A 56,642-nucleotide genomic window follows, 5' to 3' on the forward strand; every position below is an offset into this window, starting at 1 on the left:
CGCCATGCTGCGGGGGCCGTTGGTGGAGGTGCACCTGTCCAACATCCACGCCCGCGAGGGGTTCCGGCACCACTCGGTGGTGTCCGCGGTGGCGACCGGGGTGATCTGCGGTCTCGGCATCGACGGTTATCGCCTCGCACTGCACCACCTGGCCGCCCGAGCCGCCTGACCGGCGGCTTCCCGCCCCGCCGCACCCGACCTTTCACCGTCTTTCGCGCCGGTCTGTGGCAAATCACCGATTGTGATCGCCAATTCTCGTCGGCGAGCGTCACTCCGCGTCCCCCGCCCGGCGCTAGGCCACCTGCCTGCTCGCTCCCTTTGCTCTGCACCTGCGGATGCGACAGGGCGGTGAGCTGCGAATATGTGAGCTGCGTTGCCGTAGGGGCGACAGCCTCCCGGTACGGTGCGTGACTGTCGCATATAGGTATGCAAAGCAAAGGGGGTCGACCAGGGGAGGGGTGCCTCCCCTGGAAGGTCGCTCTGTGTTAACTCCGTGGGTGTCGATGCCCAAGGGGTGGCCCGCGCCGAAGTAGGGCGGTCAGCGAGTCTCGGCGCAGCTAGTAGACTCGTAAGGTCTGTCCGCCAATTGATGATCAAGGCAGGAAATGGCCTCCACCAACGACCTCAAAAACGGCCTGGTTCTCAACCTGGACGGCGAGCTCTGGGCCGTCGTCGAGTTCCAGCACGTCAAGCCCGGTAAGGGTGGTGCCTTCGTGCGCACCACGCTGAAGAACGTGCTGTCCGGGAAGGTGGTCGACAAGACCTTCAACGCGGGCACCAAGGTCGAAACCGCGACCGTTGACAAGCGCACGATGCAATACCTCTACGCCGACGGCGAAGACTTCGTCTTCATGGATCTGGAGACCTTCGACCAGATCACCGTGCCCGGTGGCACCGTCGGTGAGGCAGCCAACTACCTGCTGCCCGAGGCGGAGGCGACCGTCGCCCAGCACGAGGGGGTGCCGCTCTACATCGAGCTGCCCACCAGTGTCGTGCTGGAGGTCACCTACACCGAGCCGGGCCTGCAGGGCGACCGTTCGACCGGTGGCACCAAGCCGGCGACCGTGGAGACCGGTGCCACAGTGCCGGTTCCGCTGTTCATCACCACCGGTGAGAAGATCAAGGTCGACACCCGCGACGGCCGTTACCTCGGCCGCGCCTGATGGCTGAGGGTTCCAAGCAGCAGATGCCGGCGCGCCGCAAGGCGCGCAAGCGGGCGCTGGATGTCCTCTACGAGTCCGACCTACGAGACAAGCCTCCGGTCGAGGTGCTCGCCGGCTACGTGCAGCGGATCGAGCAGCCCCGACCGGAGCACCTGGGCTACGCGGTCGGCCTGGTCGAGGGTGTCGCCGAGCACCTTGACCGGATCGACGAGCTCATCGCCAGTTACGCCGAGGGATGGACGCTGGAGCGGATGCCGGTCGTCGACCGGAATCTGGCCCGGATCGCCGTCTACGAGCTGCTCTACGTCGACGAGATCGACGACGCGGTGGCGATCAGCGAGGCCGTTGAGCTGGCCCGGCAGATGTCCACCGATGATTCGCCGCGCTTCCTCAACGGGGTGCTCGGCCGGATCGCCGAGTACGCCACCCGCTGAGCGTCGCACCGACGAACGCCGCAACGCGAAAGGGCCCGTGCCATCCGGCACGGGCCCTTTCGGTGGAGCCGCAGATCGGGTGAAGCAACAGCTCAGGAGGCGAAGAACGCCCGGGGGTCGGCCACCAGCACACCGTGCTCGGTGAGCCGCTCGATCAGGCCCGACGGTGAGGCGTCGTACACGATCGCGAGTGCCCGCAGGTCGTCGGCGCGGATGGAGAGCACCCGGCCGTTGTAGTCGCCGCGCTGCTGCTGGATGGCGCGGGCGTAGCGCGCGACGTAGGCCAGGTCCTCGGAGGCCTCGTCGTAGAGCCGCTCCAGGTCCAGGACGATCTTGCTGGTGGGCTCGTGACGGACGCCACTGCCGTCAGGCAGTAGCTCCGAGACGGGGACACGGTAGAACTCGGCCAGCTCGGCCAGACGGGACACCGTCACGGCCCGGTCGCCACGCTCGTACGAGCCGACCACCACGGCCTTCCACCGCCCGTTCGACTTCTCCTCCACACCCTGCAGGGAAAGACCCTGCTGTTGGCGGATGGAGCGCAGGCGGGCGCCCAGAGACTTGGCGTATTCAGAGGGCATTCGGACACTCCCAGTGCTGCTCGGGGTTCTCCCGTCGATCGCTACGGAGCGTGACGGTACGGGGAATGGGACACGTGGTCAAGTGGTCGTGACCCTACCGTTGGGGAGCGTCTGGGAAGTTATCCCCTTTTCATGGTCCTGATCCGGTGGTCAGTGGCCGCCGTCCATCGGCCCGGTGACCACTGGTAACGTGGCGTGAAGCCCCGGCTCAGGAGTGCTCTGCGGTCCGGCCGGAGGTGCCCGACATCCTTTAACGACCCGTCCAGTGAGGCGGGGAAGGAGGTCCGCCGTGGCATACCCACCGGCTGCCCGCTCGTCACCACCGCGACAACCCTCGGTGAAGGTGATCCTCGCCAGCGCCGACGTGCAACGCGTGGTCGACCGCATCGCCCACCAGATCCTGGAGAAGACCCAGGGTGCCGCCAACACGGTGCTTCTTGGGATTCCCACCAGAGGAACCCCCCTCGCTCGGCGGCTCGCCGACCGGATCAGCACCTTCGAGGACGTCGCCGTTCCGGTCGGTGTGCTCGACATCACCCTCTACCGCGACGACCTGCGCCGGCACGCCACCCGCGCGATCGGCCCGACCGAGCTGCCGCCCGGCGGCATCGACGGCAAGCGGGTCATCCTCGTCGACGACGTGCTGTTCTCCGGCCGCACCGTCCGGGCCGCGCTCGACGCGCTCAACGACGTGGGCCGCCCAGCGTCCGTGCAGCTCGCCGTCCTGGTCGATCGCGGCCACCGGGAGCTGCCGATCCGCGCCGACTACGTCGGCAAGAACATCCCGACCTCGCTCGCCGAGAGCGTGAAGGTGACGCTCGCCGAGACCGACGGGACGGACGAGGTCAAGCTCTACGGGGGACCCACCTCATGATCAAGCATCTGCTCTCCGGCGCCGACCTAGATGCCGCGACCGCCACCGAGATCCTGGACACCGCCGCCGAGATGGCCACCGTCGCCGGCCGGGAGATCAAGAAACTGCCCGCGCTGCGCGGCCGGACCGTGGTGAACCTCTTCTACGAGGACTCCACCCGCACCCGGATCTCCTTCGAGGCGGCGGCGAAGCGGCTCAGCGCCGACGTGATCAACTTTTCCGCGAAGGGGTCCAGCGTCACCAAGGGCGAGAGCCTGAAGGACACCGCGCTGACCCTGCAGGCCATGGGCGCCGACGCCGTGGTCGTCCGTCACCCGGCCTCCGGCGCGCCGCATCGACTGGCCAACTGGGTCGACGGGTCGGTCGTCAACGCCGGCGACGGCACGCACGAGCACCCCACCCAGGCGCTGCTGGACGCGTACACCATGCGGTCCCGGCTGGGCCGGTTGGCCGGCCTGTCGGTGGCGGTCGTCGGGGACGTCCTGCACTCCCGGGTCGCCCGCTCCAACGTGCTGCTGCTCTCCACCCTCGGCGCCAAGGTCACCCTGGTCGGCCCGCCCACCCTCATCCCGGTCGACATCGCCGGAGCATTGGCGCCGGCCACCGACGTCTCCTACGACCTGGACTCGGTGCTGCCGAATGTCGACGTGGTGATGATGCTGCGGGTGCAGCGGGAACGGATGAACGACTCCTACTTCCCCTCCGCGCGCGAGTACGCCCGCCGCTACGGGCTGGACGGCCCGCGGATGCGCCGGCTGCCGGAGCACGCGATCGTCATGCACCCCGGCCCGATGAACCGGGGGATGGAGATCACCCCCGAGGTCGCCGACTCACCCCGCTCCACCATCGTCGAACAGGTCACCAACGGGGTCTCCGTGCGGATGGCTGTCCTTTACCTGCTGCTCGGAGGGAACAACCGGTGAGCGCGTACCTGATCACCAGCGTGAGCGTCGTCGGCGGCCCGCCGACCGATCTGCTGATCCGCGACGGCGTGGTGGCCGAGGTCGGCGCCGGCCTGTCCGCGCCGGACGCCACCGTCATCGACGGCACCGGGCTGGTCGCCCTGCCCGGCCTCGTCGACCTGCACACCCACCTGCGCGAGCCCGGCCGGGAGGACGCCGAGACCGTCGAGTCGGGGTCCCGCGCGGCGGCGATGGGGGGCTACACGGCGGTCTGCGCGATGGCCAACACCTCCCCGGTCGCGGACACCGCCGGCGTGGTCGAGCAGGTCTGGCGGCTCGGCCGCGAGGCCGGGCTGGTCGACGTGCAGCCGATCGGCGCGGTCACCGTCGGGCTCGCCGGTGAGCGCCTGGCCGAGCTGGGCGCGATGGCCGACTCCGCGGCCCGGGTGCGGATCTTCTCCGACGACGGGCACTGCGTCGCCGACCCGTTGCTGATGCGCCGGGCCCTGGAGTACGTCAAGGCGTTCGACGGGATCATCGCCCAGCACGCCGAGGAGCCCCGGCTCACCGAGGGCGCCCAGATGCACGAGGGTGAGGTCTCCACCCGGCTCGGGCTGATCGGCTGGCCGGCGGTTGCCGAGGAGGCGATCATCGCCCGCGACGTGCTGCTCACCGAACACGTCGGCAGCCGACTGCACGTCTGCCACGTCTCCACCGCCGGCAGCGTCGAGGTGCTGCGCCAGGCAAAGGCACGCGGCGTACGCGTCACCGCTGAGGTCACCCCGCACCACCTGCTGCTCACCGACGAGCGTGCGGAGAGCTACGACCCGGTCTTCAAGGTCAACCCGCCGCTGCGGACGGCCGCGGACATCGCCGCGCTGCGCGCCGCGCTCGCCGACGGTGTGATCGACGTGATCGCCACCGACCACGCCCCGCACGCCGTGGAGGACAAGGAGTGCGAGTGGGCGTACGCCCGGCCGGGGATGCTCGGCCTGGAGACCGCCCTGTCCATCGCGCTCGACGTGCTCGGTCCCGAGTGGGACCTGATCGCCGAGCGGATGTCGCGCACCCCCGCCCGGATCGCGGGGCTGACCGGGCACGGCATCGACCCGGCACCCGGCGTGCCGGCCAACCTGACCCTGATCGACCCGGCCGCCCACCGCACCATCGAGCCGGCGGAGCTGGCCAGTCGCAGTCGCAACACCCCGTACGCCCGCATGACGCTGCCGGGTCGCATCGTGGCGACCTTCCTGCGTGGCGAGCCGACGGTCCTGGACGGAAAGGCTGTCAAGTAATGGTCAAGCGCAGACCCGCAATCCTGGTCCTAGAGGACGGGCGCACGTTCCCCGGTGAGGCGTACGGCAGCGTCGGGGAGACCTTCGGCGAGGCGGTCTTCAACACCGGCATGACCGGCTACCAGGAGACGCTCACCGACCCCTCGTACCACCGGCAGGTGGTGGTGCAGACCGCGCCGCACATCGGCAACACCGGAGTCAACGGCGAGGACGACGAGTCCGGCCGGATCTGGGTGGCCGGTTACGTCGTACGCGACCCGGCCCGGATCGGCTCGAACTGGCGCGCCACCGGCGGCCTGGAGGACCGGCTCGCCACCGAGGGTGTGGTGGGCATCAGCGGAGTGGACACCCGGGCGCTGACCCGGCACCTGCGCGAGCGTGGCGCCATGCGGGTGGGCATCTCCAGCGTCGACAACGACCCGCAGAGCCTCCTGACCCGCGTCCGCCAGGCACCGCAGATGGTCGGCGCGGACCTGTCCGCCGAGGTGACCACCGCCCAGCCCTACGTCGTCGAGGCTATCGGCGAGCACCGGTTCACCGTGGCGGCCCTCGACCTGGGCATCAAGCGCAACGTGCCGCGGCGACTCGCCACCCGTGGGGTGACCACCCACGTGCTGCCGGCCTCGTCGAGCATCGACGATCTGCTCGCCACCGGCGCCGACGCGATCTTCCTGTCGCCCGGTCCGGGCGACCCGGCCACCGCCGACGCCCCGGTGGCGCTGGCCCGGGAGGCGCTGCGGCGGGAGGTGCCGCTGTTCGGCATCTGCTTCGGCAGCCAGATCCTCGGCCGGGCGCTCGGCTTCGGCACCTACAAGCTGGGCTACGGCCACCGGGGGATCAACCAGCCGGTGCTCGACCGGGTCACCGGCAAGGTCGAGGTGACCAGCCACAACCATGGCTTCGCCGTGAAGGTGCCGGGCGCGGGTGCTGGCGCGGTGGTCCCCGACCAGGTGATCGACACCGACTTCGGCGGCGTCCAGGTGTCGCACGTCTGCCTCAATGACAACGTGGTCGAGGGGCTGCGGGCCGTGGACGTGCCCGCGTTCACTGTGCAGTACCACCCGGAGGCGGCGGCCGGCCCGCACGACGCGGACTACCTCTTCGACCGATTCGCCGACTTGATCGAGGGTCGGAACCACAGCAGGGGGCGCAGCAATGCCTAAGCGGACCGATCTCAAGCACATCCTCGTGATCGGCTCCGGGCCGATCGTCATCGGGCAGGCCTGCGAGTTCGACTACTCCGGCACCCAGGCGTGCCGGGTGCTGCGCAGTGAGGGGATCCGGGTCAGCCTGGTCAACTCCAACCCGGCGACGATCATGACGGACCCGGAGTTCGCCGACGCCACCTACGTCGAGCCGATCACCCCGGAGTTCGTGGAGCTGGTCATCGCCAAGGAGCGCCCCGACGCGATCCTGGCGACCCTCGGTGGGCAGACCGCGCTGAACACGGCCGTCGCCCTGCACGAGGGCGGCGTCCTGGAGAAGTACGGCGTGGAGTTGATCGGCGCGAACATCGACGCCATCAACCGGGGCGAGGACCGGCAGCTGTTCAAGGAGATCGTGGCGAAGGCCGGGGTCCGCCTGGGCGTCGACGACCCGACCGGGCTGGTGCCCCGCTCCCGGGTCTGCCACTCGATGGACGAGGTCGAGGCGACCGTCGCCGAGCTGGGTCTGCCGGTGGTGATCCGGCCGTCGTTCACCATGGGTGGCCTGGGCTCCGGCATGGCGCACACCCCGGAGGACCTGGCCCGCATCGCCGGCGACGGCCTGTCCGCCAGCCCGGTGCACGAGGTGCTCATCGAGGAGAGCGTGCTCGGTTGGAAGGAGTACGAGCTTGAGCTGATGCGCGACCGGCGGGACAACGTCGTGGTGGTCTGCTCGATCGAGAACATCGACCCGATGGGCGTGCACACCGGCGACAGCGTCACAGTGGCCCCGGCCATGACGCTCACCGACCGGGAGTACCAGCGCCTGCGTGACCTGGGCATCGCCGTGCTGCGCGAGGTCGGGGTGGACACCGGCGGCTGCAACATCCAGTTCGCGGTCAACCCGGTCGACGGCCGGATCGTCGTGATCGAGATGAACCCCCGGGTGTCGCGCTCCTCGGCGCTGGCCTCCAAGGCGACCGGCTTCCCGATCGCGAAGATCGCCGCGAAGCTGGCCATCGGCTACACCCTCGACGAGATCCCCAACGACATCACCCTGAAGACCCCGGCGGCGTTCGAGCCGACCCTGGACTACGTGGTGGTGAAGATCCCCCGGTTCGCGTTCGAGAAGTTCCCCGGTGCGGACCCGGAGCTGACCACCACGATGAAGTCGGTGGGTGAGGCGATGAGCCTCGGGCGCAACTTCACCGAGGCGCTGAACAAGGCGATGCGCTCGATGGAGACCCGATCATCTGGTTTCTGGACCACTCCAGACCCGGCCGACGTCACGCTCGCGGACACTCTCGCCGCGTTGCGGATCCCGCACGACGGCCGGCTGTACACCGTCGAGCGGGCGCTGCGCCTCGGCGCGTCGATCGCCGAGGTCGCCGAGGCCTCCGGCGGGATCGACCCGTGGTTCCTCGACCAGATCGCCGCCCTGATCGAGCTGCGTACGGAGATCGTGGACGCGCCGGTGCTCGACGCCGACCTGTTGCGGGTGGCGAAGCGGGCCGGGCTGTCCGACCGGCAGCTCGCCGCGCTGCGCCCGGAGCTGGCCGCCGAGGACGGCGTACGGACCCTGCGGCATCGCCTCGACGTGCGCCCGGTCTACAAGACGGTGGACACCTGCGCGGCCGAGTTCGAGGCCACCACGCCGTACCACTACTCGACGTACGACCTGGAGACCGAGGTCGTGCCGTCGGACCGGCCGAAGGTGCTGATCCTGGGCTCCGGCCCGAACCGGATCGGGCAGGGCATCGAGTTCGACTACTCCTGCGTGCACGCGGTGCAGGCGCTGCGGGCGGCCGGCTACGAGACGGTCATGGTCAACTGCAACCCGGAGACGGTCTCGACCGACTACGACACCGCCGACCGGCTCTACTTCGAGCCGCTGACCTTCGAGGACGTCCTGGAGGTCTGGCACGCGGAGGACTCGTCCGGCCGGGCGGCCGGCGGGCCGGGCGTGGTCGGGGTGGTCGTACAGCTCGGCGGGCAGACGCCGCTGGGCCTGGCGCAGCGGCTCAAGAACGCGGGCGTGCCGATCGTCGGCACCTCCCCGGAGTCGATCCACCTGGCCGAGGAGCGTGGCGCGTTCGGCACGGTGCTGGCCCGGGCCGGGCTGCGCGCGCCGGCGCACGGCATGGCCACGTCCTACGACGAGGCCAAGACGATCGCCGACGAGATCGGTTACCCGGTGCTGGTCCGGCCGTCGTACGTGCTGGGCGGTCGGGGCATGGAGATCGTCTACGACGACCCGACGCTGAGCGACTACATCGGACGCGCCACCGACATCTCCCCGGATCACCCGGTGCTGGTGGACCGGTTCCTCGACGACGCCATCGAGATCGACGTGGACGCGCTCTGCGACGCCGACGGCGAGGTCTACATCGGCGGTGTGATGGAGCACATCGAGGAGGCCGGCATCCACTCCGGCGACTCGTCCTGCGCGTTGCCGCCGATCACCCTCGCCGGATCGCACCTGGTCGAGGTGCGCCGCTACACCGAGGCCATCGCGCGTGGCGTCGGCGTCCGCGGCCTGCTCAACGTGCAGTACGCGCTCAAGGACGACGTGCTCTACGTCCTGGAGGCCAACCCCCGGGCGTCGCGGACCGTTCCGTTCGTCTCCAAGGCGACGGCGGTGCCGCTGGCCAAGGCGGCGGCCCGGATCGCGCTCGGCGCGAGCATCGCCGAGTTGCGCGCCGAGGGCCTGCTGCCGGCGACCGGGGACGGTGGCACGATGCCCGCCGACGCGCCGGTCGCGGTCAAGGAGGCGGTGCTGCCGTTCAAGCGCTTCCGGACCCGCGCCGGCAAGGGGATCGACTCGCTGCTCGGGCCGGAGATGAAGTCGACCGGCGAGGTGATGGGCATCGACACCAACTTCGGGCACGCGTTCGCCAAGAGCCAGTCGGCCGCGTACGGCTCGCTGCCGACCGCCGGGAAGATCTTCGTGTCGGTGGCCAACCGGGACAAGCGCGGCATGATCTTCCCGATCAAGCGGCTGGCCGATCTGGGCTTCGAGATCGTCGCGACCGCCGGCACGGCCGAGGTGCTGCGCCGGCACGGCATCGCCTGCGAGCAGATCCGTAAGCACTACCAGGCCGGTGAGGGCGACGACGCGGTGTCGCTGATCGGGGGCGGCCACGTGGCGCTGGTGATCAACACGCCGCAGGGCTCGGGTGCCAGTGCCCGCTCGGACGGCTACGAGATCCGCAGCGCGGCCGTCACCGCCGACATCCCCTGCATCACCACGGTTCCCGGCGCCGCCGCGGCCGTGATGGGTATCGAGGCGAGGATCCGCGGCGACATGCAGGTACGCCCCCTGCAGGACCTGCACGCCACCCTGCGGGCGGCCCAGTGACCCTGTTCGAGCGGGTGGTACGCCCCCAGTTGTTCCGGCTCGGCGGTGGGGACGCCGAGGTGGCGCACGAGTGGACACTGCGGCGGTTGAGCGCGCTGTCGCGGCGTCCGGTGGCCCTCGCCGCGCTGCGGGCCCGGTACGCGGTCAACGCGCCGCGCACCGTGTTCGGCGTGCGGTTCCCCAACCCGGTCGGGCTGGCCGCCGGCATGGACAAGGACGGCGCGGCGCTGCCAGCCTGGCCGGCGCTCGGCTTCGGTTTCGTCGAGGTCGGCACTGTCACCGCGCACGCCCAGCCGGGCAACCCACGGCCGCGGCTGTTCCGCCTGCCGGCCAGCGAGGCCGTGGTCAACCGGATGGGCTTCAACAACGCCGGGGCCGCCGCGCTGGCCACCCGGCTGGCGGCGCTGCCGCGCCCGCTCGGGGTGCCGTTGGGCATCTCGCTGGGCAAGTCCAAGGTGACCCCACTCGACGAGGCGGTCGAGGACTACCTCGCCTCGTACCGGGCGCTGCGCGGGCACGGCGACTACTTCGCCGTGAACGTGTCCTCACCCAACACCCCGGGGCTGCGCTCGTTGCAGGATCGCGCCCACCTGGACGCGCTGCTCGGCGCCCTGGTGGGGGAGAAACCGGTGCTGGTCAAGATCGCGCCGGACCTGACCGAGGCGGCGATCGCCGAGCTGCTGGAGGTGTGCCTGGCCCGGGGCGCCGCCGGGGTGATCGCCACCAACACCACCCTGGCCCGTACCGGTCTGGCCACTGTGGACGCCGAGCGCGGCGCCCAGGCGGGTGGTCTGTCCGGTCGGCCCCTGACCACGCGGGCCCGCGACGTGGTCGCCTTCGTGCACTCCGAAACCGGTGGCCGGCTGCCGATCGTCGGCGTCGGCGGGGTGCTGGACCCGGACGACGCGGCACGGATGTTCGACGCCGGCGCGTCCCTGGTGCAGCTCTACACGGGCTTCATCTACCGGGGCCCGGCCCTGGTGCGCGCCGCCGCCCGCGCGACGGCCGCAACCGTGGCACCGGAACCGGTCGCCGGTCGGTGACCGCCCCCGGTCCGGTGCTGGCCTGGCGCAACCGGGCGTCGAGCCCGCTGCGCGCCGAGGAGCCCACGCCCGCTGTTGCCCCTTTGCTCTGCACCCGTGGATGCACCACCCGGAGCGCGACACCCGGCCACCGGGTGTCGCGTCCCCGGGTGTCGCGTCCCCGGGTGTCGCGTCCCCGGGTGTCGCGTCCGTGGGTGCAGAGCAAAGGCAGCGGACAGGGGAGCGGCGGCGGCGCGGGCGACGGCGAGGTTCGACCCGGCCGCAGGACGTCCGCCGTCCGGGCCGCCTGAGGCACGAAGGAGTACGCGTGACACCCGAGGAGATCCTGGCCGCCGACCGGGCGCACGTCTGGCACCCGTACGCCGCGCTGCCGCCGACGAACCCGCCGTACGTGGTGCGGAGCGCCGAGGGAGTACGGCTGCGGCTGGCCGACGGGCGGGAGCTGGTGGACGGGATGTCGTCCTGGTGGGCGGCGATCCACGGGTACCGGCACCCGGTGCTGGACGCGGCGGTGACCGACCAGCTCGGCCGGATGAGTCACGTGATGTTCGGCGGGCTCACCCACGAGCCCGCCGTGCAGCTCGCCCGGACCCTGGTCGAGCTGACCCCGGAGGGCCTGGAGCACGTGTTCCTGGCCGACTCCGGCTCCGTCAGCGTGGAGGTGGCGGTGAAGATGTGCCTGCAGTACCAGCGGGCCGTCGGGCAGCCGCAGCGACGCCGGCTGGCGACCTGGCGGGGCGGCTACCACGGCGACACGTTCCACCCGATGAGCGTCTGCGACCCGGAGGGCGGCATGCACCACCTCTGGGGCGACGTGCTGCCCCGGCAGGTGTTCGCGCCGGTTCCGCCGGGCGGCTTCGACGACCCGCCCGACGACGCGTACGTGGCGGCGTTGGTGCAGACCGTCGAGCGGTACGCCGACGAGCTGGCCGCGGTTATCGTCGAACCCGTCGTCCAGGGTGCCGGCGGGATGCGTTTCCACCACCCGGGTTACCTGCGGGTGCTGCGCGAGGTGACCCGCGCCCACGGGGTGCTGCTGATCTTCGACGAGATCGCCACCGGGTTCGGCCGTACCGGTGCGATGTTCGCGGCCGAGCACGCCGGGGTGACCCCGGACGTGCTGTGCGTGGGCAAGGCACTCACCGGGGGCTACCTGACGCTCGCGGCGACGCTCTGCACCCCGGAGGTCGCCCGTGGCATCTCCGCCGCCGGCGTCCTGGCGCACGGGCCCACGTTCATGGGCAACCCGTTGGCCTGCGCGGTGGCCAACGCCTCCATCGGGCTGCTGCGGGCCGGGGACTGGGCGGGGCAGGTCGCCAGGGTCGGCGCCGGTCTGCGTGCCGGTCTGGAGCCCCTGCGCGGTACGCCGGGCGTCGCCGACGTGCGGGTGCTCGGCGCGATCGGGGTGGTGCAGCTCGATCACGAGGTCGACCTCGGCGCGGCCACCAGGGCCGCGGTCGAGCAGGGGGTGTGGTTGCGCCCGTTCCGCGACCTGGTCTACACGATGCCGCCGTACGTCACCGACGACGTCGACCTGGCTCGGATCGCGGCTGGCGTCGCGGCGGCGGTGGCGGCCGGCTGAACCGGTAGTGGTCGACGGGTACCCGGGAGGCGGTCCGCCGCCCGGCAGGAGGAGAGAGGGAGTACCGGATGGAGAGCTTCGGAAGCCGGCTGCACCGGGCGGTCGACGAGCGGGGGCCGCTCTGTGTGGGCATCGACCCGCATCCCGGTCTGCTGGCCCGCTGGGGTCTCGCCGACGACCTTCAGGGTCTTGACCGCTTCACCCAAACCGTCGTGGAAGCCCTCGGTGACCGGGTTGCGGTGGTCAAGCCTCAGTCGGCCTTTTTCGAGCGATTCGGGTCCCACGGCGTGGCGATTCTTGAGTCAACTATCCGACAGTTACGGGATGCCGGCTCGCTCGTTCTCCTTGACGTCAAGCGCGGCGACATCGGCTCGACGGTGAGCGCGTACGCCTCCGCGTACCTTGATCCATCCAGCCCGCTGTATGTCGACGCGGTCACCGCGAGCCCCTACCTCGGGGTCGGTTCGCTGGCGCCGATGTTCGAGCTGGCCGCCCAGCACGGCGGCGGGGTGTTCGTGCTCGCCCTCACCTCCAACCCCGAGGGCGCGGCCGTGCAGCGGGCCCGTACGGTCGACGGCCGCACCGTGGCGCAGACCGTCATCGACGAGATTTCCCAGCTCAACAGGGGTGCGACACCACTCGGGAGCTTCGGTCTGGTGGTCGGGGCGACCATCGGCGACACCGGTCATGACCTCTCCGGCGTGGGGGGTCCACTGCTCGCCCCGGGCCTCGGCGCGCAGGGTGCCGGGGCAGCCGATCTGCGTACCGTCTTCGGTTCGAGCCTGGGCTCGGTGCTCCCGTCGTACTCCCGGGAGGTGCTCTCGGCGGGCCCCGACGTCGCTGCCCTGCGGGCCGCCGCGGACCGGGTTCTGGCCGACTGTCGGGCCGTATTGCCTGCCCGGTGACTGACTGACGGGTCGGTCACTGTGCGTTGATCATGGGCCCCCCACGTTGCCGAAAGCTCCGTTGACCGCTAGTTTTCCCCGCGCTGGGAACCACGGACCCCTTGGTTCACAGCGACACCATGTTTCACAGATGCGGCGGTGCGCCCCGCCCGCCGCGATAGGGACCTGAGGAGAACTGGTGCCGCTCCCGTCACTGACCCCCGAACAACGCGCTGCCGCGCTCGAGAAGGCCGCGGAGATCCGCAAGGCCCGTGCTCAGCTGAAGGAGCAGCTCAAGCAGGGCAAGACCACCCTCGGTGCTGTCCTCGAGCGCGCCGAGGGCGACGACGTCGTCGGCAAGCTCAAGGTTTCGGCCGTCCTGCAGGCCATGCCGGGTATCGGCAAGATCCGGGCGACCCAGATCATGGAGAAGCTCAAGATCGCCGACAGCCGTCGCCTGCGTGGCCTCGGCGAGCAGCAGCGCAAGGCACTGCTTGGAGAGTTCGCCGCCAACTGAACCTGGCAGCGTGTAGAAACAAGCAGTGAGCACGGATGACGAGGCGCGCCCGGCGGCTCGGCTCACTGTCCTGGCTGGACCTTCGGGTTCCGGCAGGGAGAGTGTCGTCGAGCTCGTCCGGGCGCGTTCTCCGTCCGTGTGGTTGCCGGTGCCGGCGACCACACGGCCGCGCCGGGCGTCGGAAATCGACGGCGTTGACCGCGTCTTCCTCGCCCCCGCCGAGTTCGATCGCCGACTCGTCGCCGGCGAGCTGCTGGAGTGGTCCCGGATCGGCTCGTACCGCCGGGGCACCCCGTACCAACCGCTGCGCGCCCGGCTCGACGCCGGGCAGCCGGTGCTTCTTTCGCTCGACCTGCCCGGCGCCCCGCTGGTGCGCGCGCGCCTGCCCGATTCGCGGCTGGTGCTGCTGAGCCCACCCGGGTATCACCCCGACGCCGTGGTGGCGGCCGCCTTCGAGCACACGCTGACCCACGACCTCACCGAGCGTGTGGCCGACGAGCTGGTAGGCTTACTCGGTTCTTCTTATCCGGATCCGACCCGGTCGCGAGTGCGCGGCTGACGGTCGGCCGCTGTTGAGACTCAGCACCGCGTCCGCGCGGCTCGAAAGACGCAGAGGTTAATTCGTGGGATCCATCGCCAACCCCGAAGGCATCACCAACCCGCCGATCGACGAGCTCCTCGAGAAGACGACGTCGAAGTACGCGCTGGTCATCTTCGCCGCCAAGCGCGCGCGCCAGGTCAACGCCTACTACAGCCAGCTCGGTGAGGGTCTGCTGGAATACGTCGGCCCGCTCGTCGAGACCACCCCGCAGGAGAAGCCCCTCTCCATCGCCATGCGCGAGATCAACTCGGGCCTGCTCACCGCCGAGCCGACCGACCAGCCGTAAGCACTCGCCGGCCGATGTCCGCCTCGATCGTCCTCGGGGTTGGCGGCGGCATCGCCGCCTACAAGGCGTGCGAGCTGCTGCGACTCTTCACCGAATCAGGTCACCGGGTCCGTGTCGTGCCGACCGCGTCGGCGCTCCGGTTCGTCGGGGCGCCGACCTGGGCGGCACTCTCCGGCCAGCCGGTCGCCGACGACGTCTGGACCGACGTCCACGAGGTGCCGCACGTCCGACTCGGTAAGCAGGCCGACCTGGTGGTGGTCGCGCCGACCACCACCGACCTGCTCGCCAAGGCCGCGCACGGGCTCGCCGACGATCTGCTGACCAACACCCTGCTGACCGCCCGCTGCCCGGTGCTGCTGGCCCCCGCCATGCACACCGAGATGTGGGAGCACCCGGCCACCGTCGCCAACGTCGCCACGCTGCGCTCCCGGGGCGTCCGGGTCATCGAGCCCGCCGTCGGCCGGCTCACCGGCGTCGACACCGGCAAGGGGCGACTGCCCGACCCGGCGGAGATCTTCGCCATCGCCCGTCAGGTGCTGGCCCGGGGCGACGTCGCCCCCGCCGACCTGGCCGGCCGTCGGGTGGTCGTCACCGCGGGTGGCACCCGGGAGCCACTGGACCCGGTCCGTTTCCTGGGCAACCGCTCCTCGGGCAAGCAGGGTTACGCGTTCGCCCGCGCCGCCGTGGCCCGGGGCGCCCGGGTCACCCTGATCGCGGCGAACGTCTCCCTGCCCGATCCCGCCGGCGTCGACCTGATCCGGGTGGGCACCACCGCCGAGCTGCGGGAGGCGACGGTGAAGGCCGCCGTCGACGCGGACGCGGTGGTGATGGCGGCGGCTCCGGCCGATTTCCGCCCGGCGACGTACGCGGCTGGCAAAATCAAGAAGTCGGACGATGGTGTCGCGCCCACCATCGAGCTCGTCACGAACCCCGACATCGCAGCGGAGCTCGGCCAGCGCAAGCGACCGGAGCAGCTGCTGGTGGTGTTCGCCGCCGAGACCGGCGACGCCGAGGCCAACGGCCGAGCAAAGCTCGCCCGGAAGCGGGCCGACCTGATCGTGATCAACGAGGTCGGCCCCGACAAGGTGTTCGGTGCCGACACCAACACGGTGACGGTCATCGGGGCGGACGGCTCGGTCAGCCGGCTTCCCGAGCAGGCCAAGGAGGCCGTGGCCGACACCGTCTGGGATCTCGTCGTGGCGCGGCTGCCCGGCAGTTCCTGACGAGTGGTAAACGGCGCGACCGATCCCGACACCGGCCGCAGTGGTGATTAGACTGCCGCGGAACGACCTCACACGCTTAGGAGTGCCGTGACACGCCGTCTCTTCACGTCCGAATCGGTCACGGAAGGCCACCCGGACAAGATCGCTGACCAGATCAGCGATGGCATCCTCGACGCGCTGCTGGCCGAGGACCCGCACAGCCGGGTCGCGGTGGAGACCATGATCACCACCGGCCAGGTGCACATCGCCGGTGAGGTGACCACCAAGGCGTACGCCGACATCCCGACGATCGTCCGCCGGACCATCCTCGACATCGGCTACGACTCGTCGAAGAAGGGCTTCGACGGTGCCTCCTGCGGGGTCAGCGTCTCCATCGGCGCGCAGTCCGAGGACATCGCGCAGGGCGTGGACAACGCCTTCGAGCTGCGTACCGGGGCGTCGGAGAGCGCGCTGGACGCGCAGGGCGCCGGCGACCAGGGCATGATGTTCGGCTTCGCCTGCTCGGAGACGCCCGAGCTGATGCCGCTGCCGATCGCCCTCGCCCACCGGCTGGCCCGCCGGCTCGCCGCGGTCCGCAAGGACGGCACGATCCCCTACCTGCGCCCGGACGGCAAGACCCAGGTCACCATCGAGTACGAGGGGCTGCGCCCGGTCCGGCTGAACACCGTTGTCGTGTCCAGCCAGCACGCCGCGGACATCTCGCTGGACTCGCTGCTCACCCCGGACGTGCGTGACCACGTCATCGCGCCGGAGCTGGAGAGCCTCGGGTTGGACACCGAGGGCTACCGGCTGCTGGTCAACCCGACCGGCCGCTTCGAGATCGGCGGCCCGATGGGTGACGCCGGCCTGACCGGCCGCAAGATCATCGTCGACACCTACGGCGGGTACGCCCGGCACGGCGGTGGCGCGTTCTCCGGCAAGGACCCGTCCAAGGTGGACCGCTCGGCCGCGTACGCGATGCGCTGGGTCGCCAAGAACGTGGTCGCCGCCGGCCTGGCCGAGCGGTGCGAGGCGCAGGTCGCCTACGCCATCGGCAAGGCGCACCCGGTGAGCCTGTTCATCGAGACGTTCGGCACCGAGACCGTGCCGGTGTCCTCGATCGAGAAGGCCGTCGCCGAGGTGTTCGACCTGCGCCCAGCCGCGATCATCCGGGACCTCAACCTGCTCCGCCCGATCTACCAGCAGACCGCCGCGTACGGCCACTTCGGCCGGGAGCTGCCGGACCTGACCTGGGAGAGCACCGACCGGGCCGCCGACCTCAAGTCGGCCGCAGGAGCCTGACCGCCACCAGGCACAGCGACCGGCGACCCGCGGATGGGTCGCCGGTCGCGCGCGTCTGCGTGGATGTCCCGCTGGCACACCTGGACCGCCCGTTCGACTACCTGGTGCCCGCCGAGCTGGACGAGGTGGCGGTTCCCGGTACGCGGGTGAAGGTGCGATTCGCCGGGCAGCTCGTCGACGGGTGGTTGCTGTCCCGTGCCGACGACTCCGGGCACACCGGCCGCCTCGCGTACCTGGAGAAGGTGGTCTCGCCGGAACCGGTGCTGGCGCCCGAGGTCGCCCGGCTGGCCCGGGCGGTCGCCGACCGGTACGCGGGCAACCTCGCCGACGTGCTCCGGCTCGCCGTGCCGCCCCGGCACGCGCGGGTGGAGAAGGAGGCCCGCGACGACGAACCCGGCCCGACGGCCGTCGCCGAGGCCGCAGCGGTCGACCCCCGTGGCTGGCGGGACTACCCGACCGGCCCCGCGCTGCTGCGCGCGCTCACCGACGGCCGCGCACCGCGCGCGGTCTGGTCGGCGCTGCCCGGCGAGGACTGGGCGGCCCGCTACGCCGACGCGGTGGCCGCCACCGTCGCCGGGGGGCGCGGCGCGGTCGTCGTGGTGCCCGACGCCCGTGACCTCGACCGGCTGGACGCCGCGCTCACCAGCGTGCTCGGTCCGGGACGGCACGTCAGCCTCTCCGCCGCGCTCGGGCCGGCCCGGCGCTACCGGGCGTTCCTCGCCGCCCGCCGCGGCCAGGTGCCGGTGGTGATCGGCACCCGGGCGGCGATGTTCGCCCCGGTGGACCGGCTCGGCCTGGTCGCCATCTGGGACGACGGCGACGACCTGCACTCCGAACCCCGGGCCCCCTACCCGCACGCCCGTGACGTGCTGCTCACCCGCGTCCAGCTCGCCGAGGCCGGGGCGCTGGTCGGTGGGTACGCCCGGACCTCCGAGGCGCAACTGCTGCTGGAGACCGGCTGGGCGCGGGAGGTGGTCGCCGACCGGGCGACCGTGCGGGCCCGGATCCCGGCCATCGCGCCGACCGGCGACGACCCCCAACTGGCCCGCGACCCCGGGGCCGCCACCGCCCGGCTGCCCAGCCTGGCCTGGACGGCTGCCCGCGACGCCCTCCGGCAGGACCATCCGGTGCTGGTGCAGGTGCCCCGGCGCGGATACCTGCCGTCGATCTCCTGCGCCGAATGCCGCACCCCGGCGCGCTGCGCGCACTGCGCCGGCCCGCTCGCGCTGCCCTCGGCCGGCGGCACCCCGGCCTGCCGGTGGTGTGCCCGGGTGGCCGCCGCGTACGCCTGCCCGGAGTGCGGTGGGCGGCGGCTGCGGGCCGCGGTGACCGGCGCCCGGCGGACCGCCGAGGAACTGGGCCGGGCGTTTCCCGACGTCCCGGTGCGCACCTCCGGGCGCGAGGAGGTGCTGACCGACGTGCCCGGCGGCGCGGCCCTGGTGGTGGCCACGCCGGGTGCGGAGCCGGTCGCCGAGGGCGGCTACGGCGCGGTGCTGCTGCTCGACTCGTGGGCCCTGCTGACCCGGGCCGACCTGCGGGCCGGGGAGGAGGCGCTGCGGCGCTGGCTGGCCGCGGCGGCCCTGGCCCGCCCGGCGCCGGCCGGCCGGGTGGTGGTGGTCGCCGACGGCGCGCTCGCCCCGGTACAGGCGTTGCTGCGCTGGGACGCGGCCTGGTTCGCCGGCCGGGAGTTGGCCGAGCGCCGGGAGCTGGGCTTCCCGCCGGCGGTACGGATGGCGAGCGTCACCGGCCCGGCCGAGGCGGTGGCGGACCTGCTCACCGCTGCCCGGCTGCCCGCGGACGCCGAGGTGCTCGGGCCGGTGCCGGCCGAGGAGGGCCGGGAGCGGATGCTGGTCCGGGTGCCCCGGGCCCGAGCTGCCGCGCTCGCCGAGGCGCTGCACTCGGCTGCCGGTGTTCGTGCCGCCCGCAAGGCCGCCGACCCGGTCCGTCTCCAGGTCGATCCGTTGAGCCTCTTCTGAGAAGTTTCCGCCGGTGCCGGCGGTGCAGCAGCCCGTCCGTCGGGTGGTCGCCCGCACACCGCGTCCGGCAGGGCGGTGGCGCCAGAGTGGTAGCATCGCCCGTCATGCCGAGGCGTACGGCGGCTCCAGGTCGCGACGGAGCGTCGGACGCGCCGAGTCGGGGCCGCCGCAGGATGGCGCGACAATGGCGGTAACGCGTTGCTCGGGCGCGATGTCGATGATGTCAATGATCCGGTGATCAGGGGTGGACCAGTCGTGACCGTTGGACAATCGATCGTCTTCAACGGCGACCTCGGCAGCGGCAAGAGCACCGTGTCGGTCGAGATCGCCAAGCGGCTCGGCATGCGCCGGGTCAGTGTGGGGGACCTCTACCGGGAGATGGCGCAGCAGCGGCAGATGACCGCGTTGCAGCTCAACCTGCACGCCGAGCTCGACCAGGCTGTCGACGGCTACGTCGACCAGCTTCAGCGGGACATCGCCGCCTCCGGTGAGCGCCTGGTCATGGACTCCCGGCTGGCCTGGCACTTCTTCACCGACGCGCTCAAGGTCCACATGATCACCGAGCCGGGCGAGGCGGCCCGTCGGGTGCTCGCCCGACCGTCCGGCCCGGCGGAGAGCTACGCCTCCCTGGAGGAGGCCAAGGCCAAGCTTCGTGAGCGCAGCGTGAGCGAGCGCAGCCGGTTCATCATCCGATACGGCGTGGACAAGGCCCGGCTGCGCAACTACGACCTGATCTGCGACACCACCCGGGCGTCCGCCACCGAGGTGATCGAGCACATCGTCGCCGCGTACGAGGGGAAGCTCGGCGCCGAGGTGCTGCGTGACGGCCCGCCGCTGCTGCTGCTGGACCCGGCCCGCGTCTACCCGACCGAGGACATCGCCACGCTGCGCGGTCTGTGGGACACCGACTTCGTCGGCGACGTGGCCGAGGCCGGCGACGAGGCCCTCGAACCCCTGAAGATCGGGTTCACCGGCGAGTACTTCTTCGTCGTCGACGGTCACCGCCGCCTCAGCGCCGCCCTCCAGAACGGGTTCTCCATGGTCCCCGCCCAGCTGGTCGCCGAGGTCGACGAGCCGGTCGTGGGTGGGATGACGGCGATCGACTACTTCGCCGCCCAGGTCCGCCCCGGCCTGATCTACGACTGGGAGGCGGCTCACAAGATCCAGCTGCCGCTGCCCGAGCCCGCGCTGCTCCGCGGTGACGCGGTGCTCGCCGGGGACCCGGCCGCCAGCGCCTGAGCTCTGGGCGCCAGCGCCTGAGCTCTGGGCGCCGGCGCCTGAGTCGCCGGCGCCTGTGCTCGACGTCGACTGCACGGCGCCGAGGGCTGCCGGATGGCGGCCGCACCGGGATGATGGAACCTCCGACGCATCGACGGGGGAGGCCGGCCATGGAGGCTGCCGAAGCGCTCACACTGCTCATGTCGCCGCAGGGACGCGTCGACCCGTACCCGACGTACGAGCGGCTGCGCGCCCACGGGCCGGTGGTGCAGGCGATGCCGGGCATGTACGTGGTGACCGGCTACCCGGAGGCCGACGAGCTGCTGCGCGACCCCCGCCTCGGGGTGCTCGACGACCCGCTGCGCGACGAGGTCTGGCCGAACTGGCGGGACAGCCCCGCCGTGTCGTCGATCGCCCGGTCCATGCTGCGGACCAACCCGCCGGACCACAGCCGGATGCGTCGGCTGGCCGCCGGGGCGTTCAGCCCCCGCCGGATCGCCGGGATGCGCGACGTGGTGCGGGCACAGGCCGAGGAACTGCTCGACGCGATCGTCTCCCGGGCCGAGGACGATGCTCCGGTCGACGTGCTGGCCGACTTCGCGTACCCGCTGCCGGTCGGGGTGATCTGCGAGCTGCTCGGCGTACCCGCCGCCGACCGGCCGCTGTTCCGCCGTTGGGCCGGTGACCTGACCGGGGTGCTGGAGCCGGAGATAACCCCCGAGGAGTTGACGGTCGCCGACGCGGGCGCCTCCGAGCTGCGCGACTACTTCGTCGAGCTGATCGTCGCCCGGCGGCGGGCACCGGCCGACGACCTGACCACCGCGCTGGTCCAGGTGCACGACGCCGACGGCGACCGGCTCACCGGCGACGAACTGCTGGCCAACCTGGTGGTGCTGCTGGTGGCCGGCTTCGAGACCACCACCAACCTGCTCGGCAACGGTCTCGTCGTGCTGCTGGACCACCCGGCCGCCGCCGCCGAGCTGCGCGCCGATCCCGCGCTCGCCCCGGCGTACGTCGAGGAGCTGCTGCGCTACGACTCGCCGGTGCAGCTGACCACCCGCACCAGCACGGCGCCGGTGCGCTGCGGCGGGCTCGACCTCCCGGCCGGCAGCACGACGCTGCTGCTGCTCGGCGCGGCGAACCGGGACCCGCGCCGGTTTCCCGACCCACAGCGCTTCGACCCGACCCGTGACCAGGCGCACCCGCTGTCCTTCGGCGCCGGCCCGCACTACTGCCTCGGCGCCGGCCTGGCCCGGCTGGAGGCGCAACTGGCCTTCCCGATGCTGCTGCGCCGCCTCCCCGAGCTGGCGCTGGCCGAGCAGCCCCGGCACCGGACCCGGCTGACCCTGCGTGGCTACGAGAGCCTGCTGGTGACGCTGGGCACACCGGCCGTCGCCGATCGAGGTACGCCGGCCGGCACGTGGCGGGGCACTCCGTAGACTGGTACGGCATCCCCGTCCGACCCATGAAGGAGCCACCCCGCGTGACCGTCCAGCCCATCCGTCTGTTTGGGGATCCGGTGCTGCGCACGCCGGCCGATCCGGTGGTCGACTTCGACGCCGAGCTGCGTCGGCTCGTCGCCGACCTCACCGACACGATGCGTGAGCAGAACGGCGCCGGCCTGGCCGCCCCGCAGCTCGGTGTGAGCCTGCGGGTGTTCGCCTTCGACGTCGACGACGTGCTCGGGCACCTGGTCAACCCCGTGCTCGAGTTCCCCGACGAGGAGGAGCAGGACGGCCCGGAGGGCTGCCTGTCCATCCCCGGGCTCTACTTCGACACCAAGCGCCGCCAGAACGTCATCGCCAAGGGCTTCAGCTCGTTCGGCGACCCGATGCAGATCGTCGGCAGCGGCCTGATGGCCCGCTGCGTGCAGCACGAGACCGACCACCTCGACGGTGTGCTCTTCCTCGACCGGCTGGACGCCGCCGGGCGCAAGGAGGCCATGAAGGCGATCCGCCAGGCCGACTGGTACGACGCGGCAGCCCCGCCCACGATGAAGCTCAGCCCGCACCTCAGCGACCCGTTCGGTCTGGGTCGGTGACCGGATGCGCGTGATCTTCGCCGGCACGCCGGCCGTTGCCGTTCCCGCCCTGGCCGCCGTCGCCGCCTCCCGGCACGAGCTGGTCGCCGTGGTCACCCGGCCCGACGCGCCCGCCGGACGCGGGCGTGGCCTGTCCCGGTCCCCGGTCGGCGAGTGGGCCGACGAGCACGGCGTCGAGGTGCTCACGCCGGCCCGTCCCCGCGACCCCGAGTTCCTCGACCGGCTCCGCGCGCTCGCGCCGGACTGCGTGCCGGTGGTGGCCTACGGCGCGTTGGTGCCGCCGGCCGCCCTGGAGATCCCCCGGCACGGCTGGATCAACCTGCACTTCTCGCTGCTGCCCGCGTGGCGGGGTGCCGCACCCGTGCAGCACGCCGTGCTGCACGGCGACGAGCTGACCGGTGCCAGCGTCTTCCAGTTGGAGGAGGGCCTGGACACCGGCCCGGTCTACGGCACCCTGACCGACGAGATCCGGGCCGCCGACACCTCCGGTGACCTGCTGGAGCGGCTCGCCGACTCCGGGGCCGGTCTGCTGGTGGCAGTGCTCGACGCGATCGCCGACGGCACCGCCCGGGCCGAGCCGCAGCCCGCCGACGGGGTGTCGTTGGCGCCGAAGCTGACTGTGGACGACGCACGGGTGCGCTGGAGCGATCCGGCCTTCGCCGTGGACCGTCGGATCCGGGCCTGCACCCCGGCCCCGGGCAGCTGGACCACCTTCCGGGGCGAGCGGGTGAAGCTCGGCCCGGTCGTGCCGGTGCCCGACGGCCCAGAGTTGAAGCCGGGGGAGTTGCTGGTGGAGAAGTCCCGGGTGCTGAGCGGCACGGCGACACTGCCGGTGCGCCTCGGCGAGGTCCGCGCCGCGGGCAAGCGGGCAATGGGCGCGACCGACTGGGCGCGCGGCGTCCGGGTCGGCACTGGAGAGGACTTCGCGTGACAGCCCCCGAGGGCACCCGCCCCACCCGCTCCGGCCCGCCCGCGGGTCGTGGCGGGGACCGCCGGCCGGTCCGGCCACCACTGGACCGACCGCGTCGTGCGGCGTACGAGGCGGTTGCCGCGGTGCACCGCGACGACGCGTTCGCCAACCTCGTTCTGCCCATGATCCTGCGGGAGGAGGGGCTGTTCGGTCGGGACGCGGCCTTCGCCACCGAACTGACCTACGGCACCCTGCGCCACCTCGGCACGTTGGACGCGATCCTGACCGACGCGGCCGGCCGGGACGTGGCCCGGATCGACCCGCCGGTGCGTGACGCGCTGCGGCTCGGGGCGTACCAGCTGCTGCACACCCGGGTGCCGGCGCACGCCGCCGTCTCGTCGACAGTGGACCTGGTCCGCTCGGTCGCACCAGGTGCCACCGGCTTCGCCAACGCGGTGCTGCGCGAGGTGTCCACCCGGGACGCGGACGCCTGGGTGGAGAAGCTCGCCCCGCCGATGGAGACCGACCCGGTCGGGCACCTCGCACTGGCGTACAGCCACCCGCAGTGGATCGTGCGGGCGTTCTCCGAGGCGCTCGACGGTGATCTGGGTGAGACCGAGCGCCTGCTGATCGAGGACAATGAGCGCCCGCCGGTGCACCTGTGCGCGCGGCCGGGGCTGATTGACCCGGTCGAGTTGGCCGACCAGGTCGGCGGAGCGCCCGGTGCCTTCTCGCCGTACGCCGTCTATCTGCCCGGCGGCGCGCCGGGCGACATCCCGGCGGTGGTCGACGGTCGGGCCCACGTCCAGGACGAGGGCTCCCAGCTGGTGGCTGCCGCACTCGCCGACGCGCCGCTGGACGGCCCGGACGGGCGTTGGCTGGACCTGTGCGCCGGCCCGGGTGGCAAGGCCGGGCTGCTCGGCGCGCTGGCCGCGCAACGTGGTGCCCGGGTGACAGCGGTGGAGGTGGCCGAGCACCGTGCCCGGCTGGTCTCCCTGGCGACCCGGGATCTGCCGGTGGCCGTGCTGACCATGGACGGCCGTGAGGTCGGCGGCGACCCGAAGCTGCCGGAGCAGCACTTCGACCGGGTGCTGGTCGACGCCCCGTGCACCGGGCTGGGGTCGCTGCGCCGCCGGCCGGAGTCGCGTTGGCGTCGCCAGCCGTCCGACCTGCCGCCGCTGACCCGGCTGCAGCGGGAGTTGCTCGGCGCGGCGCTGCGGGCGGTCCGCCCCGGTGGGCTGGTCGCCTACGTCACCTGCTCGCCGCACACTGTCGAGACACACGTGACGGTGACCGAGGCGGCCCGCCGTAGCGGGGTTGCTGTGGACTTCGTGGACGCCCGGCCGCTGCTGCCGGCCGGCATGCCCGGTCTGGGCGACGGGCCGACCGTGCAGCTCTGGCCGCACCGCCACGGCACCGACGCGATGTTCCTCGCCGTGCTGCGCCGAGGCTGAGTCGCACCGACACCCGACGCGCGAAGGAAGGGCCCCTCGGGGCCCTTCCTTCAGCTCAGGGGCGCTCAGGTGACCGGGAGGCCCTTGTTGCCGGCGTTCTTCATCGAGCGGGTGAGGTTGCGGTCGGAGATCCAGAGGAAGCACTGCACGCCACGGTTGCCGTTCTTCCACTCCTCCTCGTACGGCTGGTAGTAGATCGTCCCGGCGCGGAAGTCGAGCTGGGAGTTGTCCGGTACCTTCGCGTACTTGGCGATCATCGACTGGCAGGCACGGTGGGTGCGCTTGATGGTGCGGGAGAACTCGGCGTAGGTGACGTCCGGCGCCTGCCAGACCCCGACGAACTCGGCGTGGTGCTTGGCGGTGCAGGACACCGGCACCATCTCGTCGACGTCGTCCTTGACCAGCTTCGGGTTGAAGCAGCGGTACGCCAGTGGCGCCGCGCCGGACAGCGCGCCCCGGAGGCTGCCGGTGCGCAGGTCGACAGCGGTGTCGTCGATGCTGGCGATCTCGGTGACGTCACAGCGGTACCAGCGGGCCCCGCCCGACCACGCCTGCGGCGAGGGCAGCACGACTGTCACGCCGAGTCGCCCGGCCCGCCAGTCGGCGCCCAGCGCCTTGTTGACCTCGGTGTCGCAGGCGCTCTGCGCGGCCCGCATGCCCACCGACCCGGCCTGCGGCGGTGCGTCGCGCTCGGCGCCCGGGCCGGTGAGGGTGCCGACGTGCATGGTCTCCACCCGGTGCGCCTCGGTACACGGCATCGGGTTGTAACCGCTCAGGAAGCCGACCTGCTGGGAGGAGTGGTGGCAGACGTCGGCGGCGGGAACGAACTGCTGCGCCGCGACGGGCGCCGGCCAGTCGTCGATGAGGTCAGTGTCGACTCCGGCGGGTGCGCCGCACCCGGCCAGTGCCAGGGTCAGGGCCGCACCCCCGGCGAACGCCGCCAACCACCGTCGCATCCCCGACCTCCCGCCGCTGGTGGCCTCCGGCCGGACCTCGCCGGTCGGTAGCGCCACGGCGCAGCAGCATACGGCACCGATGTTCAGATCGCCGGTAGTCCCTCCGGGCCGGCACCCCGCATCGAGCGGGTGAGTTTGCGGTCGTCGCTCCACAGGAAACACCGAACGCCCCGGTCACCCTCCTCCCACTCGCGTTGCGACGGTGGGTAGTAGATGGACCCGGCCCGGTACGGCAGGTCGCTGTTGTTCGGCACGGACGCGAACTCGGCGATCAACTGCATGCAACGTTGGTGCGCCTGCGCGGGCGACTTCTTGAAGTCGGCCCAGCTCATGTCCCGCTCCTCGTAGACGCCCACGAACTCGGCGCGGTGCGGTTCGGTGCAGAGCACCGGCGCCATGTAGTTGAGGTTGTCGCCGATCAGCTTCGGGTCGAAGCAGCGGTGCGTCAGCGGGTTGTCGCCGATCAACGCGCCGCGCAGGCTGCCGGTGCGGTTGACCGGGCGGGTGTTGTCGATGCTGCCGGTCTCGCTGAGGTCGCAGCGGAACCAGCGCGCGCCGCCGGACCAGGCGGGTGCGGACGGCAACGCGAGCGACAGCGCCAGCCGGGCGGTGTGCCAGTCGCCGCCGAGCACCTCCCGGGCCCGCTGGTCGCACTCAGCGCGGGCGGTGCGCAGCGCCGGCGACCCGGACTCGGGTCGGGTCTCGGTCAGCGCGTCGGGCCCGACGAACGTGCCGACGTGGATGGTCTCGGCCAGGTGGCTGCGCGCGCAGTCCACCGTCTCGTAGGTGCTGGCCTGCACGACCGGGATGATCCGGGGCAGGCAGGTGTCGGCGGCGGGAGCGAACGGCTTCGGGACCCGCAGCGCCGGCCAGTCGTCGGTGAGGTCACCGTCCGCGCCTCGCGCCGGCGCGCAGCCGGCCAGCAGCATCGTGGTGACGCCGGCCAGCGCCAGCGCTGGAAGCCACCGTCGCATCGTCCGCCCTTCCGGGAGCTGGCGGCCGGTCACCGCGCCCCGCGGCGAGACCCCGGCGGGCGTGCAGCCTACGGCACAGTCCCGGTTGGAGTGTCGTCGCCTTTCCGTCGATCGGCCAGCCAATGACGTCTGTTCGTCCGGAATCGGCGGTCCGGAGCGACCAATTCTGCACCACTGGTCACTGCTGGATCACAGCGTGTCCCTGTTGGTGCCGCGATGCGGGTTGCGGGCCGCAACGTTCGTACACTGACCACGTGACCGTACCGCCGCCGATCGTCGCGCCGAGCATTCTGGCCGCCGATTTCGCCCGCCTCGCCGAAGAAGTCCGTGCCGTCGAGGACGCCGCGGACTGGTTGCACGTCGATGTGATGGACAACCACTTCGTGCCGAACCTGACCATCGGGCTGCCCGTCGTGCAGAGCCTGCGGGCTGTCACCGCGATGCCGTTCGACGTGCACCTGATGATCGAGGATCCGCGCCGCTGGGCCCCCGGTTACGCGGACGCCGGGGCGTACAACGTCACCTTCCACGCCGAGGCGTCCGACGATCCGGTGGCGCTGGCCAAGGACCTGCGCTCGGCCGGTGCGAAGGCTGGCCTGGCCATCGACCGGGACACCCCGATCGAGCCGTACCTCGACCTGCTGCCCAGCTTCGACACCCTGCTGATCATGACGATCAAGGCCGGCTTCGGCGGGCAGCGGTTCATCCCGCAACTGCTGGACAAGGTTCGTACCGCCCGCCGGCACATCTCGGCCGGGCACCTGGAACTGCGCATCGAGGTGGACGGCGGGATCGCCGCCGACACCATCGAGCAGGCCGCCGCCGCGGGCGCCGACGCGTTCGTGGCCGGCACCGCCGTGTACGGCGCCGCCGACCCGGCCGAGGCCGTACGGCACCTGCGGGCACTGGCGGCACGCGCGGCTCCAGGCGCCTGAGGTGGACTCCGACGACGACCGTAAGGACATCATCCTCGTCGTCGACGACGACGAGGACATCGCTCGTTTCGTCGAGTTCAACCTGCGGCTGCACGGCTTCGAGGTGATCCACGCCAGCGACGGTCAGGAGGCGCTCGAGGTCATCGAACGCCAGCGTCCGGACCTGGCGGTGATCGACCTGATGATGCCCCGGATCGACGGGTTGGAGCTGACCCGGCGGCTGCGCGCCGACCCGATGACCTCCGCCATTCCGGTGATCATGTTGACCGCCAAGGGTATGACGGTGGACAAGGTGCACGGTCTCAGCGCCGGCGCCGACGACTACCTGGTCAAGCCGTTCGACACCGCCGAGCTGGTGGCCCGGGTCTCCTCCACGTTGCGCCGCAACAAGGAGTTCCGGGAGGTCTCCCCGCTGACCGGGTTGCCCGGCAACAGCCGGATCCGTCGGGAGATCAGCGACCGGGTCCGCCACGGTGTCGACTACGCGGTCGGCTACATCGACATCGACCGGTTCAAGAGCGTCAACGACCGGTACGGTTTCGTCCGCGGCGACGACTTCATCTCCGCGCTGGCCCGCAGCCTGCACCGGGCGGTGGTGGCGGTGGGGCTGCCACCGGCCTTCCTCGGTCACGTCGGTGGCGACGACTTCGTCATCGTCTGCGCCCCGGACCAGGTCCGCCCGCTGACGTCCCGGGCGGTGGTCGACTTCGAGAAGTCGGCCGACACGCTCTACGACGCGACCGACCGTGAGCGCGGCTTCGTCGAGCTGAAGGACCGGCGCGGCAACATCCGGCGCGCCGCCCTGGTCACGCTCTCCATCGGGGTGTCCCTCTCCGACGCCGGCAAGCGGTTCACCGACCCCCTCGAAGCGATCGCGGTGGCCTCGGAGATGAAGACGGTCGCCAAGAGCCAGCCGGGCTCGTACGTGGCAGTGGATCGGCGTCGCGGCGTCACCTGACGCGTGATCCCGCTGTGAAGTACCTCGCCTAGGTGGCGGCGCACCCGCATCGGCGTGTAAGACTGCCCGTATAACCCACCACGCGCTGGCGGGACTCGGTGAAATTCCGAACCGGCGGTGATCCACGGTCCAACCGTGGTCAGCCCGCGACCCGGACGGCTCTGGCCGCCCGGTGGACCTGGTGAAAATCCGGGGCCGACGGTTGGGGGCGGTTCGTCCGCGCCCAGACAGTCCGGATGGGAGACAGCGCGCGGGACGGACGGGTCCGAGCCGGCCGCTGGCTTCAGCGTGCCGTGCCGAGCCCTCCGGGGCGGCTGTGCCGTTCCCGGACTCCGCCTCCGCCTGCCCGCGGCTCCATGGCCGCAGCCTCCCTGACCGCCAGCGCGCGGACCGGCGAGTGAGAGGGCAGGGGCAGCGCGATGGCCAGCGTCTCCGTCGATGAGGCGATGCGGCGTGCGATCGAGTTGGCGGCGCGCGGGCTCGGCACGACCAGCCCCAATCCGGTGGTCGGTTGCGTGCTGCTCGACGACGACGGCCAGGTCGTGGGTGAGGGCTTCCACGCGTACGCCGGCGGGCCGCACGCCGAGATCGTCGCCCTCGCGCAGGCCGGGCAGCGGGCCAAGGGCGGCACCGCCGTCGTCACTCTGGAACCCTGCGATCACACCGGCCGCACCGGCCCCTGCAGTTCGGCGCTCGTCCAGGCCGGGGTCGCCCGGGTGGTCATCGCCGTGCCCGACCCCAACCCGGTCGCGTCCGGCGGCGCCGCCACCCTGCGCGCCGCCGGGGTCCGTGTCGACCTGGGCGTACGCGGCGAGGAGGCCGAGGCCGGCAACGTCGCCTGGCTGACCTCGATGCGCCGGGGCTGGCCGTACGTCATCTGGAAGTACGCCGCAACCGTCGACGGGCGCTCCGCTGCGCTGGACGGCACCAGCATGTGGATCACCTCGGAGGCGGCCCGGATCGATGTGCACGCCCTGCGTGGCACTGTCGACGCGGTGCTCGCCGGGGTGGGCACCGTTCTCGCCGACGACCCCCGGTTGACCGCTCGCAACCTTCGCGACGGCAGCCTGGCCATCCGGCAGCCGCTGCGGGTGGTGGTGGACAGCTCGGGGCGTACCCCGGCTGACGCCCGGGTCCGCGACGGCGCCGCGCGGACGTGGATCGCGACCGCCGCCGAGGTGGGCGCCGACCCGGACGGCCGGGTCGACCTGACGGCGCTGCTCGCGGCGCTGCACCAGCGCGGGGTCCGCGCGGTGCTGCTGGAGGGCGGCCCCCGGCTGGCCGGCGCGTTCCTGCGGGCCGGCCTGGTCGACAAGATCGTCGGGTACGTCGCACCCCGGTTGCTCGGCGCCGGCCCGACCGCCCTGGTCGACGCCGGAGTGAGCACCATCGCTGAGGCCATCGATCTGGAGTTCGTCGACGTTACGCAGATCGGTCCGGATCTCCGGATCACCGCTTTGCCCCGCAAAAGGGAGGGCTGAGATGTTCACCGGCATTATCGAGGAGTTGGGCGAGATCGTCCGGGTCACGCCGACGGCGGGCGATTCGGCGCTGATCGGCGTACGCGGTCCGCTGGTCACCTCCGACGCCCGGCACGGCGACTCCATCGCGGTCAACGGCGTGTGCCTGACCGTGGTGGACGTGGCCGACGGGGTCTTCACCGCCGACGTGATGGGGGAGACGCTGCGCCGCTCCGCGCTGGGCGCGCTGAACGTCGGCGACCCGGTCAACCTGGAGCGGGCCGCCGCACTCGGCAGCCGGCTCGGCGGGCACCTGGTGCAGGGCCACGTGGACGGCGTCGGCGCGGTGCTCTCCCGGGAGCCGGCCGAGCAGTGGGAGACGGTCCGGTTCCGGCTGCCCGCCGCCCTGTCCCGGTACGTGGTGGAGAAGGGCTCGATCACCATCGACGGTGTCTCGCTGACCGTGGCCCAGGTGGGCGCGGACGAGTTCGCCGTCGGGTTGATCCCGACCACGCTCAAGCTGACCACGCTCGGCGCGAAGAGCGTCGGCGACCCGGTCAACCTGGAGGTCGACGTGCTGGCCAAGTACGTCGAGCGGCTGCTCGGCGATCGGCTCACGGGCACCGACGGCACCGGGGCGGCCTCGATCACCGGCGGGGTGGCCTGATGGGCCCGCTGAGCTGGCTGCTGGACGCACAGGTGCAGGTGGGCGGCTCGTCGGTGCTGGCCCGGGAGATCGTCGGCAACGCGTTCGGGCTGGTCTCCGCGCTGCTCGGGCTGCGCCGGCTGGTCTGGGCGTGGCCGGTCGGCATGGTCGGCAACGCGCTGCTGCTCACCGTCTTCCTCGGCGGGGTGTTCGCCACCCCCCAGGAGCACGACCTGTACGGGCAGGCCGGCCGACAGGTGTTCTTCTTCGCGGTCAGCGTCTACGGCTGGTGGCGCTGGCAGTCGAACCGCCGCGCCGACGGCGGTCAGGCAGCGGTCGTCCCGCGCTGGGCCACCGGGCGGGAGCGGCTGATGCTGCTGCTGGCCGCCGTGGTCGGCACCGCCGCCGCGTACCCGGTGCTCAAGGCGCTGGGCTCGTGGGGTCCGCTGCCCGACGCCTGGATCCTCACCGGCAGCCTGCTGGCCACCTACGGCATGGCACGCGGCTGGGTGGAGTTCTGGCTGCTCTGGATCGCGGTGGACGCGGTCGGCGTGCCGCTGCTGCTGCGCGGCGGGTTCTACCCGTCGGCGGTCATGTACCTGATCTACGGCGCCCTCTGCGCCTGGGGCTTCGCCGCCTGGTGGCGCACCTCGCGCGCCGCGGCCCTCGCCCGTACGCCCATCTACCGGGAGGCCGTCGCGTGACCAGCTTCGGGGATATCGAGCAGGCGGTCGCCGAGATCGCGGCCGGTCGGCCGGTGGTCGTCGTCGACGACGCCGACCGCGAGAACGAGGGCGACCTGATCTTCGCGGCCGAGCTGGCCACACCGGAGCTGATGGCGTTCATGGTGCGCTACACCTCCGGGTACGTCTGCGTGGCGTTGACCGAGAGCGAGGCCGACCGCCTCGACCTGCCGCCGATGCACCACACCAACCAGGACCGGCGCGGCACCGCGTACACGGTGACAGTGGACGCCCGGGAGGGTGTCAGCACCGGCATCTCGGCGGCCGACCGCGCGCACACCAGCCGGCTGCTCGCGGCAGCGGCGACCGACCCGACCGACCTGGCCCGGCCCGGGCACGTCGTGCCGCTGCGCGCCCGCGAGGGCGGGGTGCTGCGCCGCCCCGGGCACACCGAGGCGGGGATCGACCTGACCCGGCTGGCCGGGTTGCGCCCGGCCGGCGTGCTCTGCGAGCTGGTCAACGACGACGGCACCATGATGCGGTTGCCGGACCTGGAGAAGTTCTCCGCCGAGCACGGCCTCACGTTGATCACGATCGCCGACCTGATCGCCTACCGGCGGCGTACCGAGAAGCAGGTCGAGCTTGTCGCCGACGCCCGGATGCCCACCCGGCATGGGGTCTTCCGGGCCCTCGGCTACCGCGCGGAGCACGACCCGGCCGAACACATCGCGATGGTGCTGGGCGACCTCGGCGACGGCCAGGACGTGCTGGTGCGGGTGCACTCCGAGTGCCTCACCGGGGACGTGTTCGGCTCACTGCGCTGCGACTGCGGGCCGCAGCTGGACGCCGCGCTGGCCCGGGTCGGGCGGGAGGGCCGTGGCGTGGTGCTCTACGTCCGCGGGCACGAGGGGCGCGGCATCGGGCTGCTGCACAAGCTGCAGGCGTACCAGTTGCAGGACTCCGGCCGTGACACCGTCGACGCCAACCTCGACCTGGGCCTGCCGGCCGACGCCCGCGACTACGGCACCGGCGCGCAGATCCTCTACGACCTGGGCGTGCGCTCGATGCGACTGCTGACCAACAATCCGGCCAAGCGGGCCGGGTTGGAGGGCTACGGGTTGACCATCACCGGCCGGGAGGGATTGCCGGCCGGTGCGCACCCGGAGAACCTGCGCTACCTGCGCACCAAGCGGGACCGGATGGGTCACCTGCTGGACGAGTTGGACGAGCTGTCCGAGGCGCCGCTGGGGCGCCCGGTCGCCAACGACGAGATCGGAGCATGACGATGGCGGGTTTCGGTGAGCCGGGAGTCGACGCGGTGGATGCCGCGGGGCTGACCGTCGGGGTCGTTGCCGCCCGCTGGCACGGCGACCTCACCGACCACATGCTGGAGCGGGCGTTGGCGGCCGCCGAGGCGTGCGGGGCCCGGTCCGTGGTCGCCCGGGTCGCCGGCTCGGTCGAGCTGCCGGTGGTCGCCCAGGCCCTCGCGCGCCGCTGCGACGTGGTGGTCGCGCTCGGCGTGGTGGTCCGCGGTTCCACCGCGCACTTCGACTACGTCTGCCGCTCGGTCACCGACGGGCTGACCCGGGTGGCGCTGGACGAGGGCAAGCCGGTGGCGCACGGGGTGCTGACCGTGGAGACCATCGAGCAGGCCCGGGACCGCGCCGGTCTGCCCGGCTCGGCGGAGGACAAGGGCTGGGCCGCGACCGTCGCCGCGCTCGACGCTGCGCTGGCCGTCCGGACCGTCGCCGCCGGCAGCGCCCAGCGGGTCGGCTTCGGCGGCTGAGGCATCCTCGCCGCCGGCTGCCCCGCCCTTGCCGGCGGCCGGCTTGAGATGCCGCCTGCGTGCGGGGCGGCCGGCTTCAGAGCCGGCCGGCCTCGATGATCCGGTGCAGGAACTGCCGGGTGCGCGGCTGGGTCGGCTCGCCCAGCACCTGCTCGGGCGGGCCGCTCTCGACGACCCGACCCTCGTCGAGGAAGCACACCTCATCGGCGACCTCCCGGGCGAAGCTCATCTCGTGGGTGGCCAGCACCATGGTCATCCCGTCGGCCTTCAGGTCCCGGATCATCGCCAGCACCTCACCGACGAGTTCCGGGTCCAGCGCGGAGGTCACCTCGTCGAGCAGCATCAGCCGAGGTGAGTTCGCCAGCGCCCGGACGATCGCCACCCGCTGCTGCTGCCCGCCGGAGAGCCGGTCCGGGTAGGCGTCCGCCCTGGCGCCGAGCCCCACCCGGTCGAGCAGCTCCCGGGCCTGGGCCTCCGCCTCCGCCCGGGCCCGCCGGTGTACGCGGCGCGGGGCGAGGGTGACGTTCTCCAACACGCTCAGGTGCGGAAACAGGTTGTACGCCTGGAACACCATGCCGATGCGCCGACGGACCCGGTCCGGGTCAACCCGGGGATCGGAGATGTCCTCCCCGTCCAGCTCGATGGTGCCGTCGTCCAACTCCTCCAGCAGGTTCACGCACCGCAGCAGCGTCGACTTGCCCGACCCGGAGGCGCCGATCAGCGCCACCACCTGATGCTCGGAGACGGTCAGGTCGAGCTGGTCGAGCACCACCTGGCCGGCGAACTCCTTGCGCAGACCCCGGCAGCGAAGCAAAGCCATCCTCAGCCTCCCGACTGTCGGCGCGCCGCCCGCAGCGTCACCCAGTCGGTGACCGCGATCAGCGGGATCGCGAGCAGCACGAAGAGCACCCCCGCCACGACGTACGGCGTGTAGTTGAACGACTGGGCGGTGGCGATCTGAGCCGCGCGGACCGCGTCGATGGGCCCGGCGAGCGAGACCAGCCCGACGTCCTTCTGCAACGCCACCACGTCGTTGAGCAGGGGCGGCGCCACCCGACGGACGGCCTGCGGCAGCACCACGTGGCGCATCGTCTGCCGGTAGGTCAGGCCCAGCGAGCGCGCCGCGGCGAGCTGGCTGGGGTGCACCGACTCGATGCCGGCCCGGAACACCTCGGCGAGATAACCGCTGTAGGTGAGGACCAACGCGGCCCCACCGAGCACCAGCACCGGCGGCATCCCCTGCAGTCGCAGGCCGGGCACGCCGAGGGTGAGCAGGTACAGCACGATGATCAGCGGTAGGCCGCGGAAGGTGTAGGTGTAGCCGGCGGCGAGTGCCCGGACCGGGAAGAAGACCGGGCCGCGCAACGTCCGCAGCACAGCGATCACCAGCCCGAGCAGCAGCGCGCCGACCGCACAGCAGACCAGCAACCGGACGTTGAGCCAGAGCCCGCTCAGCACCGCCGGCAACGCGTCCCGGGCGATCTCCGGGTCCAGGAACGACTGCCGCACCCGGTCCCAGCCGGGCGCACCGGTCACCGCGACGACCAGCAGCGTGCCGAGCGCCGCCGTGGAACAGGCCGCGACCACCACGCTGTAGACGGTCTGCCGATGCCGGTACGCCGACCGCCGCCGCTGCGCCTCGGATGGCACGTGATCCAGGAGCGTCACCGCAGCTCGGCCGCCCCCGCCGCCTGCGCGAGCCACGTCTGCTCCAACTGCTTCAGCGTGCCGGCCGCGGTGAGCTGACCGACCGCGCCGGTCACGCAGGAGGTCAGCGGGGAGTTCTTGTCCAGCAGCAGCCCGAACGCCTCGGGCGTACCGACCTGCGGCACCTGCCCCACGATCGTCGCGTCGGTGATCTCCGCCCCGGTGATGTAGAAGGCGGTCGGGAGGTCCACCACGAGACCGTCCAGCTGCCCGTTCTGCAGGGCCTTCTTGGCGTCGTCGTTGCTGTTGTAGACCTGCGGCTTGGCCGACGGCTTGATCACGTCGGTGATCGCCTGGTAGCTGGTGGTGCCCACCTGGGCGCCGAGCCGCGCGTCGCGAAGATCTGCCAGCGACGTCCTGCCGGCAATCTTCGAGGACTTCAACGCGACGACGGTCTGCCGCACCAGGTAGTACGGCGCGGAGAAGTCCACCGCCTGCTTGCGCTCCTCGGTGATGGAGAACTGGTTGATGTCGAAGTCGAAGTCCTTCGGCCCGGGCGCGATCGCGGTGTCGAACTTCACCCGCGTCCAGGTGACGTCCGCGCGGGCGTAGCCGAGCTTCTCCGCCACCGCGTACGCGACGGCCGACTCGAAGCCCTCGCCGCTCTCCGGCTTGTCCTTCGAGAACCACGGCTCGTACGCGGGCTGGTCGGTGGCGATGGTGAGCTTGCCCGGCGTACGGGTGGGCAGGCTGTCCTTGGCGCAGGACAGACCCGTGGTGACAGCGGGGGTTGGTAGTTCCTTCTGTGGCGCGCATCCGGCGGTGGCTACGACGGCGGCACCGGCGAGGGTGAGCGCGAGGAGACGTGAGCTGCTGGCCATGGCCGACAGCGTAGAGCTCCATGAGCATCGATCGAAGGTTGTCCCACCATGCCGATAGGGAATTGCCGCCTCGAAGTCCCGCTGACCGGGTGTTGGCGGACCCGGACGTACGGTGCGAGTCGACCGGCTGGAAGAATCCTCTCCCGTGAAGACGTTCGAGGAGTTGTTCGCCGAGCTGCAGGCCAAGGCCGCCGCCGGCACCCCGGGCTCGGGCACCGTCGCCGCCCTGGAAAAGGGGGTGCACTTCATCGGCAAGAAGGTCGTCGAGGAGGCGGCCGAGTCGTGGATGGCCGCCGAGCACGAGGGGCCGGAGCGCACCGCCGAGGAGATCTCCCAACTGCTCTACCAGGTCCAGGTGCTCATGCTCGCCAGTGGTCTCGACCTCAAGGACGTCTACCGACATCTGTGAGTGCCCCCACCCGTTGATCGCCATCCGGATCGAAGGAGCACTCCGTCATGTTGCGTGTCGCCATCCCCAACAAGGGCACCCTGGCCGAGCCGGCCGCCCAGATGCTGCGCGAGGCGGGCTACCGCCAGCGCACCGACCCCAAGGACCTCGTCTGCCGGGACGAGGCCAACGACGTCGAATTCTTCTACCTGCGCCCCAAGGACATCGCCACCTACGTCGGCTCCGGTGACCTCGACCTCGGCATCACCGGTCGGGACCTGCTGATCGACTCGGCCGCGCCGGCGGAAGAGGTCGTCGACCTCGCCTTCGGCCGGGCCACCTTCCGCTTCGCCGCCCGCCCCGACGACATCGCCTCCGTCCAGGATCTGGGCGGCCACCGGATCGCCACCGCGTACCCCGGGCTGGTCGAGCGGCACCTCGGCGAGGTCGGAGTCAAGGCCGACGTGATCCGCCTCGACGGTGCGGTGGAGAACGCCGTACGCCTCGGTGTCGCCGACGTGATCGCGGACGTCGTGGAGACCGGCGCCACCCTGCGCCAGGCGGGCCTCGTCGTGTTCGGGGAGCCGCTGCTGCGCTCCTCGGCGGTGCTGGTCCGGCGTGCCGGCGCGCCCGCGAACGCGCAGGCCGAACAGTTGCTGCGCCGCCTGCACGGTGTGCTGGTGGCCCGCCGCTACGTGATGCTCGCCTACGACGTGCCGGCCGGCCTGCTGGACCGCGCCAGCGGGCTCACCCCGGGCATCGAGTCACCCACCGTCTCGCCGCTGCACCGCGAGGGCTGGGTGGCGGTGCAGGCGATGGTGCTCCGCGACGACGTCCACCGGATCATGGACGAGCTGTACGAGTTGGGCGCTCGCGCCATCCTCGTCACCAACATCCACGCCTGTCGCCTCTGACCGGTCGTCCGGCGGGCGGCCCGGCGCTTGATTAACTCGGGTTCGCTGAAACGGGGGTGTCCGCGCGCCGGGGACACCCCCGTTTCACGAAACCCGAGTGGATCTGTCGCGCCCGCGCGGGTGTGAGGCGCGGGTGTGAGGCGCGGGTGTGAGGCGCGGGTGGTCCGGCGCGGGTGTGCGGCGAGGAACCTCCCGGCGGCCGTGCCCCGACCGGGAAGATCGCGCTTGATCATTGAAGTAGTGGTGTCGATCTCGTCGGAGGCCACTGGATCCTGGATCGAGCACGATCTTCGCGTGCGGTGCGGTGTTGCCCGGTGGCGCGATGTGTCCTGCCCGCATGGCTGCGCTGAGTGGTCGCTCGGCGGGTGGTGCGGCCCACGGGCGGGTGCGGATGGCAGACTGGTGGGGTGAGTGAAACCGAACTGGTCCGCCTGAAGCCCCGCCGCATCCGCGTGGTCTGCTGGTCGGCGGCGGTTGCGCTGGTGGTGGTGTTCGGTCTGGTCGCCACCTCGCTGAGCGGGCCGACCGGCGACGGTTACGGCAGCTTCCAGCGCGGCGACCAGATCGCCATGGTCGGCTTGGGCATCTTCGGGGCGCTGGGCTTCCTGCTGTTCACCCGTCCGCGGGTGGAGGCGGACGCGCGTGGCGTCCGGGTGCGCAACATCATCAGCTCCTACGAGCTGCCCTGGGAGGTTGTCCGGGGAGTCCGGTTCGACCGGGGCGCGCCGTGGGCCAGCCTGGAGCTGCATGACGACGACCTCCTGCCGATGATCGCCCTCCAGGCGGCCGACAAGGAGCTTGCCGTCGACGGGGTCCGTGCGTTGCGGCGACTGCACGAGGCGCACCAGGCCCACCTCGCCGAACGCGCCGCCGGCCGCTGACCCGCATCCCATCGGCAAGATCTGGACAACTTCCCTGAAACTGCTGTCTCAGCGTCGCCGGAGGCAGCCCCGTGCTCAGGTGGTCGTAGCAATCGATCTTGTCGTTCGTTGGTCTCTTCGGCGGGGTGATCGCTGAGAGGCTGGTGGGGCGTGGCGGGTCGTAGGCCGTTGACGGTGGTGGACCGGGAAGAGATCACGCGGGGGATCGCTGAAGGGCTCTCGGGTCAGCAGATTGCGGCGCGGATTGGTCGGGATCCGAGTGTGGTGTCGCGGGAGATTTGTCGGGGTGGTGGGCGGGGGTTCTATCGGGCGTGGCGTTCGCAGCGGCAGGCGCAGCGGGCGCGGCGCCGGCCGAAGCCGTGCAAGCTGGAGTTGGACGCGCGGCTGCGGGAGGTGGTGGTGGCGTTGTTGGGTGAGGGTTGGTCGCCGGATCAGGTCGCTGGGCGGTTGCGGGTGGACTATCCCGAGGACGAGGCGATGCGGGTGTCGCACGAGGCGATTTACACGTGGATGTATGCGTTGCCGGTCGGGGAGTTGGCACGGCAGCACCTGCGGTTGCGCAGTGGCCGCAGGAACCGTCGCCCGGCGCGTTCGCCGGCGTCGCGGGCGCCGAAGATCCCGAACCCGACGTTCATCGATCAGCGGCCCGTCCAGGCCGAGGACCGGCGGGTACCTGGGCACTGGGAAGGCGACCTGGTCATCGGCAAGAACGGCGCCAGCGCCACCGCCACGCTGGTGGAACGCACCTCCCGGTTCCTGATCCTGATCCCGCTATCAGGAAGAGACAGCCCCACCGTCACCAGCGCCGTGGCCACCGGCATCGCCGGTCTGCCCGACGCCCTGCGCCGCACCCTGACCTGGGACTGCGGCACCGAAATGGCCGAACACGCCGCCCTGAGCATCGCCGCCGGTATCGACGTCTACTTCGCCCACCCCCACAGTCCCTGGCAACGCGGCACCAACGAGAGCACCAACCGGTGGATTCGCGAATACCTACCCCGCGGCACCGTCATCCCCAACGACCACGACCACCTCAACGCCATCGCCGACCGACTCAACAACCGACCCCGCCGTATCCTCGGCTACAAGAAACCCAAAGAAGTCTTCGCCGAGCTGCTGACCAGCCAGATTGCTTCCACCGGCTGAGCACGGGAGCACTTTCAGGGAAACTGCGCGGATCTTGGCCCGAGCACGCCCGCGGATCTTGGCCCGCGCCCGCCCGACTCGTCCGACTCGTCCGGCACGACCGGGGTGGGGCGGCCAGCACGGCCGGCGCGGCCAGGGCCTTGACCTTCAGGTGGTGCCCGGTTTGGGGGCGGACGGGGCGCCGGTGTAGTGTTGTCGAGTCGACCAGGCTGTCTCCGCGTGCGAGCAGACAGCCTTGAAAGCGGAGCGCCTGCTCCCACCCGAGTCGCCGCTACGGTGGCCGGGTCCGGTCACCGGTTCCGGGCATGTCCCGGCGCCGGATGCGCGATCCTGTGATCGTGCTGACCGGTCGAGCGGGCCCTGGCATGCGCCGGGGCCTTCTGCTTTTCGGGTTGGTTCCCATCCGGGGGCTGCGGGGGTCGGCACTGAGCAGAAGCGACTCGAGGAGGCCCCATCAGCGTCGAACCACGCGTGAACGAGCAGATCCGGGCACGTGAGGTCCGACTGGTCGGCCCAGAGGGTGAGCAGGTGGGCATCGTCCCGCTGGAGCGCGCTCTTCAGCTGGCCGCGGACGTCGATCTGGACCTGGTCGAGGTTGCGCCGATGGCGCGCCCGCCGGTGTGCAAGCTCATGGACTTCGGCAAGTTCAAGTATGAGAGCGCACTCAAGGCGCGCGAAGCGCGGCGTAACCAGCAGCAGACCGTCATCAAGGAAATGAAGCTTCGACCGAAGATCGACCCGCACGACTACGAGACCAAGAAGGGTCACGTGGTGCGGTTCCTCAAGGCGGGCGACAAGGTCAAGGTGACGATCATGTTCCGCGGTCGCGAGCAGAGTCGTCCGGAGCTGGGTTACCGGCTCCTGCGTCGACTCGAATCCGAGATCACGGAACTGGGATACGTCGAGGCCGCTCCGAAGCAGGACGGCCGAAACATGATCATGGTTCTCGCTCCGCATCGGGCCGTCAAGGCCTCCGCGGTCGCCGCTACGGCGTCCCGCGGTGGACCTCGGGACCGGGCAGGGGACGAGTCCGCCGCTCCGGAAGCCGATGAGACCGCAGCGGTCGGCGAGACCGCAGCAGCCGGTGACACCGGCCTCGCCGCCGATACCAGCGGCGAGTAACAGGGGAGAGACGTTCCACATGCCGAAGATGAAGAGCCACACGGGTATGGGTAAGCGGGTCAAGGTGACCGGCAAGGGCAAGATCGTTGCCCAGCAGGCCGGCCTCCGTCACAACCTGGAGAAGAAGTCCTCCACCCACACCCGCCGGCTGACCGGCACGGTCGTGCTGGCCAAGGCCGACGTCAAGCGCATCAAGAAGCTGCTCGGCCGCTGACGCGCGCCACCTTTACGTAATAAGGAGTTGAGATGGCACGCGTCAAGCGGGCTGTAAACGCCCAGAAGAAGCGTCGTACCCTGCTGGAGTCCGCGAGTGGTTACCGCGGTCAGCGCTCCCGGCTGTACCGCAAGGCCAAGGAGCAGGTGCTGCACTCGATGCAGTACGCCTACCGGGACCGTCGTGACCGCAAGGGCGACTTCCGGCAGCTGTGGATCCAGCGGATCAACGCGGGCGCCCGGGCCAACGGGATGACCTACAACCGCCTGATCCAGGGCATGCGTCTGGCCGGCATCGAGGTCGACCGCAAGATCCTGGCCGACATGGCTGTCAACGACGCCGCCTCTTTCGCGGCGATCGTCGAGCTGGCCCGGGCCGCGGTCACGGCCGAGGGCACCGGCGGCGCGGCGGCTCAGGCCGCCTGATCCCCACGCACCAGAACGAGGCGTCTCCCGTGTCGGCACCGCCGTCCGGGGGGCGCCTCAATCGTGCCGGAGGAGCGCACACCATGGCTTTCACCCCGCGTACCCCCAGGGTTGTCGCCGCCCGGCGGTTGCAACGCCGCCGGGACCGCGACGCCACCGGCCAGTTCCTGGCCGAGGGCCCACAGGCGGTCCGCGAGGCCCTCGCGCGGCCGGAGGTGGTCACCGAGCTGTTCGGTACGACCGCCGCCCTCGACCGGCACCCGGATCTGGCCGCCACGGCGGCCCGCGCCGACGTGCCGGTCTCCGAGGTCACCGACGAGGCCCTCGCCGCGCTGACCGAGACCGTCGCCCCGCAGGGGCTGGTCGCCGTCTGCCGGCACCTCGACGTGTCGCTGGAGCAGGCCCTCGCGGGTGCGCCCCGGCTGGTCGCGGTGCTCGCCGAGATCCGTGACCCGGGCAACGCCGGCACGGTGCTGCGCACCGCCGACGCGGCCGGGGCGGGCGCTGTCGTCTTCGCCGGCGAGGCCGTCGACCCGTACAACGGCAAGTGTGTACGCGCCTCCGCCGGCAGCCTCTTCCACCTCGATGTGGTGCGCGCCGCCGACCCCGCCCAGGTGGTCGACGCGCTGCGCGCCGCCGGGCTGTCGATCTTCGCCACCACGGGATACGGCGACAGCGACCTGGACGACATGACCGACTACGGTCGGCTCGTCGGGCCTACCGCCTGGCTGTTCGGCTCGGAGGCGCACGGCCTGCCCGAGGAGTTGGCTTCCGCCGCCGACGCCCGGGTGCGGGTGCCGTTGTACGGGCGCGCGGAGAGCCTCAACCTGGCTGCCGCAGCGGCGGTGTGCCTGTACGCTTCAGCGAGAGCACAGCGCTGAGGGTGATCGTGCCCGGCGCGACTGACAGCAGGGGAGAGCATCCGCCCATGAACGCGCCACGGCGTTCGTTTAGCCAGCCCGCCGGTGTCGGCGGGCGGCGGGCCTGACCTGCTCCCTGCACAACTCCTACCGGCGGGCTGCGGCACAGCCGCGCGTCCGTAGACTCGCTTAGCCGCCCCCGGTGAGGGCTGGCGCCGCCGTGAGGGAGTGCCCGTACGCCATGAGCTACCGCAACGATCCGTACGACCCGAAGCAGGTCGCCCTGCTCGACCCCGCCGCCCTGGACGAGGCTGTCGCGGACGCCACGAAGGCGTTCACGGCCGCCGCCAACCCGGACGCGTTGACCGCGCTGCGCTCGGTGCATCTCGGTGACCGGTCACCGGTCTCGCTGGCCCGCCGCGAGATCGGCGCGTTGCCGCCGGCCGCGAAGTCCGACGCCGGCAAGCGGGTCAACGAGGCCCGCCGGGCGATCGAGACCGCGTACGCCGACCGCGCCGAGGTGCTGGAGCGCGAGCAGGCCCAGCGGGTGCTGGTCGAGGAGCGGGTGGACGTCACCCTGCCCTTCAACCGGCGTCCCCGGGGCGCCCGACACCCGCTGAGCGTCCTGATGGAGTCGATCAGCGACCTGTTCGTCGGGATGGGCTACGAGGTGGCCGAGGGGCCCGAGGTCGACCTGGAGTGGGTCAACTTCGACGCGTTGAACATCCCCGCCGACCACCCGGCGCGCGGGTTGATGGACACGTTCCACATCGCATCCGCCGACGGCTCAGCGGGCTCGGGTCTTGTTTTACGAACGCACACCTCGACGGTGCAGACCCGCACCATGCTCAGCCGCAAGCCGCCGATCTACGTGATCGTGCCCGGCCGCGTCTATCGCACCGACGAGATCGACGCCACGCACAGCCCGGTGTTCCACCAGGCCGAGGGTCTGGTCGTCGACAAGGGCATCACGATGGCGCACCTGCGGGGCACGCTCGACCACTTCGCCCGGGCGATGTTCGGGCCGGAGGCGAAGACCCGGTGGCGGCCGCACTACTTCCCGTTCACCGAGCCGTCGGCGGAGTTCGACGTGTGGTTCCCGGAGCACCGCGACGGCCCGCAGTGGGTCGAGTGGGGCGGCTGCGGCATGGTCAACCCGCGGGTGCTGCGCGCCTGCGGCGTTGACCCGGAGGTCTACTCCGGATTCGCCTTCGGCATGGGCATCGACCGGACCCTGATGGTCCGGCACGGGGTCAGCGACATCCGCCACCTCTTCGAGGGCGACGTGCGGTTCAGCCGCGCGCTCGGGACCGGGGCGTAGGCGATGCGGGTACGAGACACGGGAACGGTGGTCTGAAGTCATGCGAGTTTCTGTCAGTTGGCTGCGGGAGTACGTCGACCTCCCCGCCGACCTGCCCACCGGTGACCTGGAGCAGGCACTGGTCGACCTCGGCATCGAGGTCGAGTCCGTCGTGGACCTGGCCGCCACCGTCACCGGTCAGCTCGTCGTCGGTGAGGTCCGCGAGATCGAGGAGCTCACCGGCTTCAAGAAGCCGATCCGGTTCTGCCGGGTCGACGTGGGTGACGCCAACGGCACCGGGGAGCCGCAGGAGATCGTCTGCGGTGCGCGCAACTTCGCCGTCGGTGACCGCGTGGTCGTGATCCTGCCCGGCGGTGTGCTGCCCGGCGGGTTCGCGATCGGCGCCCGCAAGACGTACGGGCACAACTCCGCGGGCATGATCTGCTCGGCGAAGGAGCTGGGCCTCGGCGACGACCACTCCGGCATCATCGTGCTGGGGCCGGGCGTGACGGCCAAGCCGGGCGACGACGCGCGCCCGGTGGTCGGCCTCGACGACGTCGTGCTCGATCTGGAGATCACCCCCGACCGGGGGTACGCGCTGAGCCTGCGGGGTCTGGCCCGGGAGCTGTCGCACGCGTTCGACGTGCCGCTGCACGACCCGGCCCTGGCGCCCGCGCCGAGCGGCACCGAGACACCCGCGTACCCGGTGGAGGTCCGCGACACTGTCGGCTGCGACCGGTTCACCGCCCGCCTGGTCCGGGGCGTCGACCCGAGCGCGCCCACCCCGTCGTGGATGCAGCAGCGGCTGGTCACCGCCGGCATCCGCAGCATCTCGTTGCCGGTGGACATCACCAACTACGTGATGTTGGAGCTGGGCCAGCCGATGCACGCCTTCGACGCCGACCGGGTCGTCGGGCCGCTGGTGGTCCGTCGCGCCGAGGCGGGGGAGAAGCTGACCACCCTGGACGGTGTCAACCGGGTGCTCACCGCCGACGACATGGTCATCTGCGACGACACTGGTCCGATCTCGCTCGCCGCGGTGATGGGCGGTGAGACCAGCGAGGTCGTCGCCGACACCACCACAGTGCTCTTCGAGGCGGCGCACTGGGACCCGCCGATGGTCGGGCGTACGGCCCGCCGGCACAAGCTGTTCAGCGAAGCCGCGAAGCGCTGGGAGCGGGGCGTCGACCCGGCCGTGGCCCTAGTCGCGTTGGAACGTGCCGTGCGGCTGCTCACCGAGCACGGCGGGGGCACCCCGGGCGCGGAGGTCCTGGACATCGACCACGTCCGTCCGCGTACCCCGATCACCCTGCCGGCGGACCTGCCCACCCGGCGGGTCGGCGTGGAGTACCCGCCGGCGCGGGTGGTCGCCCTGCTGGAGCGGGTCGGCTGCACCGTCGCGCAGGGCGTGGACCGGCTGTCCGAGGACCCGGGCGCGGTCGGCGTGGCCAGCGGCGCCGGGACGGCGCTGAGTGTCACCCCACCGACCTGGCGGCCCGACCTGACCGACCCGGCCGACCTGGTCGAGGAGGTGGTCCGCCTCGACGGGTACGACCGGGTGCCGTCGGTGCTGCCGACCGCGCCTCCCGGTCGCGGCCTGACCCCGCGGCAACGTCGGCGCCGGGCGGTCGCCGGGTCCCTCGCTGAGCGGGGGTACGTGGAGGTGCTCGCGCACCCCTTCGTGTCGCCGGAGCTGGCCGACCAGCTCGGCCTGGCGGCCGACGACCCGCGTCGCCCCGCGGTGCGGCTGGCCAACCCGTTGTCCGAGGAGGAGCCGCTGCTGCGCACCACGCTGCTCGGCCCGCTGCTCGGCATCCTCAAGCGCAACCTCGGTCGAGGCCACCGCGACCTCGCCCTCTACGAGATCGGCGCGGTCTTCCACCCGCGCGTCGGTGCCGGCAGCCCGCCGGCGATGGGCGTGGACCGACGTCCCACCGACGCGGAGTTCGCGGCCGCCGACGCGGTGGTGCCGGCGCAGCCGGTGCACGTCGCGGTGGTGCTCGCCGGCGACCTCGACCCCGCCGGTTGGTGGGGTGCGGGTCGACCGGCCGGCTGGGCGGACGCGATCGAGGCGGCCCGTGACGTGCTCGACGCCGCCGGGATTCCCGGCGAGCGGGTCGAGGTGCGGGCGGCCGAGTACGCGCCGTGGCACCCGGGCCGCTGCGCCGAGCTGCGGGTCGACGGCGCGGTCGTCGGGCACGCCGGTGAGCTGCACCCGGTGGTCGTCGCGGCGTTGGAGCTGCCCCGACGCACCTGCGCGATGGAGCTGGACCTCGACACGCTGCCGCCGACCCCGGTGACGCCCGCGCCGACGGTGTCCGGCTTCCCGCCGGCGCTGATCGACGTGGCCCTGGTGGTGGACGACTCGGTGCCGGCGGAGCAGGTGCGCCGTGCGCTGGAGGCGGGCGCCGGTGAGCTGCTGGAGGACGTGCGGCTGTTCGACGTGTACTCCGGCGCGCAGCTCGGTGACGGTCGCCGCTCGTTGGCGTACAAGCTCACCTTCCGGGCACCGGACCGGACGCTCACCGTCGAGGAGGCGGTCGCGGCACGGGACGCGGCGGTCGCCGTCGCGACGGAGCGCCTCGGCGCCACCCTGCGCGGCGCCTGAGCGGTGCCGGTGCTGGGATGGCTCGCGGTGGCCGCCGTGTTCGCGGTGGCCACCGCCGCCCTGATCTGGGCCCGCCGGCACCTGCTGCTGGTCGCGGTCGTGGGGCGCAGCATGGAGCCGACGCTGCGCTCCGGTGACCGGGTGCTGGCCCGGCGCGTGCCGCTGGCCCGGGTCCGGCCCGGTGACGTGGTCGTGGTGGTCGCCCCGGCGGAGATGACCGCCGGGCGACCGACCCGCCCCGACGCGGCGGGCACGCCGGGCCTGCTGATCAAGCGGGCGTACGCGGTGCCGGGCGACCCGGTGCCGGTAGACCGGGTGCCGCTGCTGCGCCAGAGCGGCGAGCAGGTCGTGCCGGCCGGTCGGCTGGTGGTGCTCGGCGACAACCCGTCGCAGAGCTACGACTCCCGTGAGTGCGGCTACATTCCGGAGCCGGACGTGCTCGGCGTGGTGGTCCGGCCGCGACCGCGCGCGGACTGACCGTCGGCGCGGGTGGCATGCGGAACGGCGTGCCACCCGGCCCGGTCCGGGTGGCACGCCGTCAGCGCCTCAGCAGAGAGCGCTCATCGTGCTCGCGCCCGCGCTGCAGTAGTAACCGCAGCTTCCGCAGGTTGTCTTGCAGGCCAGGTTCGTGCTGCACCGCTTGAAGTAGCACGTCCCACAGAGCGCGCAGTACGGGTCCGGCGGACAGCCGGCGGCTGCCGTCACCTTGGGTACGAACACGCCGAGCATCCGCTCGCCCAGGTTCTCCAGTCGACGGAACATCCGTTCACCTCCCCTCGATACGGATCGTTGCCGGGACGCTACGGCGGGTCGGTACACCGCCGGTACAGCCGAGCCGGAGGTCGGCAACAGTCGATGTATCCGCGATGTATCCGCCACTTCTAGCGTGGGCCTCCCGGCAATGGGAGGTGCGTACGGATGCGAGCCCTGGAACTGACCGCACGGCTGCTGCTGGCCCTGGTGTTCCTCGCCGCGGTCGTCGGCAAGCTGCGGACCCGGGCGGGTTTCGCCGCCTTCGTCGGGTCGGTCGGCCAGTTCGGCGTGCCCGACCGCTGGACCGTGCCCGCTGCCCGCGTCGCGGTGGTCGCCGAGGCCGCCGTCGTGGTGCTGCTCGCCGTCCCCCGGACCGTGCCCGTCGGGCTGGTGCTCGCCGTCGGGCTGCTCGGTGTGCTCACCGCCGCGATCGTCGGGGCGTTGCGTCGGGGTGCCCGGCCGGCCTGCCGCTGCTTCGGCGCCGCCGACGCGCCGGTCGGGCCCCGGCACGTCGGGCGCAACCTCGCCCTCGCCGCAGTGGCGCTGCTCGGCCTGTTCGGCTGGGCCAGCGCCACCGGGCCGCCGCCGTCCGCGTCGGCCGCCCTGGTCGCCGTCGGTGTGGCGGTTCCCCTCGCCGCAGTGGTGGTCCGGCTCGACGACCTGGTCGCCCTGTTCGCCCCCACGTCGCCGCGGCAGTCCCGTCCGGCCGGTCGGCACTGACCCCGGTTCGTATCCCCGCACCCCGAAGGAGCCCTCATGGCGCTGTTGACCGTCGCCGTCGTCCTCGTCGCCGCTCTCGGCCTGCTCAACCTGGTCCTGCTGCTCGGTGTGGTCCGTCGGCTGCGTGAGCACTCCGACCTGCTCAGCGACCAGCAGGGCCAACCACCGGCGGTGATGTTGGAGGTGGGTTCGATCCCCGGTGACTTCGTGTCGACCACTATGGACGGTCGCGTGCTCGCGCGCGCCGATCTGCCGCCGATGACCCTGGTGGCGTTCCTCTCGCCGAGCTGTGAGCACTGCGAGGAGCAGTTGCCGGTGCTCGTCGACCGGGCAAGGACGATGCCCGGCGGCGCGGAGCACGTCTGGATCGTGGTGGTCGGGAAGGGTCCGGAGACCCAGCCGTACGCGGAGCGGTTCACCGGCCTGGCGACCGTCTTCGTGGAGCCGGGCACCGGCGCGCTTCCGCTGGCGTTCGGGGTCAAGGGGTTCCCGGCGTTCGGTTTGCTCGACGAGCGCGGCATCGTGGCGTCGACGGCGTTCGGCATCGCCCGGTTGGACCTGCCGGTGGCGCGGTGAGCGGCCCCCGGCTGGCACCGCGGCGGGCTGCCCGGCACGCCCGGTCGGCACTGGGGCTGACCTGGCGGGCCGCCCCGGGGGGCACTACGACGGACCTGCTGCTCGCCGTGCTGGCCGGTTTGACCCCGGTCCTCGTGGCGGCGCTCACCAAGCTCGTGCTGGACCGGCTCACCGGTGGCGGCTCGGCCGGCGTGCCGCTGACCGCGCTCGCCGCCGGCCTCGCCATGGCCGCCGCGCTCGGCACGGTCCTGCCGCACCTGCGCACCTACGTGGCGGCGCAGCGGTCGCGGGCGGTGTCGCGGCTGGTGCGCCGCCGCCTGTACGACGCGGTGCAGCGGCTCGTCGGGCTGGTGCGGTTGGAGGATCCGGAGTTCCAGGACCGGTTGCAGGCCGCCCAGCAGACCGGTCACCTCGGTCCCACCCAGCTGACCGGCAACACGTTCGGCGCGGTGCAGAGCGCACTGGCGATGACGGGGTTCCTCGGCGTCCTGTTGATGCTCAACCCGCTGATCGGGGCGTTGGTGCTGCTCGCCGCGCTGCCCACCCTCTGGATGCAGCTACGGCTCAACCGGGCCCGCGCGGCAATGGTGCTGCGGATGGAGCACTTCCAACGGCGGGACCTGTTCTTCGCCCAGTTGCTGGTGGGTGTGCCGGCGGCCAAGGAGGTGCGCCTGTTCGGTCTGGGCCGGTTTTTCGGCGACCGGATGCTCGACGAGCTGCACGACCTGCACCGGGTGGAGCAGAAACTGGACCGCCGAGAGGTGCGCGCCCAGGCGGTGCTCGGCCTGCTCGGTGCGACGGTGGCGGGCATCGGGGTGGTCTACACCGTCTCGGTCGCCCGCGCGGGCGGGCTCAGCCCCGGCGACGTGGTGATCTTCCTGGCCGCGATCCCGGGGGTGCAGGGTGCGCTGGGCAGCCTGGTCGTCCAGCTCGGCGCGATCCACCAGGCGCTGCTGCTCTTCGAGCACTACGACCAGGTGGCGCACGTCGAGACGGACCTGCCGGTGCCGGCCACCCCCCGGCCGGTACCACCGTTGACCGAGGGCATCGAGCTGCGCGATGTGTGGTTCCGCTACTCGCCGCAGCATCCGTGGGTGCTGCGGGGTGTGGACCTGCACCTGCGCGCAGGGGCCACGACGGCTCTGGTGGGGCTGAACGGCGCCGGCAAGAGCACCCTGGTCAAGCTCCTCTGCCGCTTCTACGACCCGGAGCGCGGCAGCATCCGGTGGGACGGGGTCGACCTGCGCGAGTTCGATCCGGCGGAGCTGCGCGAGCGGCTGGGGGCGGTGTTCCAGGACTTCATGCCGTACGACCTCAGCGCGGCCGAGAACATCGCGTTGGGTGACCTGGGCGCGTGCGAGGACCCGGAGCGGCTGCGAACCGCCGCCCGGCATGCGGGCATCGACGACACGTTGACCGCGCTGCCCCGCGGCTACGACACCCTGCTGACCCGGATCTTCTTCGACGGCCCGGACCGGGACGACCCGCAGGCCGGGGTGGTGCTCTCCGGCGGTCAGTGGCAACGGGTGGCGCTTGCCCGGGGGTTCCTGCGGGCCGAGCGGGACCTGCTGATTCTGGACGAGCCCAGCTCCGGCCTGGACGCCGAGGCCGAGCACGACCTGCACCGCCGGTTGGGTGAGCTGCGCCGGGGTCGGACCAGTCTGCTCATCTCGCACCGGCTCAACGCGGTGCGCGACGCGGACACGATCGTGGTGCTCGCCGACGGTCGGGTCGTCGAGCGGGGTGACCACCGGGAGCTGCTCGCCGCCGCAGGTCGGTACGCCCGGTTGTTCGGCCTGCAGGCCCGCGGTTACCGGGAGGACGCCCCGGCGCCGGTCTGACCGGCCAGGTCACCGCTCGCCTCGGTGGCGGCGAGTTCGGCGGCGTAGAGCCGGACGAGTTCGCCGATGTGGAACCGGCCCGGTCCGGCCGGCTCGGCGAGCTGCGCGGCGACCAGCCGGTCCAGTGCCCGCGCCGCGTCCTCGGGCGGAGCCCCGCTCAGCATGGCGGCCAGTTCGGCGGTGACCGGCCCGGGGTGGGCTCGGCCGAGCCGCAGGAAGACCGGCGCGGCCGACCCGAGCCGGTGGTAGCTGGCGCTGAGCCGGGGCCCGAGACCGGTCTCGGCGAGCCGGTACCGCTCGTCGCGCAGCAACCGCGCCAACCGGGTCAGCGACCAGTGCGGTCCCTCGGTCAGCCGACCGGCCGCGGTGCGCAATGCGAGCGGCAGCCGCTCGCAGAGGTTGACCACCGCCGAGGCCGCCTCCGGCTCCGCGTCCACCGTCCGGTCACCGGCGGTGGCCCGCAGCATCGCCATCGCGTCGGCGGCGGGCAGCGGATCGAGCCGCAGGCCGGGGGCGTCGCCGGTGGTGACCGGGTTGCGGCTGGTGACCAGCAGCGCGCACCCGCCGCGGACCGGCAGCAGGCCGTCGACCTGGGTGGCGTCGGCGGCGTTGTCGAGCACCAGCAGCACCCGTCGGTCGAACAGCAGGGACCGGACCCGGGCGCGCGCCTCGGCGACGGTGGTCGGCTCCGGTTCGTCGGCGCCCGGGTGCAGGGCCCGGAGCATCCGGGTGGCGACCTGCAACGGCAGCGGTGGGGCGTCCGCGACCGACCCGCCGAGATCGAGGTGGAGCTGGCCGTCCGGGAAGGCGTCCAGCGCCGCCGCTGCGGCACGCAGCGCCAGTGCCGACTTGCCGGTGCCCGCCATGCCGTAGACGGCCACGGTGACCGGTTGCCGCCGGGCGTCGACCAGCGCCTGGCACAGCCGGGCCAGCTCTGCCCGGCGGCCGACGAACGATGCGGCGGGGCAGGGCAGCTCGTGCGGCACCCGCGACGCGACGGCGCGATGCCGGGGCGGTGTGCCGCCGGGCCGCCGGGTCGGGACCGCCGTGCGGCGCTCCTGGCGGCGCACCGAGCGGTACAGCTCGGTCAGCTCGGGCCCGGGAGCCACGCCCAGTTCGCCGTCGAGTGCCCGACAGGCCGCCTGGTAGGTCTGCACCACGCCGGGATGGTCGCCGGCGCGATGCAGCGCGGTCATCAGCAGCGCCCACGCCGGCTCGCGCAGCGGGTGCTCCGCGAGGTGCTGGCGCAGCAGGGTCAGCAGTTCCGGTGTGCCCCGGTCGCCCAGGTCCAGGCGGCAGGCCGCGTACGTCTCCCGGGCGCCGGCGCGCTGCTCCCGCAGCCGGTCGAAGGCGGCTGCGGTCGCCGGCCCGTACGCCGGGGGTGGTTCGGTCGGTGACCAGAGCGCGAGCGCGCGGCTCAGCAGGGTGGTGGCCAGTTCGTGTTCGCCGCTGATGCGGGCAGCGTGGCCGTCGGTGGCCAGTCGTTCGAACTCGGTGGCGTCCAGTTCACCCGGTTCGACGCGGAGCAGGTACCCACCGTGCTCGGCGGGCAGTCGGGGCAGTTCGTCGGGGGAGTCGAGCAGGTGGCGTAGCTGGCTGGCGTGGCTGCGCAGGTTGGCCACGGCCGAGGCCGGGGGTCGTCTGCCCCACAGCTCCTCGCGCAGCCGATCGACCGGGACCGCCAGGCCGGCCTGGAGCAGGAGGGTGACCAGAAAGGCTGTGGGCCGGCCGGCCGGCACCCGCAGGGTCTGCCCGTCGCGACGCACCCGGACCGGACCGAGGATCTCGAACGACAGCCCCACCGCGTCCTCCGTCAGGTGCCCCCACGCGGACCGGGCAGGCCGGCCCACCACCGTCAGAAAGTCATGCTAGTCGATTGAATGCCGCCTCAGACGATTTAGCTGAACGTTGACTCAGGTGTTTCCCCGGCGACGGCACCGGTACATTGCCATGCAGAGGGCTGCATGAACTTGCACCCGTGAGTCGCCCTTGTTAATCTTTTCTGCATAGTCATGCGGAGGTGAGTATGGGGATCCGAGTCGCGGTCGCCGGTGCGAGCGGCTACGCCGGGGGTGAGTTGCTGCGCCTGGTCGCCGGGCACCCGGAGTTCGACCTGGTCGCCGCCACCGCGCACAGCCAGGCCGGTCACCGCGTCGACGTGGTGCACCCGCAGCTCACCGGGCTCGATCTGGTGCTCGGCCAGACCGACCCGGCGACCCTGGCCGACGCGGACCTGGTCTTCCTGGCCCTGCCACATGGTGAGTCGGCGGCCCTCGCGGCCCAACTGCCGGCCGAGGTGCGCATCGTCGACCTGGGTGCGGACCACCGGCTCGCCGACCCGTACGCCTGGGCGCAGTACTACGGCGGCACGCACGCCGGGCAGTGGACCTACGGCCTGCCCGAGCTGCCCGGTCAGCGGGAGCTGATCGCCGGCTCCACCCGGGTGGCGAACACCGGCTGCTACGCCGCGGCGATCACCCTGGCGCTCGCGCCGCTGATCGCCGACGGCGCGGCCAGTCCCGCCGACGTGGTGGTCGTGGCCGCCTCCGGCACCTCCGGCGCGGGTCGGGCGGCGAAGCCGCACCTGCTGGCCAGCGAGGTGCTGGGCGACCTGTCGCCGTACCGGGTCGGCACCCACCAGCATGTGCCGGAGATCAAGCAGGCATCCGGCGCGACCGGCCTGTCGTTCACGCCCGTCCTGGCGCCGATGCCGCGCGGCATCCTGGCCACGGTCACCGCGGTGCCGGCGCGCGGTGTCGACCCGCAGCAGGTGCTGGCGCAGGCGTACGCCGACGCGCCGTTCGTGCACGTGCTGCCGGAGGGCCGCTGGCCGCACACGGCCGCCACGCTGGGCTCCAACTCGTGTCACCTGCAGGCCACCGTCGACGTCGACTCGGGCCGGTTGATCGTGCTGAGCGCGCTGGACAACCTGGGCAAGGGCGCGGCCGGTCAGGCAGTGCAGAACGCCAACCTCATGCTCGGCCTGCCGGAGACGACGGGCCTGTCGATCTGGGGAGTCAGCCCATGAGTGTCACCACCCCTCGGGGGTTCCGCGCGTCCGGAGTGGCCGCGGGCCTCAAGACCAGTGGTGGCGCGGACGTCGCGCTCGTGGTCAACGACGGCCCGGACGCCGGTGTCGCCGGTGTCTTCACCACCAACCGGGTCAAGGCCGCGCCGGTGCTCTGGAGCCAGCAGGTCGTGCAGGGCGGTGTGGTCCGCGCGGTGGTGCTCAACTCCGGTGGCGCCAACGCCTGCACCGGCCCGGCCGGCTTCCAGGACACCCACGCCACCGCCGAGCACACCGCCGCCGCGCTGACCTCGGTCAGCCCACGGTTGATCCTCGGCGCCGGTGAGGTGGCGGTCTGCTCCACCGGGTTGATCGGTGAGCGGCTGCCGATGCCGAAACTGCTGCCCGGTGTCCGCTCGGCGATCCGACGGTTGTCCCGCGACGGCGGCGTGGCCGCCGCCGAGGCGATCATGACCACGGACACCCGGTCGAAGACCACAGTGGCCCGGGGCAGCGGCTGGACGGTCGGCGGCATGGCCAAGGGCGCCGGGATGCTCGCGCCGGGAATGGCCACCATGCTGTGCGTGCTGACCACCGACGCGGTGGCCGGGCCGGCTGCGCTGGACGAGGCACTGCGCGCGGCGACCCGGGTCACCTTCGACCGGGTCGACTCCGACGGCTGCATGTCCACCAACGACACCGTGTTGCTGCTGGCCAGCGGTGCGAGCGGCATCGAGCCGACTCCGGCCGAGCTGGCCGCCGCCGTCACCGCGGCCTGTCACGACCTGGCCCAGCAGTTGGTGGCCGACGCAGAGGGGGCGACCAAGCAGATCGCCATCGACGTGGTGGGCGCCGCCGACGAGGACGACGCGGTCGAGGTGGGCCGTTCGGTGGCCCGCAACAACCTGGTCAAGACCGCGCTGTTCGGCAACGACCCCAACTGGGGTCGGATCCTCGCTGCCGTCGGCACCACCGCCGCCGCGTTCGAGCCGGACGAGGTGGACGTGGCGGTCAACGGGGTGTGGGTGTGCCGGGGCGGCGCCGCCGCCGAGGACCGCTCGAAGGTAGACCTCACCGGGCGGGACGTGACGATCCGGATCGACCTGCACGCGGGCACGTCGGCCGCGACGATCTGGACCAACGATCTGTCCCACGCGTACGTGCACGAGAACTCGGCGTACTCGACATGAGTCTCAGCAGCGACCTGACTCGCGCCCAGGTCAAGGCGGAGACGCTGATCGAGGCGCTGCCCTGGTTGGCACGCTTCTCCGGCTCCACGGTCGTGGTCAAGTACGGCGGCAACGCGATGACCGATCCCGAGTTGCAGCGGGCGTTCGCGGCCGACATGGTCTTTCTGCGTTACGCGGGCCTGAAGCCGGTGGTGGTGCACGGCGGCGGTCCGCAGATCTCCGCCATGCTGGGCCGGCTCGGCATCGCCAGCGAGTTCCGGGGTGGCCTGCGGGTGACCACGGCCGAGGCGATGGACGTCGTCCGGATGGTGCTGGTCGGCCAGGTCGGCCGCGAGCTGGTCGGGCTGATCAACTCGCACGGCCCGTACGCCGTGGGCCTGTCCGGCGAGGACGCCCGGTTGTTCACCGCGGTGCGCCGCCCGGCGTACGTGGACGGGTTGCCGGTCGACGTCGGCCAGGTCGGTGACGTCGAGTCGGTCGACGTGTCCGCGGTGACCGACCTGATCGAGGCCGGTCGGATCCCGGTGATCTCCACTGTGGCGCCGGACGTGGACGGGGTGCTGCACAACCTCAACGCGGACACCGCCGCCGCCGCGCTCGCGATCGCGTTGCGGGCCCGCAAGCTGGTCGTGCTCACCGACGTGGCCGGCCTGTACGCGGACTGGCCGGACACGACCAGCCTGGTCTCCGAGATCGCCGCGGACGACCTGGCGAAGCTGCTGCCCAATCTGGAGTCGGGGATGGTGCCGAAGATGGAGGCCTGCCTGCGCGCGGTGCGTGGGGGAGTGCCGGCCGCGCACGTCGTCGACGGTCGGGTGGCGCACTCGACGTTGCTTGAGGTTTTCACCTCGGAAGGGTTCGGAACGATGGTGGTGCCGGGAGACGGGATGGTCGCGTCGTGAGCACGTTGGCGCAGCGCTGGAAGCAGTCCATGATGGACAACTACGGCACGCCGCCGCTGGCGCTGGTCTCCGGTGCCGGTGCCGTGGTGGTCGACGACGCCGGCCGCGAATACCTCGACCTGGTCGGTGGCATCGCGGTGAACGCCCTCGGTCACGCCCACCCGGCCGTGGTGGCGGCGGTGTCGAAGCAGGTCGCGACCCTCGGGCACGTTTCCAACCTCTTCGTCGCGGAGCCGCCGGTGGCCCTGGCCGAGTTGCTGTTGGCGCTCGCCGGCCGGCCCGGCCGGGTCTTCTTCTCCAACTCGGGCGCGGAGGCGAACGAGGCGGCGTTCAAGCTCTCCCGGCGTACCGGCCGCACGCACGTGGTGGCCACCGGGGGCGGCTTCCACGGCCGCACGATGGGCGCGCTCGCGCTGACCGGTCAGCCGGCCAAGGCCGATCCGTTCCGGCCGCTGCCCGGCGAGGTGACCCACGTCGACTACGGCGACGTCGCCGCCCTGGAGGCGGCCGTCTCCGACGCCACCGCGATGCTGATCCTGGAGCCGATCCAGGGTGAGAACGGTGTGGTCGTCCCGCCGGCCGGCTACCTGGCCGCGGCCCGGCGGATCACCGCGCGGCACGGCGCGTTGCTGGTCCTCGACGAGGTGCAGACCGGCATGGGCCGCACCGGGCACTGGTTCAGGCATCAGGCCGAGGGCGTGGAGCCGGACGTGGTCACCCTGGCCAAGGGTCTGGGCGGCGGTCTGCCCATCGGTGCCACGCTGGCCTTCGGCCCGGCCGCCGACCTGCTCACCCCCGGTTCGCACGGCACCACCTTCGGCGGCAACCCGGTCAGCTGCGCGGCGGCGCTCGCCGTGGTGGCGACCATCGCCAACGAGGGCCTCCTCGACAACGTCAAGCGGGTCGGCGAGCGGCTGCGCCGCGGCATCGAGTCGCTGGGCCACCCGCTGATCGCAGGCATACGCGGCGAGGGGCTGCTGCTCGGTGTGGCGCTCACCGCGCCGGTGGCGGCGGTGCTGGCCGAGGCCCTGCGGGAGGCCGGCTTCCTGGTCAACCCGGTGCAGCCGACAGTGCTCCGGTTGGCCCCGCCACTGATCCTCACCGCCGCGCAGGTGGACACCTTCCTCGCCGCGCTGCCCGCCGCACTGGACGCGACGACTCCGGCGGCCGCCGGCACGGCGGACGAACCCTCCACGCTGACCACCACGACGGGGACGACTCGATGACCCGGCACTTCCTGCGCGACGACGACCTCTCGCCCGCCGAGCAGTCCACGGTCCTCGACCTGGCGGCGCGGATGAAGGCGGACCGGTTCGGCCACCGGCCGCTGGTCGGCCCCCGCTCGGTGGCGGTGCTCTTCGACAAGCAGAGCCTGCGGACCAGGACCTCGTTCGACGCCGGCATCGCCGAACTGGGTGGGCACCCGCTGGTCGTGGACACGCAGGTCACCCACTTCGGCCGGGGCGAGGCCCTCGCCGACGCGGGGCGGGTGCTGTCCCGCTACGTCGCGGCGATCGTGCTGCGCACCCACGGCGACGACCGGATCGCCGAGGTCGCGGCGGGCGCCAGCGTGCCGGTTGTCAACGCGCTCACCGACGGCTTCCACCCGTGCCAACTGCTGGCCGACCTGCTCACCATCCGGGAGCGGTGTGGCGGCACGGCCGGTCGCACCCTTACCTACGTGGGGGACAGCGCGAACAACATGGCGCAGTCGTACCTGCTGGCCGGGGCGATGGCCGGCATGCACGTCCGGGTCGCCGGGCCGGCCGGGTTCGAGCCCGACCCGGGCGTGGTGGACGCGGCGGCCCGGATCGCCGCCGAGACCGGCGGGTCGGTGCGGGTGCTGACCGACCCGGCCCAGGCGGTACGCGACGCCGACGTGCTCGCCACCGACACCTGGACCTCGATGGGGCAGGAGTCCGACGGGCTGGACCGGATCACGCCGTTCCTGCCGTACCAGGTCAACAAGGAGCTGCTCGGCCAGGCCGCACCGGACGCGATCGTGCTGCACTGCCTGCCGGCGCACCGCGGTGAGGAGATCACCGACGAGGTGCTCGACGGCCCGCAGAGCGCGGTCTTCGACCAGGCGGAGAACCGCCTG

At 72.2% G+C, this 56,642-nt stretch carries 56 protein-coding genes (2 of these 56 cut by a window edge); 48 read left to right on the forward strand and 8 right to left on the reverse strand.

Features of this window, described 5'->3' with window-relative positions:
- The 3 genes from aroQ to nusB form a co-directional block, all read left to right on the forward strand.
- Window positions 1–169: the 3' portion of a type II 3-dehydroquinate dehydratase gene (gene aroQ, locus FBZ33_RS10165; protein WP_141908843.1), read on the forward strand. It extends 263 nt beyond the left edge of the window; the window shows 169 of its 432 coding nt (coding positions 264–432); the start codon falls outside the window, past its left edge; it ends in the stop codon at window positions 167–169.
- Window positions 170–605: 436 nt separating this feature from the next.
- The gene (gene efp / locus FBZ33_RS10170; protein ID WP_007458344.1) at window positions 606–1,163 is read left to right on the forward strand and encodes an elongation factor P; all 558 of its coding nucleotides are present in this window, start codon (window positions 606–608) and stop codon (window positions 1,161–1,163) included.
- A gap of 23 nt (window positions 1,164–1,186) precedes the next feature.
- Window positions 1,187–1,597 (forward strand): transcription antitermination factor NusB, encoded by a 411-nt coding sequence (gene nusB / locus FBZ33_RS10175; RefSeq protein WP_172862180.1) that lies wholly within the window; start codon window positions 1,187–1,189, stop codon window positions 1,595–1,597.
- 92 nt (window positions 1,598–1,689) lie between these two features.
- On the opposite strand, the gene FBZ33_RS10180 is transcribed toward nusB, so the two are convergent.
- A complete protein-coding gene (locus FBZ33_RS10180; RefSeq protein WP_007458348.1) occupies window positions 1,690–2,178 on the reverse strand; it encodes a transcriptional regulator in 489 nt (162 codons plus the stop codon).
- Window positions 2,179–2,467: 289 nt separating this feature from the next.
- On the opposite strand from FBZ33_RS10180, the gene pyrR reads away from it, so the two are divergent.
- The 19 genes from pyrR to FBZ33_RS10275 all read left to right on the forward strand — a co-directional run bounded on the left by pyrR (window position 2,468) and on the right by FBZ33_RS10275 (window position 24,768).
- A complete protein-coding gene (pyrR, locus tag FBZ33_RS10185; RefSeq protein ID WP_088947454.1) occupies window positions 2,468–3,052 on the forward strand; it encodes a bifunctional pyr operon transcriptional regulator/uracil phosphoribosyltransferase PyrR in 585 nt (194 codons plus the stop codon).
- Entirely contained in the window at window positions 3,049–3,975 is a 927-nt protein-coding gene (locus FBZ33_RS10190; protein WP_088947455.1) for an aspartate carbamoyltransferase catalytic subunit, read from the forward strand. The genes pyrR and FBZ33_RS10190 overlap by 4 nt, the downstream gene beginning before the upstream one ends.
- Complete coding sequence (locus FBZ33_RS10195; RefSeq protein WP_099852264.1) at window positions 3,972–5,249, forward strand: dihydroorotase; 1,278 nt, start codon at window positions 3,972–3,974, stop codon at window positions 5,247–5,249. The genes FBZ33_RS10190 and FBZ33_RS10195 overlap by 4 nt, the downstream gene beginning before the upstream one ends.
- A complete protein-coding gene (carA, locus tag FBZ33_RS10200; protein WP_088947457.1) occupies window positions 5,249–6,412 on the forward strand; it encodes a glutamine-hydrolyzing carbamoyl-phosphate synthase small subunit in 1,164 nt (387 codons plus the stop codon). The genes FBZ33_RS10195 and carA overlap by 1 nt, the downstream gene beginning before the upstream one ends.
- Window positions 6,405–9,752 carry a carbamoyl-phosphate synthase large subunit gene (gene carB, locus FBZ33_RS10205; RefSeq protein ID WP_141908844.1) on the forward strand — a complete coding sequence of 1,116 codons (3,348 nt, stop codon included), beginning with the start codon at window positions 6,405–6,407 and terminating at the stop codon, window positions 9,750–9,752. The genes carA and carB overlap by 8 nt, the downstream gene beginning before the upstream one ends.
- On the forward strand, window positions 9,749–10,795 hold the full coding sequence (locus tag FBZ33_RS10210; RefSeq protein ID WP_185755264.1) for a quinone-dependent dihydroorotate dehydrogenase: 1,047 nt from the start codon (window positions 9,749–9,751) through the stop codon (window positions 10,793–10,795). Before carB ends, FBZ33_RS10210 begins: the two co-directional genes overlap by 4 nt.
- A 307-nt stretch (window positions 10,796–11,102) precedes the next feature.
- Window positions 11,103–12,377, forward strand: coding sequence for an adenosylmethionine--8-amino-7-oxononanoate transaminase (locus FBZ33_RS10215; protein ID WP_141908845.1), 1,275 nt, complete (start codon window positions 11,103–11,105; stop codon window positions 12,375–12,377).
- Window positions 12,378–12,445: 68 nt separating this feature from the next.
- Window positions 12,446–13,282 carry an orotidine-5'-phosphate decarboxylase gene (gene pyrF / locus FBZ33_RS10220; protein ID WP_141908846.1) on the forward strand — a complete coding sequence of 279 codons (837 nt, stop codon included), beginning with the start codon at window positions 12,446–12,448 and terminating at the stop codon, window positions 13,280–13,282.
- Between the two features lie 178 nt (window positions 13,283–13,460).
- The gene (gene mihF / locus FBZ33_RS10225; RefSeq protein WP_124821254.1) at window positions 13,461–13,778 is read left to right on the forward strand and encodes an integration host factor, actinobacterial type; all 318 of its coding nucleotides are present in this window, start codon (window positions 13,461–13,463) and stop codon (window positions 13,776–13,778) included.
- A 25-nt stretch (window positions 13,779–13,803) separates the two neighbouring features.
- On the forward strand, window positions 13,804–14,337 hold the full coding sequence (locus tag FBZ33_RS10230; protein ID WP_141908847.1) for a guanylate kinase: 534 nt from the start codon (window positions 13,804–13,806) through the stop codon (window positions 14,335–14,337).
- Between the two features lie 64 nt (window positions 14,338–14,401).
- Window positions 14,402–14,665, forward strand: a complete 264-nt coding sequence (rpoZ, locus tag FBZ33_RS10235; protein WP_030335666.1) for a DNA-directed RNA polymerase subunit omega — start codon at window positions 14,402–14,404, stop codon at window positions 14,663–14,665.
- 14 nt (window positions 14,666–14,679) lie between these two features.
- A complete protein-coding gene (gene coaBC / locus FBZ33_RS10240) occupies window positions 14,680–15,888 on the forward strand; it encodes a bifunctional phosphopantothenoylcysteine decarboxylase/phosphopantothenate--cysteine ligase CoaBC (RefSeq protein WP_141908848.1) in 1,209 nt (402 codons plus the stop codon).
- A gap of 87 nt (window positions 15,889–15,975) precedes the next feature.
- Window positions 15,976–17,169 (forward strand): methionine adenosyltransferase, encoded by a 1,194-nt coding sequence (gene metK / locus FBZ33_RS10245; protein WP_141908849.1) that lies wholly within the window; start codon window positions 15,976–15,978, stop codon window positions 17,167–17,169.
- 59 nt (window positions 17,170–17,228) lie between these two features.
- Complete coding sequence (locus tag FBZ33_RS10250; protein WP_255508788.1) at window positions 17,229–19,145, forward strand: primosomal protein N'; 1,917 nt, start codon at window positions 17,229–17,231, stop codon at window positions 19,143–19,145.
- A 255-nt stretch (window positions 19,146–19,400) separates the two neighbouring features.
- Window positions 19,401–20,384 carry an AAA family ATPase gene (locus FBZ33_RS10255; RefSeq protein ID WP_088947465.1) on the forward strand — a complete coding sequence of 328 codons (984 nt, stop codon included), beginning with the start codon at window positions 19,401–19,403 and terminating at the stop codon, window positions 20,382–20,384.
- Window positions 20,385–20,533: 149 nt separating this feature from the next.
- A complete protein-coding gene (locus FBZ33_RS10260) occupies window positions 20,534–21,802 on the forward strand; it encodes a cytochrome P450 (protein WP_141908850.1) in 1,269 nt (422 codons plus the stop codon).
- A 44-nt stretch (window positions 21,803–21,846) separates the two neighbouring features.
- A complete protein-coding gene (def, locus tag FBZ33_RS10265; protein ID WP_141908851.1) occupies window positions 21,847–22,404 on the forward strand; it encodes a peptide deformylase in 558 nt (185 codons plus the stop codon).
- 4 nt (window positions 22,405–22,408) lie between these two features.
- Window positions 22,409–23,335, forward strand: a complete 927-nt coding sequence (gene fmt, locus FBZ33_RS10270) for a methionyl-tRNA formyltransferase (RefSeq protein WP_141908852.1) — start codon at window positions 22,409–22,411, stop codon at window positions 23,333–23,335.
- A complete protein-coding gene (locus tag FBZ33_RS10275; protein ID WP_370453080.1) occupies window positions 23,290–24,768 on the forward strand; it encodes an RsmB/NOP family class I SAM-dependent RNA methyltransferase in 1,479 nt (492 codons plus the stop codon). Before fmt ends, FBZ33_RS10275 begins: the two co-directional genes overlap by 46 nt.
- A gap of 65 nt (window positions 24,769–24,833) precedes the next feature.
- Here the strand turns inward: FBZ33_RS10275 and FBZ33_RS10280 are convergent, their stop codons facing one another.
- Both FBZ33_RS10280 and FBZ33_RS10285 read right to left on the reverse strand, forming a co-directional pair.
- Complete coding sequence (locus FBZ33_RS10280) at window positions 24,834–25,724, reverse strand: septum formation family protein (RefSeq protein WP_141912559.1); 891 nt, start codon at window positions 25,722–25,724, stop codon at window positions 24,834–24,836.
- Window positions 25,725–25,807: 83 nt separating this feature from the next.
- On the reverse strand, window positions 25,808–26,698 hold the full coding sequence (locus FBZ33_RS10285; RefSeq protein ID WP_141908853.1) for a septum formation family protein: 891 nt from the start codon (window positions 26,696–26,698) through the stop codon (window positions 25,808–25,810).
- Window positions 26,699–26,952: 254 nt separating this feature from the next.
- Here FBZ33_RS10285 and rpe point away from each other — a divergent pair, with 254 nt between their 5' ends.
- The 7 genes from rpe to ribH all read left to right on the forward strand — a co-directional run bounded on the left by rpe (window position 26,953) and on the right by ribH (window position 33,166).
- Window positions 26,953–27,633 (forward strand): ribulose-phosphate 3-epimerase, encoded by a 681-nt coding sequence (gene rpe / locus FBZ33_RS10290; RefSeq protein WP_088947472.1) that lies wholly within the window; start codon window positions 26,953–26,955, stop codon window positions 27,631–27,633.
- Window position 27,634: 1 nt separating this feature from the next.
- Window positions 27,635–28,591 carry a response regulator gene (locus FBZ33_RS10295; protein WP_088947473.1) on the forward strand — a complete coding sequence of 319 codons (957 nt, stop codon included), beginning with the start codon at window positions 27,635–27,637 and terminating at the stop codon, window positions 28,589–28,591.
- Between the two features lie 419 nt (window positions 28,592–29,010).
- Window positions 29,011–30,072, forward strand: a complete 1,062-nt coding sequence (gene ribD, locus FBZ33_RS10300) for a bifunctional diaminohydroxyphosphoribosylaminopyrimidine deaminase/5-amino-6-(5-phosphoribosylamino)uracil reductase RibD (RefSeq protein ID WP_088947474.1) — start codon at window positions 29,011–29,013, stop codon at window positions 30,070–30,072.
- A 1-nt stretch (window position 30,073) separates the two neighbouring features.
- Entirely contained in the window at window positions 30,074–30,718 is a 645-nt protein-coding gene (locus FBZ33_RS10305) for a riboflavin synthase (RefSeq protein WP_141908854.1), read from the forward strand.
- Window positions 30,718–31,401, forward strand: coding sequence for a nicotinamide riboside transporter PnuC (pnuC, locus tag FBZ33_RS10310; RefSeq protein ID WP_141908855.1), 684 nt, complete (start codon window positions 30,718–30,720; stop codon window positions 31,399–31,401). Before FBZ33_RS10305 ends, pnuC begins: the two co-directional genes overlap by 1 nt.
- Window positions 31,398–32,663 carry a bifunctional 3,4-dihydroxy-2-butanone-4-phosphate synthase/GTP cyclohydrolase II gene (locus FBZ33_RS10315; RefSeq protein ID WP_088947477.1) on the forward strand — a complete coding sequence of 422 codons (1,266 nt, stop codon included), beginning with the start codon at window positions 31,398–31,400 and terminating at the stop codon, window positions 32,661–32,663. The genes pnuC and FBZ33_RS10315 overlap by 4 nt, the downstream gene beginning before the upstream one ends.
- A 2-nt stretch (window positions 32,664–32,665) precedes the next feature.
- Window positions 32,666–33,166, forward strand: a complete 501-nt coding sequence (ribH, locus tag FBZ33_RS10320; protein ID WP_088947478.1) for a 6,7-dimethyl-8-ribityllumazine synthase — start codon at window positions 32,666–32,668, stop codon at window positions 33,164–33,166.
- A 76-nt stretch (window positions 33,167–33,242) separates the two neighbouring features.
- On the opposite strand, the gene FBZ33_RS10325 is transcribed toward ribH, so the two are convergent.
- From FBZ33_RS10325 to FBZ33_RS10335, 3 genes are read right to left on the reverse strand one after another with little or no spacing between them, the layout of a single operon-like run.
- Window positions 33,243–33,986, reverse strand: a complete 744-nt coding sequence (locus FBZ33_RS10325; protein WP_088947479.1) for an amino acid ABC transporter ATP-binding protein — start codon at window positions 33,984–33,986, stop codon at window positions 33,243–33,245.
- Between the two features lie 2 nt (window positions 33,987–33,988).
- Window positions 33,989–34,834: an amino acid ABC transporter permease gene (locus FBZ33_RS10330; RefSeq protein ID WP_099857298.1), complete on the reverse strand. Its 846-nt coding sequence runs from the start codon at window positions 34,832–34,834 to the stop codon at window positions 33,989–33,991.
- A complete protein-coding gene (locus FBZ33_RS10335; RefSeq protein ID WP_141908856.1) occupies window positions 34,831–35,694 on the reverse strand; it encodes an ABC transporter substrate-binding protein in 864 nt (287 codons plus the stop codon). The genes FBZ33_RS10330 and FBZ33_RS10335 overlap by 4 nt, the downstream gene beginning before the upstream one ends.
- Window positions 35,695–35,839: 145 nt before the next feature.
- Between FBZ33_RS10335 and FBZ33_RS10340 the strand changes: the two genes are divergently transcribed.
- The 11 genes from FBZ33_RS10340 (at window position 35,840) to FBZ33_RS10390 (ending at window position 46,029) form a co-directional block, all read left to right on the forward strand.
- The gene (locus tag FBZ33_RS10340; RefSeq protein ID WP_088947482.1) at window positions 35,840–36,103 is read left to right on the forward strand and encodes a phosphoribosyl-ATP diphosphatase; all 264 of its coding nucleotides are present in this window, start codon (window positions 35,840–35,842) and stop codon (window positions 36,101–36,103) included.
- Between the two features lie 47 nt (window positions 36,104–36,150).
- Complete coding sequence (gene hisG / locus FBZ33_RS10345; RefSeq protein WP_088947483.1) at window positions 36,151–36,996, forward strand: ATP phosphoribosyltransferase; 846 nt, start codon at window positions 36,151–36,153, stop codon at window positions 36,994–36,996.
- Window positions 36,997–37,403: 407 nt separating this feature from the next.
- The gene (locus FBZ33_RS10350; protein ID WP_185755265.1) at window positions 37,404–37,877 is read left to right on the forward strand and encodes a PH domain-containing protein; all 474 of its coding nucleotides are present in this window, start codon (window positions 37,404–37,406) and stop codon (window positions 37,875–37,877) included.
- Between the two features lie 150 nt (window positions 37,878–38,027).
- Entirely contained in the window at window positions 38,028–39,023 is a 996-nt protein-coding gene (locus tag FBZ33_RS10355; RefSeq protein WP_141908230.1) for an IS30 family transposase, read from the forward strand.
- A 471-nt stretch (window positions 39,024–39,494) separates the two neighbouring features.
- Entirely contained in the window at window positions 39,495–40,145 is a 651-nt protein-coding gene (gene infC, locus FBZ33_RS10360) for a translation initiation factor IF-3 (RefSeq protein WP_088947485.1), read from the forward strand.
- 19 nt (window positions 40,146–40,164) lie between these two features.
- The gene (gene rpmI / locus FBZ33_RS10365) at window positions 40,165–40,359 is read left to right on the forward strand and encodes a 50S ribosomal protein L35 (protein WP_099852283.1); all 195 of its coding nucleotides are present in this window, start codon (window positions 40,165–40,167) and stop codon (window positions 40,357–40,359) included.
- A 32-nt stretch (window positions 40,360–40,391) separates the two neighbouring features.
- The gene (gene rplT / locus FBZ33_RS10370) at window positions 40,392–40,784 is read left to right on the forward strand and encodes a 50S ribosomal protein L20 (protein ID WP_088947486.1); all 393 of its coding nucleotides are present in this window, start codon (window positions 40,392–40,394) and stop codon (window positions 40,782–40,784) included.
- 83 nt (window positions 40,785–40,867) lie between these two features.
- On the forward strand, window positions 40,868–41,665 hold the full coding sequence (locus FBZ33_RS10375) for an RNA methyltransferase (RefSeq protein ID WP_088947487.1): 798 nt from the start codon (window positions 40,868–40,870) through the stop codon (window positions 41,663–41,665).
- A gap of 220 nt (window positions 41,666–41,885) precedes the next feature.
- Entirely contained in the window at window positions 41,886–42,965 is a 1,080-nt protein-coding gene (pheS, locus tag FBZ33_RS10380; RefSeq protein WP_141908857.1) for a phenylalanine--tRNA ligase subunit alpha, read from the forward strand.
- A gap of 40 nt (window positions 42,966–43,005) precedes the next feature.
- On the forward strand, window positions 43,006–45,552 hold the full coding sequence (pheT, locus tag FBZ33_RS10385; protein ID WP_141908858.1) for a phenylalanine--tRNA ligase subunit beta: 2,547 nt from the start codon (window positions 43,006–43,008) through the stop codon (window positions 45,550–45,552).
- A 9-nt stretch (window positions 45,553–45,561) separates the two neighbouring features.
- Window positions 45,562–46,029: a S26 family signal peptidase gene (locus FBZ33_RS10390; protein WP_141908859.1), complete on the forward strand. Its 468-nt coding sequence runs from the start codon at window positions 45,562–45,564 to the stop codon at window positions 46,027–46,029.
- Between the two features lie 69 nt (window positions 46,030–46,098).
- Here the strand turns inward: FBZ33_RS10390 and FBZ33_RS10395 are convergent, their stop codons facing one another.
- Complete coding sequence (locus FBZ33_RS10395) at window positions 46,099–46,314, reverse strand: hypothetical protein (RefSeq protein ID WP_088947490.1); 216 nt, start codon at window positions 46,312–46,314, stop codon at window positions 46,099–46,101.
- A gap of 156 nt (window positions 46,315–46,470) precedes the next feature.
- Between FBZ33_RS10395 and FBZ33_RS10400 the strand changes: the two genes are divergently transcribed.
- From FBZ33_RS10400 to FBZ33_RS10410, 3 genes are read left to right on the forward strand one after another with little or no spacing between them, the layout of a single operon-like run.
- Entirely contained in the window at window positions 46,471–47,025 is a 555-nt protein-coding gene (locus tag FBZ33_RS10400) for a MauE/DoxX family redox-associated membrane protein (protein WP_141908860.1), read from the forward strand.
- A 36-nt stretch (window positions 47,026–47,061) separates the two neighbouring features.
- The gene (locus FBZ33_RS10405; RefSeq protein WP_141908861.1) at window positions 47,062–47,601 is read left to right on the forward strand and encodes a hypothetical protein; all 540 of its coding nucleotides are present in this window, start codon (window positions 47,062–47,064) and stop codon (window positions 47,599–47,601) included.
- On the forward strand, window positions 47,598–49,442 hold the full coding sequence (locus FBZ33_RS10410; RefSeq protein ID WP_141908862.1) for an ABC transporter ATP-binding protein: 1,845 nt from the start codon (window positions 47,598–47,600) through the stop codon (window positions 49,440–49,442). Before FBZ33_RS10405 ends, FBZ33_RS10410 begins: the two co-directional genes overlap by 4 nt.
- Here the strand turns inward: FBZ33_RS10410 and FBZ33_RS10415 are convergent.
- A complete protein-coding gene (locus tag FBZ33_RS10415) occupies window positions 49,412–51,244 on the reverse strand; it encodes a BTAD domain-containing putative transcriptional regulator (protein WP_141908863.1) in 1,833 nt (610 codons plus the stop codon). The two genes, FBZ33_RS10410 and FBZ33_RS10415, sit on opposite strands and share 31 nt — an antisense overlap.
- Window positions 51,245–51,468: 224 nt before the next feature.
- Between FBZ33_RS10415 and argC the strand changes: the two genes are divergently transcribed.
- The 5 genes in view from argC to argF are tightly spaced (each overlapping or abutting the next) and all read left to right on the forward strand, a layout consistent with a single transcriptional unit that may run on beyond the window.
- A complete protein-coding gene (argC, locus tag FBZ33_RS10420) occupies window positions 51,469–52,470 on the forward strand; it encodes an N-acetyl-gamma-glutamyl-phosphate reductase (RefSeq protein ID WP_141908864.1) in 1,002 nt (333 codons plus the stop codon).
- A complete protein-coding gene (gene argJ, locus FBZ33_RS10425) occupies window positions 52,467–53,639 on the forward strand; it encodes a bifunctional glutamate N-acetyltransferase/amino-acid acetyltransferase ArgJ (RefSeq protein WP_141908865.1) in 1,173 nt (390 codons plus the stop codon). Before argC ends, argJ begins: the two co-directional genes overlap by 4 nt.
- Window positions 53,636–54,541 (forward strand): acetylglutamate kinase, encoded by a 906-nt coding sequence (argB, locus tag FBZ33_RS10430; protein ID WP_141908866.1) that lies wholly within the window; start codon window positions 53,636–53,638, stop codon window positions 54,539–54,541. The genes argJ and argB overlap by 4 nt, the downstream gene beginning before the upstream one ends.
- Window positions 54,538–55,767, forward strand: coding sequence for an acetylornithine transaminase (locus FBZ33_RS10435; RefSeq protein WP_141908867.1), 1,230 nt, complete (start codon window positions 54,538–54,540; stop codon window positions 55,765–55,767). Before argB ends, FBZ33_RS10435 begins: the two co-directional genes overlap by 4 nt.
- A protein-coding gene (gene argF / locus FBZ33_RS10440) for an ornithine carbamoyltransferase (protein WP_141908868.1) crosses the window boundary here: on the forward strand, window positions 55,764–56,642 show its 5' portion. Its footprint extends 60 nt past the window's final position; the window shows 879 of its 939 coding nt (coding positions 1–879); its start codon is at window positions 55,764–55,766; its stop codon lies off the right edge, out of view. The genes FBZ33_RS10435 and argF overlap by 4 nt, the downstream gene beginning before the upstream one ends.

Source organism: Micromonospora sp. A202 (assembly GCF_006715105.1).
Taxonomy (GTDB): Bacteria; Actinomycetota; Actinomycetes; order Mycobacteriales; family Micromonosporaceae; genus Micromonospora; species Micromonospora zamorensis.

Coding starts and splice junctions, on each gene's coding strand:
- efp (WP_007458344.1), top strand. CDS start 606: ATGGCCTCCACCAACGACCTCAAAAACGGCCTGGTTCTCAACCTGGAC.
- nusB (WP_172862180.1), top strand. CDS start 1,187: ATGCCGGCGCGCCGCAAGGCGCGCAAGCGGGCGCTGGATGTCCTCTAC.
- FBZ33_RS10180 (WP_007458348.1), bottom strand. CDS start 2,178: ATGCCCTCTGAATACGCCAAGTCTCTGGGCGCCCGCCTGCGCTCCATC.
- FBZ33_RS10190 (WP_088947455.1), top strand. CDS start 3,049: ATGATCAAGCATCTGCTCTCCGGCGCCGACCTAGATGCCGCGACCGCC.
- carA (WP_088947457.1), top strand. CDS start 5,249: ATGGTCAAGCGCAGACCCGCAATCCTGGTCCTAGAGGACGGGCGCACG.
- carB (WP_141908844.1), top strand. CDS start 6,405: ATGCCTAAGCGGACCGATCTCAAGCACATCCTCGTGATCGGCTCCGGG.
- pyrF (WP_141908846.1), top strand. CDS start 12,446: ATGGAGAGCTTCGGAAGCCGGCTGCACCGGGCGGTCGACGAGCGGGGG.
- coaBC (WP_141908848.1), top strand. CDS start 14,680: ATGTCCGCCTCGATCGTCCTCGGGGTTGGCGGCGGCATCGCCGCCTAC.
- FBZ33_RS10260 (WP_141908850.1), top strand. CDS start 20,534: ATGGAGGCTGCCGAAGCGCTCACACTGCTCATGTCGCCGCAGGGACGC.
- fmt (WP_141908852.1), top strand. CDS start 22,409: ATGCGCGTGATCTTCGCCGGCACGCCGGCCGTTGCCGTTCCCGCCCTG.
- FBZ33_RS10280 (WP_141912559.1), bottom strand. CDS start 25,724: ATGCGACGGTGGTTGGCGGCGTTCGCCGGGGGTGCGGCCCTGACCCTG.
- FBZ33_RS10285 (WP_141908853.1), bottom strand. CDS start 26,698: ATGCGACGGTGGCTTCCAGCGCTGGCGCTGGCCGGCGTCACCACGATG.
- ribD (WP_088947474.1), top strand. CDS start 29,011: ATGGCCAGCGTCTCCGTCGATGAGGCGATGCGGCGTGCGATCGAGTTG.
- FBZ33_RS10305 (WP_141908854.1), top strand. CDS start 30,074: ATGTTCACCGGCATTATCGAGGAGTTGGGCGAGATCGTCCGGGTCACG.
- pnuC (WP_141908855.1), top strand. CDS start 30,718: ATGGGCCCGCTGAGCTGGCTGCTGGACGCACAGGTGCAGGTGGGCGGC.
- ribH (WP_088947478.1), top strand. CDS start 32,666: ATGGCGGGTTTCGGTGAGCCGGGAGTCGACGCGGTGGATGCCGCGGGG.
- FBZ33_RS10325 (WP_088947479.1), bottom strand. CDS start 33,986: ATGGCTTTGCTTCGCTGCCGGGGTCTGCGCAAGGAGTTCGCCGGCCAG.
- FBZ33_RS10335 (WP_141908856.1), bottom strand. CDS start 35,694: ATGGCCAGCAGCTCACGTCTCCTCGCGCTCACCCTCGCCGGTGCCGCC.
- hisG (WP_088947483.1), top strand. CDS start 36,151: ATGTTGCGTGTCGCCATCCCCAACAAGGGCACCCTGGCCGAGCCGGCC.
- rpmI (WP_099852283.1), top strand. CDS start 40,165: ATGCCGAAGATGAAGAGCCACACGGGTATGGGTAAGCGGGTCAAGGTG.
- rplT (WP_088947486.1), top strand. CDS start 40,392: ATGGCACGCGTCAAGCGGGCTGTAAACGCCCAGAAGAAGCGTCGTACC.
- FBZ33_RS10375 (WP_088947487.1), top strand. CDS start 40,868: ATGGCTTTCACCCCGCGTACCCCCAGGGTTGTCGCCGCCCGGCGGTTG.
- pheS (WP_141908857.1), top strand. CDS start 41,886: ATGAGCTACCGCAACGATCCGTACGACCCGAAGCAGGTCGCCCTGCTC.
- pheT (WP_141908858.1), top strand. CDS start 43,006: ATGCGAGTTTCTGTCAGTTGGCTGCGGGAGTACGTCGACCTCCCCGCC.
- FBZ33_RS10395 (WP_088947490.1), bottom strand. CDS start 46,314: ATGTTCCGTCGACTGGAGAACCTGGGCGAGCGGATGCTCGGCGTGTTC.
- FBZ33_RS10400 (WP_141908860.1), top strand. CDS start 46,471: ATGCGAGCCCTGGAACTGACCGCACGGCTGCTGCTGGCCCTGGTGTTC.
- FBZ33_RS10405 (WP_141908861.1), top strand. CDS start 47,062: ATGGCGCTGTTGACCGTCGCCGTCGTCCTCGTCGCCGCTCTCGGCCTG.
- argC (WP_141908864.1), top strand. CDS start 51,469: ATGGGGATCCGAGTCGCGGTCGCCGGTGCGAGCGGCTACGCCGGGGGT.
- argJ (WP_141908865.1), top strand. CDS start 52,467: ATGAGTGTCACCACCCCTCGGGGGTTCCGCGCGTCCGGAGTGGCCGCG.
- argB (WP_141908866.1), top strand. CDS start 53,636: ATGAGTCTCAGCAGCGACCTGACTCGCGCCCAGGTCAAGGCGGAGACG.